We start from the raw sequence: 57,671 nt of genomic DNA, 5'->3' as shown, positions 1-57,671 counted from the left end.
CGATCTCGCCCGTGCGGGTGGACAGCCCCTCGTGGCCCGGGTGCGCCTTGAGGACCACCGGGCAGCCCGCGGCCAGCGCGGACGCGGTGTCGCCACCCGCGACGCTGAACGCGAACGGGAAGTTACTGGCCGCGAACACCAGCGTGGGGCCGATCGGCACCAGCACGCGGCGGATGTCGGGGCGCGGGCCCATGGGCCACTCGGCGTCGGCGTGGTCGACGGTGGCCCCCAGGAACGCGCCGTCGCGCAGGACCTGGCCGAACAGGCGCAGCTGGAACGTGGTGCGCGCCAGCTCGCCCTTCAGGCGCGGCGCGGCCGGCAGGTGGGTCTCGGTGTGGGCGAGGGCGATCAGCTCCTCGGCCTCGGCGTCAAGAGCGGCGGCGGCGGCTTCGAGCCAGCCCGCGCGCTCGGCGGGCGTGCTCGCCGCGAACGGGCGGGCGGCCGCGGCCGCGGCGGCGAGGGTGCGCTCGAGCTCCGGTGCGGAGGTTTCTCGGCTCATGGTGGAACGTGTCTCCTCGGTGGATCGCTCAGGTTCAGGCACGGTTCAGGGCAGGCTGCGTGCGGCCGCCGTGGCCGCGTGCAGGTCCGGCCACCGGCCGGGACCCGCCAAGCCCAGATGGTAGAGGTGCAGCTCGGCCGCGCCGGCCTTGCCGAGCTCGCTCACGTACGCCTCCATGTCGGGCACGGGGCTCGCGGCGACGGCGGTGAGGTAGCTGCCCACCGCCACGTCCTCGGGCAGCGCCCGGCGGGCCGCGGCCACGGCGTCGACGCTGCCCTGGCCCGGCGCCCAGTTCTGCAGCACGACCACGGCCGCGTCGCCGGCCGCGGTCGGCGTGAGGCCCGGCAGCGCGCCGGTGACCCACGGGTCGAGCGCGCCGTGCAGCACGATCCGTGTGCCCGGTTCCAGCTCGGCGAGCACCGCGGCGCGCAACGCGTCGGTGGCGTGCTGACGCCCGGCGAGCACGGCGTCCTTGAGCGCGGCCGGCAGCCGGTCCTCGGTAACGGTGAGGTCGGCCGTGCCGAGCAGCCGGCGGACCTCCGCGCGCAGCGTCTCGCGCACCTCGGCGGCGTCGAGACCGGGCCGGCCTTCGGCGCACGCGTCGCAGCAGCATATCGACAGCAGCCGCGCCACGGCGGGCGCCCACACGCCGTCGGTCTTCTCGTGCTGGTGCTGGTGCACCGCGCCGAGCGGGCCGCACGCCTCGAGGATCACCGACGAGAGCTCCAGCCCCGCCACGGCCTCGGCCGTCAGGGTCGCCGCGTACTCGCGCACGGCGGGCTGAGCCGGGCACAGCGCCCACGGGTAGGACTCGCCGAAGCAGTTCTGCACGGTGTACTGCGGGAAAGCCGTGCCCAGCTGCGAGTTGTGCGTGAGCACGAGCCACGCGGCTGCGGGAATCCCGGCGGCGTTGAGCAGGCGCACGGCGTCGCCGCCGCTGTCGGGCTGCGCAACCCAGTCCGGAGTGGACGGACGCAGTTCCCGGCCCTGCCACGCTTCTTCGCGCACGGGCCGGTAGCTCGCCGCCGTGCGCGCGATCACCGAGGTGCGCTCGGCGGAGTACGGCGTCGCGGCCCGGGCGCTGTGGTAGGTCAGCGCCACGGCGACCTCGTCCACTTCCAGGTCCTGCGCGCGCTCCACGAAGCCGGGATCGCCGAGGACGTCCCAGGAGTAGGCGTATCCGGTCACCTTCACGGAGTCACCACCGAGCCGTGTTGGGTGCGAAGTCCGGTACGTAGGAGCGCATGTAGGTCACGTCGTCCCGTTTCGTCAGTCCACAACGGACGTAGTCCTCGTGCGCGCGGGCCAGCGCGTCCTGGTCGAGCTCGACGCCCAGCCCCGGTTTGTCCGGCACCGCCACCGCACCCTCGACGAACTCCAGCACCCCGGGCACGATCACGTCCGTGGTCTTCCACGGCCAGTGCGTGTCACACGCGTACGTCAGGTGCGGCGTCGCGGCGGCCACGTGGACCATCGCGGCCAGGCTGATGCCGAGGTGACTGTTGGAGTGCATCGAGAGCCCGACCCCGAAGGTCTCGCACAGGACCGACAGCGCCTGGGTGTCGCGCATCCCGCCCCAGAAGTGGTGATCCGACAGCAGCACGCCGATCGCGCGAGCACGGAACGCGGGCTCGATGTCGCCGAAGTTGACCACGCACATGTTGGTCGCCAGTGGCATGCTCGCCTCGGCCGCGACCCGGGCCATGCCCTCGATGCCCGGCGTCGGGTCTTCGAGGTACTCCAGCACACCGTCCAGCTCGGCGGCGACGCGGATGCTCGTGTCGACGGTCCACGCGGCGTTCGGGTCGATCCGCAACGGATGCCCGGGAAACGCCTCCGCGAGCGCCCGGATGCCCTCGATCTCCTGCTCGGGCTCGAACACGCCGCCCTTGAGCTTGATCGAGCGGAACCCGTACTGCTCGACCATCCGCCGGGCCTCGCCCACGAGCGCGTCCGGCGTGATCACCTCACCCCAGGAATCCGCCTCGGCCCCGATGTGCGCGCCGTACTTGTAGAACAGGTACGCGGAGAAATCCACGGCGTCGCGGGCCTTGCCACCCAGCAGATCGACCACCGGACGCCCCAGCACCTGACCCTGCGCGTCCAGGCACGCGACTTCGAACAACGAGTACACCGACGCGATCGTCTTGCGGATCGAGAACCCGCCGATCAACCCGTGCTCGTCCGTCAGCACCGTCCCGGCCAGCACCCGCGTCACGATCCGCTTCAACCCCGGCAGATCGAACACGTCGTGCCCGGCCAGCTCCGGCACGACCTTGCGTACCTCACCCAGAAACGCCGCGTCACCGTAGGACTCGCCCAGGCCGACGACACCGTCGTCGCACACCACCTGCACGACACTGCGCAACGCGAACGGCTCGTGCACCCCCATCACGTTCAGCAGCGGCGGATCCGCGAACGCGACGGGCGTGAGCACCACATCCCGGATCTTCATCGGCCCTCGATCTCCTTGAGCACCTCGAACCCGCGCTCCACGATCCCGCCGAGCCGGTCGATCTGCTCGGTCGTCGGCTCCACCAGCGGCGGCCGGACCGGGCCGACCTCGTCGCCCCGCAACCGGGCGGCCGCCTTGACCAGCGACACCGCGAACCCGGGCGTCTCGTCGCGCAACGCCACCAGCGGCAGGTAGAACCCGGCCAGCAACGTGTCCATCACCCCGGTGTCGCCCTCGGCCAGCGCGCGGTGGAACCGGTGCGCGATCTCCGGCGCGAAACAGTGCACCGCCGAGGAATACCGGGCCACGCCGATCGCCGCGTACGCCTTCGCGGAGACCTCCGCCGTCGGCAACCCGTTGAAGAACAGGAAATCCTCGGATCGCCGCGTGCCCAGTGACCGGATCATGGTGACGATGCGGGTCATCACCTCCGCGTCGCCGTACCCGTCCTTGAGCCCGACGATCGACGGGATGTCGAGCAGCCGCGCGGCCGACGGAGCCGTGAACACCCCGGTGCTGCGGTGGTACACGATCACGGGCACCGACGTGTCGCCCACGGCGAACCGCACGAAATCGACCAGCCCCGGCTGCGGACCCGTGACGAGGTACGGCGGCAGCAGCAGCACGCCGTCGGCGCCGCCGGCCTGAGCCGCGGCCACGCCCGCGCGCGCGGCCGCCGCGCCGCCACCGGCCCCGATCCACACCGGCACGCGCCCGGCCACGACTTCGCGCGCCCGCGCCAGCAGCGCCGCGACCTCGTCGGGCGACAGCGAGGAGAACTCACCCGTGCCGCACGCGACGAACAACGCCCCCGCGCCGGCGGCCACGTGGCTCTCCACGTTCTCCGCGAACCCGTCGAGGTTCACCTCGAGGTCCTCGGTGAACGGCGTCAGCGGGAACGCCAGCAGGCCGTCCAGCTCGATCTTGGGCTGTGCCATCAGTTTCTGCTCTTTCCGTCCTCGTCGGGGCGTCCGGGTGGCGTGCCCGGCCACGGGTTCGACGATCCCACCGGCATCGTCTCGGCGCTGCCTCCGCGCTCGACACCATCCCAGTGTTCACATTCTTGAATGGAGTCTGTTATGCTGATTATGTTCATCCATAAGAATGCTGTTCGGGACGCTAATATGGCCGGAGTCACAAGTCAACGGCCCGGTTGGAGGACGCACATGGCGCAGAAGCCGGTCACCGCGGAGCGGATCGCGACGCCCGCCGCGGAGAACGCGGGCGTGAAGTCCGCGCGGCGCGCCATCGACCTCATCGAGACGTTCGCGGCCAACGACGTCTGGCTGTCGCTGTCCGACCTGCACGCGCGCACCGGCTTCCCGCGTTCCAGCCTCCACGGCCTGCTGCGCACGCTGCTGGAAGCCGGCTGGCTCGAAGCCGACGCGAACACCGCGCGCTACCGCCTCGGCGTGCGCGCCCTGATCTGCGGCACCGCCTACCTCGACCGCGACGCGATCGTCCCGTTCGCCACCGAAGCGCTGGAGCGTATCCGCGAGAAGACCGGGTTCACCGCGCACTTCGCGCGCCGCAACGGCACCGAAGTCGTGTACCTCGAGACCCGCGAGTCGCAGCACTCGACGCACCTCGTCTCGCGCGTCGGCCGCACGCTGCCCACCCACGCCACGGCGCTGGGCAAGGCGCTGCTCGCCGAGCTGACGCACGACGAGATCGAAGAGCTGATGCCGGCGAAGCTCCCGCCGCTCACCCCGCACACCATCACCACTCGCGAGCAGCTGCACGCCGACCTCGCGCGCACCCGCGAGGTCGGTTACGCCGCCGAGATCGAGGAAGGCACGCTCGGCGTCCGCTGCGTCGCCGCCGTGATCCCCTACCGCATCCCCGGCACCGACGCGATGAGCTGCTCGATGCCGGTCGGCCAGGTCACCGACGCCGACGTCCAGCGCGTCGGCGAGCTCCTGGCCGAGACGACCGCCGAGCTCGGGCAGCAGCTGCGCCGGGCCGGCATCCGCTGACCGCCGCCATTCCCCTGTTGCGAAGCGTTTCGAGAGGAACCCCATGGCAGACCAGCGCGTGCTGATCACCGGATCGGCAGGCATCGTCGGCACCCTGATGCGCCCGCGGCTGCGCAAGCCCGGCCGGGTGCTGCGGCTGCTCGACCTGGCCGAGCAGGCCCCGGCCGAGGCCGGCGAGGCCGTCGAGATCGTGACCGGCTCGGTCACCGACCGCGAGGCGATGGCGGCGGCCTGCGCCGGTGCCGACGCCCTGATCCACCTCGGCGGCCACAGCCGCGAGAACACGTGGGAAGCCACGCTCGACGTCAACATCAACGGCACCCACACCGTGCTCGAAGCCGCCCGCGAAGCCGGGATCAAACGCGTGATCCTCGCGTCGAGCAACCACGCCGTGGGCTTCCGCCGCAACGCCGACGCCGGTGCCGCCGGCCTGCCCGCGGACTCGAGCCCGCGCCCGGACACCTACTACGGCGTGAGCAAGGCAGCCATCGAGTCGCTGGGCAGCCTGTACGCGTCGCGGTTCGCCATGGACGTGATCGTGATCCGCATCGGCTCGTGCTTCGAGACGCCACTGCCACTCGGCCCGCGCGGCCTGACCACCTGGCTCTCCCCCGACGACGGCGCGCGCCTGTTCGAGGCCTGCCTGAACGCACCCTCGCCCGGCTACCGGCTGGTCTGGGGCGTCTCGGACAACACCCGGCGCGTCTACTCGCTCACCGAGGCCGAAGCGCTGGGCTACAAGTCCCTCGACAACGCCGAGGTCTACGCCGACCAGCTCGCCGACAAGCCCGCCCCGACGGGTGCGGCCGCCGAGTTCGTGGGCGGACCGTTCTGCACGGCGCCGCTCGGGCAGTTCAACCCGCTCTGAGCCGTCCCCGCTTGCCGTGAAGACTCGCCGACCTGCCCGGCGGGCCTTCACGCGTCGGGGGAACCGCCCCAGCGCCTACACTCGTGGTGTTCCCGGCAGCGCGACGAGGAGGACGCGGGTGGGTGAGCTTTCGGCCGCCGACACCAACGGCATCCTCGCGCTGCCGTGGATCCGGCCCGAACGCACCAGCGCCGGTCTCGGCTGGGAGCACCTTTACCTGTCGAAGCAGCACGAACGGCCCCACCGCGGCCTGTTCGGCGCCGCGCCGACGCACCAGCTCATCCTGCACCTCGCCGGGCCCGTGACGGTCCGCCGCCGGGTCGGCACGCCGGGAGAGCAGAGCCGGCGGGTGCCGGCCGGTGGCCTGTTCCTGCAGCCCTCGCACGCGGACCTGTCCGTGGAGCTGGGCGGGGAGCTCGACACGCTGCACGTCTACGTCGCCGACTCCGCCGTGCAGGAGGCCGCGGGCACCGACACGCCGATCCGGCTCTCGGAGGAGCTCGGCACCGTCGACCCGCTGCTGGAGCAGCTCCTGCTCTCGCTCGACGGTGTGGTCCGCGACTGGGAGCCGAGCGCCCGCACGTACGCCGACCAGCTGTGCGCCCTCGTGGCCACCCACCTCGCCCGCCGCCACCGGGCCGGGCGCACCGCCGCCGAACCGGTCCCGGCGGCGCCCGCCGCGCTGTCGGACCGGCAGTTCGACCGCGTGCGCGACCTAATGGCCGAGCGGCTCGCCGAACCGCTGGGTCTGCCCGAGCTCGCGGCGGTGACCGGGCTGAGCGTGAGCCGGTTCGCCCGCCGCTTCAAGGCCCGCACCGGCCTGCCCCCGCACCAGTACCTGCTGAAGCTGCGCGTCGAGCAGGCCCGGCTGTTGCTGCGCACGTCCAGCGACCCGATCGCCGACATCGCGGCCGGCTGCGGCTTCTCGCACCAGGAGCACCTGACGCGGGTGCTGCGCACGCAGCTCGGCACCACTCCGGCCGCCCTGCGGCGCGAGGGATAATCGCGCGCGCGTTTCGTGCTGCCGGCACGACAGGTTCGTGCAGGAAACCGGGCGGCGACATCCGGATACTCGAAGCACCCGCGTGGAAGGACCAACGATGTTCAGCTACACCGCGAACCCGGCCCGGGTCGTCTTCGGCAGCGGCACCCTCGCGTCGCTGCCCGACGAGGTGCGCCGCCTCGGTGCCACCCGCGTCCTGCTGCTGGGCAGCCCGCCGCTGGCCGGGCCTGCGGACCGCGTCGCCGGCTCGCTCGGCCCGCTGCTCGCCGCCCGCTTCGACGAGGCCGCGATGCACACCCCCGTGGACGTGACCGAGCGCGCGCTCAAGGTCGTGACCGAGAACGACGTCGACTGCGTCCTCGCCATCGGCGGCGGCTCGACGACCGGCCTGGCCAAGGCGATCGCGTTGCGCACGGACCTGCCGCAGATCATCGTGCCCACGACCTACGCCGGCTCCGAGATGACGCCGGTCCTCGGCGAGACCGCCGGCGGACGCAAGTCCACCCAGACCACACCCAAGGTGCAGCCCGAGGTCGTCGTCTACGACGTGGACCTCACCCTGAAACTGCCGGTGCAGGTATCCCTCACCAGCGGCATCAACGCCATGGCCCACGCCGTCGAAGCCCTCTACTCACCCGACGCCAACCCCGTCGTCGACCAATTCGCCCTCGAAGCGATCCGCCTGCTCGCCACCGCCCTCCCCCGCATCGCCACCGACCCCTCCGATGTGGACGCCCGCAGCGAAGCCCTGCGCGCCGCCTGGCTCGCCGGCACCTGCCTCGGCTCGGTCGGCATGGCCCTGCACCACAAGCTCTGCCACACCCTCGGCGGCAGCTTCAACCTGCCCCACTCCGAAACCCACACCGTCGTCCTGCCCTACGCGATGGCCTACAACACCACCGGCGCCCCCGACGCCATGCGCCGCATCGCCGAAGCGCTGGGCGCACCCGACGCCGCGACCGGTGTGTACGACCTCATCGCGAGCCTGCCGGTGCCGCATTCGCTGGGCGAGCTCGGGTTCACCGAGGACGACATCGCGAAGGCCGCCGAGATCGCCACCGCCAAGCCCTACCCGAACCCGCGCGAGGTAACCCGCGAGGGCATCGAGGACTTGCTGCGCCAGGCTCACGCGGGCACTCGCCCCGCCCCGGCCGAAGGAAGCAAGCCGGACGTGCGCGGCCTGACGACCGAAGTCGTGGAGAGCTTCGCGACCGCCCCGGACTCGCGCCTGCGCGAGCTGCTGCAGGACCTGGTCCGCACCCTGCACGCCTACGTGCTGCGCACCGACCTCACACAGGAGGAGTGGGAGTACGCGATCGGGTTCCTCACCCGTGCCGGGCACATCACCGACGACAAGCGGCAGGAGTTCATCCTGCTCTCGGACACGCTCGGTGTGTCCAGCGTCGTCGACGTGCTCACCAACTCGCGCACCCCCGACACCACCCCGTCGGCCGTGCTCGGCCCGTTCTACGTGCAGGGCCCGCCCGAGACCGCGCAGGGCGCCGACCTCGCCGAAGGCCTGCCCGGCACTCCCCTGTGGACGGACGTCAGTGTCACCGACACCGACGGCTCTCCCGTCGCCGACGCCGTCGTGGACGTCTGGCAGTCCAATGAGGACGGTTTCTACGACGTCCAGCTGCCCGACGTCGACGGCCCGGTGCTGCGCGCCCGCTTCCGCACCGACGCCGAGGGCCGGCTGAGGTTCTGGACCATCGTGCCCTCGGCCTACCCGATCCCGGCCGACGGTCCCGTCGGGCAGATGCTCGACTCGGTCGGGCGCCACCCGTTCCGCGCACCGCACGTGCACTTCATGATTGCCAAGCCCGGCTTCCGCACGCTGGTGACGCAGCTGTTCGTCCAGGGCGGCGACTACCTCGACTCCGACACGGTGTTCGGCGTCAAGGACGGGCTGATCGTCGACTTCGCCGAGCAGTCCGGTGCCGCGCCCGACGGCCGCGAGCCCGCGAACGGCTGGCGCCGCCTCGACTTCACGTTCCGCATCTCCCCCGCCCCCGCGCACTGACGAGGACTCCCACCATGAGCGAATACGACACCGATGTCATCGTGGTCGGCAGCGGGCCGGCCGGGGGAACCGCGGCCCTGCTGCTCGCCACCTACGGCGTGCGCACGGTGCTGGCCACCAAGTACGGCTGGACGGCGAACACCCCGCGCGCCCACATCACCAACCAGCGCGCCATGGAGGTCCTGCGCGATCTCGGCATCGAGGAACAGGCCCTGACGCAGGGCACGCCGCCGGAGCTGATGGGCGACACCGTGCTGTGCACGTCGCTGGCCGGCAACGAGATCGGACGCATCGCGAGCTGGGGCACCGGCGACCGCTCCGCAACCGAGTACGGCGCCGCGAGCCCGTGCCACATGATCGACCTGCCCCAGACCTACCTGGAGCCGATCCTCGCGACCAACGCCGCCGAGCGCGGCGCGAAACTGCGCCTGGACACGGAGTTCCTCGACTTCACCCAGGACGCCGACGGCGTCACGGCCCGCTTCCTCGACCGCGTCCGCGGCGACGAGTTCACGCTGCGGGCGCGCTACCTCGTCGGAGCCGACGGTGCGCGCAGCCGCGTCGCCGAGCAGGCCGGGCTGCCGATCGCCGGCGAGACGGGCAAGGCCGGCAGCATGAACATCACGTTCACCGCCGACCTCGGCAAGTACGTGGCGCACCGCCCGAGCGTGCTCTACTGGGTCATGCGGCCCGGCGCCCACCTTGGCGGCATCGGCATGGGCCTGGTCCGCATGGTGCGGCCGTGGAACAAGTGGCTGCTCGTGTGGGGTTACGACATCGCGCAGGCGCCGCCCGAGGTCGACGCGGAAGAGGCGACGCGGATCGTGCGCGACCTCATCGGCGACCCGGAGCTGGAAGTCGAGATCACCTCGACTTCACTGTGGACGGTCAACCACAGCTACGCCACGCAGTACTCCAGCGGCCGCGTGTTCTGCGCGGGCGACGCCGTGCACCGGCACCCGCCGTCCAACGGCCTCGGCTCGAACACGTCGATCCAGGACTCGTACAACCTCGCGTGGAAGCTCGCGATGGTGGTACGCGGCGAGGCGGGCGAGGACCTGCTGGAGACCTACTCGGCCGAGCGCGCGCCGGTGGGCAAGCAGATCGTGGACCGCGCGAACCTGTCACGCGACCAGTTCGGCCCGATCTTCGAAACGCTCGGCATCACCGGCGACACCGACGCCGACGCCATCGCCGCCGGCCTGGCCGCGTGCGAGGCGCCGACCGAGGACGGGGCCCGCAAGCGCCGCCAGCTGGAGAAGGCCATCGAGCTCAAGCACTACGAGTTCAACGCCCACGGCGTGGAGCTGGACCAGCGTTACGCGTCGACCGCGGTGATCCCGGACGGCTCGAGCGGCACAGCTCCGGTGTCCGGCCGGGACCCGGAGCTGTTCCACCAGGCCACGACCACACCGGGCGCGAAGATCCCGCACGTGTGGCTCGTCGGTTCGCACGGGCGCCGGGTGTCCACTTTGGACCTCGTGGGCGCCGGCCGCTGGAGCGTTGTCACCGGCCTGTCGGGCGAGTCCTGGCGCATGGCCGCCGAAAAGGCGGCCGCTGAGCTCGGCCTCGACCTGCGCGTGGTGACCGTGGGAGCCGAGGGCGCCCGCGACTCCTACGGCGACTGGACCCGCGCGAGCGAGATCGACGAAGCCGGCGCGCTGCTGGTCCGCCCGGACGGCTACGTGGCCTGGCGCCAGTCGACCGGCGCCACGGAACCCGAAGCGACGACGGCGCTGCTGGCCGCGCTGAAGACGGTGCTGTCCCGCGCCTGAGCGCTCGATGCCCGGTACCCGCCCGCGGGGTCACTTCGGTGGCTCCGCGGGCGGACCGCGTTACGGGGCCACCGCTTCGTGCGCGACGTTGATCGCGACGCCCGATACTCCTGCGGCTTGGTCAGCCCTGGACCGTCACCGCTGTGAAGGTGACCGGGATCCGCGGCCGGCCCGTGCCGTCGCCGTACGCACTGGCCGACGACGTGTCCACCCCGCCGCGCGCGACCTTGTCGAGCACGCCGAGCCCCGCGTCGGAGACGGTGCCGAACACCGTGTACGTCGGCGGGATGGGCGTGTCGCCGAACATCAGGAAGAACTGGCTGCCGCCGGATGTGGGCTGGCCCGTGTTGGCCAGCGCGACCAGGCCGCGGCCGTAGGTCAGCTGCGGGAAGAACTCGTCGGGCACCGTGTACCCGGGCCCACCCGTGCCGTCGCCGGCCGGGTCGCCGCACTGCAGCATCTGCAGGTCGGTCGTGCCGAGCCGGTGGCAGCTGGTCCCGGTGTAGAAGCCCTCCCTGGCCAGCGTCACGAAACTCGCCACCGTGCACGGCGCGAGCGCGCGGTCCAGCGTCAGCCCGATGTCCCCGGCCGTGGTGGCCAAGGTCGCGCCCACGGTGCCGCTCGCGGGTTGCGGCCCGTCGGCGGGCGGCGTCGCGGGCTTGGCGGCGGGCCCGTTCGGGTCGGCCGGGTAGCTGCAGCTTGACGGGTCAGCCAGCGGCTGCGGGCGGTGCGGCTCCGGCGTACGCGCGGCCGGGATGGAGACGGGCGGCCCGTCGCCCGCCGAGGGCGGAGCAGCGTCCGAAGACGGCGGAGCCGCTACGGAAGCGCCCGGCACGACCTGCCCCACGCCCGCCACCGTGCGCGTCGGGCGGAGGAACCCCGGCGCGACGAACGCGGTCACCCCGAAGGCGACCACGACCACCACCACCGCGCCGAACGCCACCCACGCGCCGGCGCCACTTCGCCGTGGCGGACCGGGCTGCTGCGGCCACGTCATGGACGCCCCCTTCATCAGGCCGCCATTCTGCCCGCCCCGGCTCGCGCGGGGGAACCGGTTACAGCTCCGGCAACGCGGGTGTCTCCAGCCAGGCCGTGAAGAACGGCCGCAGCGAGCGAGCCGCGTAGGCCTCGGCGGAGGCGACGAACTCCTCGGTGCTCACCGTGGCGTGGCGGTGCTCGGCGGTCCACGCCTTGACAAGCGCGAAGAACGCGGGGTCGCCGATCTCGCCGCGCAGGGCGTGCAGCGTGAGCGCGCCGCGTTTGTACACGCGCTCGTCGAACATCCGCCCCACACCCGGATCGCTGATGCGGACGTCGGCCGGCTTGGCCCGCATGCGCGTGTGCCACATCCGCGCCAGCGAGTCGGCCGACTGGCCGCCGGACTCCTCCGACCACAGCCACTCCGCGTACGTCGCGAAGCCCTCGTTGAGCCAGATGTGGCGCCAGTCGGCGACGGTGAGGCTGTTGCCGAACCACTGGTGCGCGAGCTCGTGCGCCACCAGGCGCTCGTAGGTGCGCCGACCGTCGACGTGGTTGGCGCCGAAGATGGACATCCCCTGCGCCTCGATCGGGTCGTCCAGCGCGTCGTCGGTCACGACCACCACGTACTCACCGAACGGGTACGGCCCGAACAGGCGCTGCAGCACGTCCATCATCCGGCCCTGGCGGCCGAAGTCGCGCGCGAACGCCCTGCGCAGCCGCGGCGGCACCGCGGCCCGCTGCGGCACGGTCGACACCACGGACTCGACGGCGCTGGCGCGTCCGAACCCGAGGCGCAGCCGGAACGATCGCGCCTCGGGGTGCGAGAACCAGCCCGCGCCGGGACCGGCCACGAGCTCGACGTCGTCGTAGCGCCCGACCTGCACGCTCATCAGGTAGGTCGCCGTCGGCTCCGGCCGCTCGAACACCCAGGTCGCGGTGCTCGCCGACTGGTAGCGCGACACGAGGTTCCCCGTCACCGCGACCAGGTACGACGACGAGGTCGTCACCGTGACGCGGTAGGTCGCCTTGTCCGCCGGGTGGTCGTTGCACGGGAACCACGACGGAGCGCCGATCGGCTGACTCGCGACGAGCGCGCCGTCGGTGAGTTCGTCCCACCCGATGTCGCCCCAGCGGCTCGGCACCGGCCGCGGGTTGCCGACGTAGCGGACCTCGACACGGAACTCCGTGCCGGCCGCCATCGACCTGGCGGGCTTCACCTGGAGCTTCAGCCCATGCCGGACGAACTTCGCCGGCCGGCCGTCGACGAGCACCCGCGAGACGCGGAACTCGCCGAGGTCGAGCGTCAGCCGCGACAGAGCCTGCGTCGCCACGCAGGTGAGCCCCGCGGTACCGCTGAGCCGGTTGGGCCCGACGCGGTAGTCGAGGTCCAGGTCGTAGTGGCGGACGTGGTAGCCGCCGTTGCCGTGACCGGGGAGGTACGAATCTGCGGAGGTTTCCGCGCCCGGTGCCGGCGCGGCAGCCTTCGAGGTCACCCGAGCAGAACCCCGCTTTCCGTGAGGTGGTCTTGTTCCAGCAGGATCGCGCGGATCTTGACACGCCGCAACGGTTCCGGGCTCACCGACGCCAGGTCGAGATCGGGTTGCCGAGCCAGCGCGTGTCGGCCGGTACCGCGTCGCCACGCGTGACGAGCGAACCCGGGCCCACGGTGGTGCGCGCGCCGATGCTCGCGCCCGGCAGCACGATGCCGTGCGGGCCGAGCGTGGCGCCCTCGTCGAGCTCCACCCGGGACATGCTCATGATCCGGTCGTGGAACAGGTGCGTCTGCACCACGCAGCCGCGGTTGATCGTCGCGCCGTCGCCGAGGCGGACGAGGTCCGACTCCGGCAGCCAGTACGTCTCCAGCCACACGCCGCGCCCGATCTTCACACCCATGGTGCGCAGCCAGGCAGTGAGCAGCGGCGTGCCGCCGACCGAACCGATCAGCCACGGCACGGCGAGCGTCTCGACGAAGGTGTCGGCCAGCTCATTGCGCCACACGAAGGAGCTCCACAACGGGTGCTCGATCGCGCGGAACTTCCCGACCAGCAGCCACTTCACCACGGTCGCGGTGAGCGCGGCGACGACACCGGCGGCCAGCAGCACCGGCCCGGCCAGCAGCGCGGCGATGCCGAAGCCGTAGAGCGAAGCGATCGCCAGCAGCGAGAACGCGACGCCCACGGTGAGGGCGACCCCGCACATCACCGGCACGATCCGGAGCAGCTCCACGAACGCCCGCGCGGCCTTGAGGTGCAGCGCCGGGGTGTAGGTGCGGCTGGTGTCGGCGTCGCCGATCGCCCGGCGGACCGGGAGCGGCGGCATGCCGAGGTAGGACGAGCCCTTCTTGGCCTTCAGCGGCGTCGAGGACAGCACGCCCACGAGGCCGCGCTTGGGCACCGAACGGCCCGGCGCGGTCATGCCCGAGTTGCCCAGGAACGCCTGCTTGCCGATGCGCGCCGGGGCGACGTGCAGCCAGCCGTGGCCCAGCTCGTAGGTCGCGACCATCGTGTCGTCGGCGAGGAACGCGCCGCTGTCGACCTTCGTCATCTTCGGCAGCGCGAGCACGGTCGACGCCTCGACGTTGCGGCCGACCTTCGCGCCGAGCAGGCGCAGCCACACCGGCGTGAACAGGCTGGCGTACAAGGGGAACAGACCTTCGCGGGCCATGCCCATGAGGCGCTCGGTGGCCCACACCTGCCACGCGACGCGGCCGTGGACCGGGTGGTAACCCTCGACCATGCCGACGCCTAGCAGCCGTACGCCGGCCAGCACGAGCAGCGCGTAGGTGAGGAAGTAGGCGACGGTCGCGACCGGGGTGAAGATCAGGGCCTGCGTCACGGCGGCGCCCAGCGTCGGCGCACCCCAGAGCGCGGCGCCCAGCACGGCCACGCCCGGCAGTGCCGCGATGCCCGGCAGGTAGCCGAGCACGACCGATGTCAGGCCGTACACGGTCGCCCAGAACCGCGACCGCGGCGGGCGGCTGGCCGGCCACTTCAGCGCGTCCTTGGCGTCCTTGCCCGAGTGGGCCGCGGGCGAACCCGCCCAGCGCTGCCCGGCGGGCACGGCGCCGCGCACGGTCGACCCGGCGGCGATTTCCGCGCCCTTGCCGACGCGGGCGCCCGGGAACAGGGTGCTGCGCGAACCGATGCGGGCCTCCGCGCCGATCCGGATCTTGCCGATGTGCACGAGGTCGCCGTCGACCCAGTGTCCGGTCAGGTCCACCTCGGGTTCCACGGCGGCACCGCGACCCAGCTTCAGGAAGCCGGTGACCGGCGGCGGCGAGTGCAGGTCCACGTCGTTGGCGACCCGGGCACCGAGCGCCTTGGCATACGTGGTCATCCACGAAGCACCGGCGACGCTGTCCGCGCCGCTGAACTCCGCGAGCTTCTCGGCCGTCCACAGGCGCAGGTGCACACTGCCGCCACGCGGGTAGCTGCCCGGGCGCACGCCCGACAGCAGCACGCGCGCACCGCCCGCGGCGATCGCGATGCGGCCGGCCGGGCTGAACAGCACCAGCCACGCGAGCACGAGCCACGCCCAGTTCAGCGTCGGCGCCCAGGTGACCCCGAGCAGCGACAGCACGTTCGAGGCCACCGCGGCGAGCGTCGCCCAGCGCAGGCCGACGAGGCCCATGAGCGGGAGCATCAGCAGCGTCTGGATCACGCCCGCGCGGCGCGGCGTCGGCGCGATGTCGCGGCGTTCGGTCTCCTGGCCGCTGAGCTTGTCGAGCATCGTGGCCAGCGACCCGAGCTTCGGGTACTGGTAGATGTCGTTGACCGACACCTCGGGGTGGCGGGTGCGGATGCGCGCGATGAGCTGCGCGGCCGTGAGGCTGCCGCCGCCGTGGGTGAAGAAGTCGGCCTTCGGGTCCGTCACGGACACGCCGAGGATCTCCGACCAGCCTTCGGCCAGCCACGCCTCGGTGGCGGACAGGCCGGCGGCTCCGGCGTCCACAGTGGACAGCGGCCACGGCAGTGCGGCACGGTCGACCTTGCCCGAGGTGCGCGTGGGCAGGTCGTCGATCACCGCGAGCAGCGGCACGAGCGCGGCCGGGAGCTGCTCGCGCAGCCGGGTGGCGGCGTCGTCCGAGTCGAAGGTGGCGCCGGCGCTCGGCACGACGTAACCCACGAGGACCTGGTTGCCGGCCTTGGTGCGGCGGACCGCGGCGGCCGCGCCCTGCACGCCGGGCAGCGACTGCAGCGCGGCGTCGACCTCGCCCAGCTCGATGCGGCGGCCGCCGAGCTTCACCTGCTCGTCGAGCCGGCCGAGGAACAGCAGGCCCTCGTGCTCGGCGCGGACCATGTCGCCGCTGCGGTAGGCGCGCTGCCAGCCCAGCGAGGGCAGCGGCGCGAACTTCTGCGCGTCCTTCTCCGCGTCGAGGTAGCGCGCGAGACCGACGCCGCCGATCACGAGCTCACCGGTCTCGCCCATGGCGACCGGGTCACCCGCCTCGTTGACCACGGCCAGCTGCCAGCCCGCGAGCGGCAGGCCGATGCGCACCGGGCCTTCACCGGTCATCTGCGCGGCACAGGCGACGACGGTGGCCTCGGTGGGGCCGTAGGTGTTCCAGACTTCGCGGCCTTCCACGGCCACGCGCTCGGCCAGCTCCGGCGGGCACGCTTCGCCGCCGAAGATGAGCAGGCGCACGTCCTCGAGCGCGTCGGCGGGCCACAGCGCGGCCAGCGTCGGCACGGTGGAGACGACGCTGATGCGCTGCGCGACCAGCCAGGGGCCGAGGTCGACGCCGGTGCGCACCAGGGCGCGCGGCGCGGGCACCAGGCAGGCGCCGTGGCGCCACGCGAGCCACATCTCCTCGCAGGAGGCGTCGAACGCGACGCTCAGGCCCGCGAGCACGCGGTCGCCGGGGCCGACGGGTTCCTCGGTGAGGAACAGCTGCGCCTCGGCGTCCACGAAGGCCGCGGCCGAGGCGTGCGTGACGGCAACGCCCTTGGGCTTGCCGGTGGAGCCGGAGGTGAAGATGATCCACGCGTCGTCGGCCGGGCCGGGGCGGCCGTCGCGGTCGCCCGGGGTGCCGGCGACGGTGATGGTGCCGTCGGTGACGATCGCGGCCACACCGGCTTCGCCGAACACGAGCTCCGCACGCTCTTCGGGGTCGTCCGCGTCGACCGGCACATAGGCGGCGCCGACGGACAGGGTGGCGAGGATCGCGACGTAGAGCTCGGCCGTGCCGGACGAGACGCGGACGCCGACGCGGTCGCCGAGGCCGATGCCGTGGGCCCGCAGGCGGCGGCCGTAGGTCTCGATCTCCTCGAGCAGCCGGCGGTAGGTCAGGGTGGTGGTGCCGTCGTCGATGGCGGCGGCGTTGGGGTGCTGCTCGGCCGTCTCCGTGAGGATCTGGAGCAGCGTGCGCTCGCTGGCGCCGAGGCCGGACCAGAACAGGGCGCGGTCGGTGACCGGCGCGTCGGAGGGAGCGTGGGTCACCTCGGCGACGCACGTCAGAGCGGCGCTCGCGTCGTCGGGGACAGGGACGAGGTCGGTGGTGGGGGCGTGGTCGGCGGTGAGAGTCACCGGGCCACCCCGTCACGCCGCGTAGCCGCGGGTGTCGAAAAAAGGCCGTAAGAAGTCGTACTGAGGGGGCGCAAGCCCATCACTCACCTTCCGCGAGCGTCATTCGGGCTGGCTCTCCGAATGAGGCGCCCGGTGCAGCCATCCACGATACGCGGAGGTGAACGTCAGATAGCGCAAGGGTCACGGTCGAGTGTCGGACGTCACCGGTTCCAGACTCGGTGACAGAGCGCGAAAACGCGCCGGGGAAGCGAACTCCCCCGGCGCGTCCGAACCGCGTCCCGATCAGCGTCCGGCGACGTCAGCGAGTTTTGGCGGCCTTGCCGCCGACCTTGGGTTTCGCCTTCTTCTCGCGCACGCGCACGTTCACCCGCACGGGGCTGCCCTCGAAGCCGAAGCGCTCGCGGAACTTGCGTTCGATGAACCGCCGGTAACCGGCCTCGAGGAACCCGGTGGTGAAAAGAACGAGCGTCGGCGGGCGGATGCCGGCCTGCGTGGCGAAGAGCACCTTCGGCTGCTTGCCGCTGCGCACCGGCGGCGGCGTGGCCGCGATGAGGTCGGAGAGCCACCCGTTGAGCTGACCGGTGGGCACGCGCTGGTCCCACGACTTCAGCGCCGTCCGCAGTGCCGGCGCGAGCTTGCGCACGGACCGGCCGGTGAGCGCGGAGATGTTCACCTTCTCCGCCCACGGCACGCGGACCAGGCCGCGGTCGAGCTCGCGCACCATCGCGTGGCGGCGGTCCTCGTCCACGAGGTCCCACTTGTTGAAGGCGAGCACGAGCGAGCGGCCCGCCTCGACGACCATCGTGAGCACCCGCAGGTCCTGCTCGGACAGCGGCTCGGCGGCGTCGAGCATCACGATCGCGACCTCGGCCGCGTCGATCGCCGTCTTGGTGCGCAGGGAGGCGTAGTACTCGGCGCCGTTGGCGGAGTTCACGCGCTTGCGCAGCCCCGCCGTGTCCACGAACCGCCAGGTCTCGCCGTCGAGGTCGACCAGCGAGTCGACCGGGTCGACGGTGGTGCCGGCGACCGAGTCGACCACCGAGCGCTGCTCGCCCGAGAGCTTGTTGAGCAGGCTCGACTTGCCCACGTTCGGCTTGCCGACGAGCGCGACGCGGCGCGGGCCGGTGCTCACGGTGCCGGCTTCGCGCGGCGCGGTGGGCAGGGCCTCGATGATGGCGTCGAGCAGGTCGCCCGAGCTGCGCCCGTGCAGCGCGCTGACCGGGTGCGGTTCGCCCAGGCCGAGGCGCCACAGCGACGCCGTGTCGGCGAGCAGCCGGTCGTCGTCCACCTTGTTGGCGGCCAGCAGCACCGGCTTCTTCGAGCGCCGCAGCACGCGGGCCACGGCCTCGTCGGTGGCCGTGGCGCCCACGGACGCGTCGAGCACGAGCAGTACGGCGTCGGCCGTCTGCATCGCGATCTCCGCCTGCGCGGCCACGGAGGCCTGCAGGCCGGTCGCGTCGGGCTCCCAGCCGCCGGTGTCGACGAGCGTGAACCGCCGGCCGCCCCAGTAGGCGTCGTAGGCGACGCGGTCGCGGGTCACGCCCGGCACGTCCTGCACCACGGCCTCGCGCCGGCCGAGGATGCGGTTGACCAGCGTGGACTTGCCCACGTTGGGCCTGCCCACCACGGCCAGCACCGGCTGCGCGAGGTTCGCCTGCTCGGCGGCGCCCTCCGCCTCGATCTGCGCGTCGAGCGCGGCGAACTCGGTCTCGTCGGACCAGGTGCCGTCGATCTCTCCGGCACCTTCGAACCCAGCGTCAGTGGCGCCGTCAAACCCTGTCATCGTGTTCCCACTTCACCTACGGCGAGCCGATTCGGTTCTCGGCGCGCCAATCGTCCAAAGTCTTCACGAGCCCCGCGAGCTGCAGGCGCAGCTCCTCGGTGCCCTCTTCCAGGCCGCTCCGGCCCGGGCCCACCTTCGGCGTGAACGGCTCCCCCACGAGGATGTCCACGCGCGGGCGCCAGCGCCGCTTCCCGTCCGCGGGCCTCAGCGTGCCCCGCGTCGCGACCGGCAGCACGGTCGCCCCGGAGGCACGGACCAGCCAGGCCGCGCCCTTCTCGGCCACGCCGACGTCTCCGGCGCCCCGGGTGCCCTCGGGGAAGATGCCGACGACCCCGCCGGCCTTCAGCACGCCGACCGCCGTCATCAGCGGGGTGCGGTCGATCTCGCCCCGCTTGACCGGGATCTGGCCGATCGCCCGCAGGAACCATCCCGCCGCGCCCTTGAACATCTCGGCCTTGACCAGGAACGCCGAACGCCGCGGCAGCATTCCGAAAATCAGCTGCGGCTCGATCATGGAGCTGTGGTTGGCGATCACCACGACCGGGCCGGCGTCGGGCATCCGGTCGCGCCCGTGCACGCGGATCCGGAAGACCGACCGCAGATGGTACCGCCCGAAGACCCGACCGGCGTCGTGCAGGAGGCCGATCGCACCCTCGGGGAGAGCGCCACCGGTCATGCGCGCGCCTCGGCCTCGGCTCCGGCGGGGCAGTCGTCGAGCAGGCCGCGGCGGCAGGCCAGCTCGGACAGCGCGACGATCACCTGGTCGATGGACAGCTCCGAGGTGTCGACCGGCACGGCGTCCGCGGCCGCGCGCAACGGCGACGTCGTGCGCGTGGAGTCGAGGCGATCGCGGCGTTCGACGGACTGGCGGGCGGCCTCGACGCTCGTCACGCGCCCGGCGGCGCTGTCCTGCCCGCTGCGGCGCGCGGCGCGGACGTCTGCCGACGCCGTGAGGTAGACCTTGAGCGGCGACTCGGGCGCCACGACCGTGCCGATGTCCCGGCCTTCCACGACGATGCCCCCGGTGTCGGCCAGCACGTCGGCGATGATCCGGCGCTGGCGGGCCACGAGCAGCTCGCGCACCTGCGGCACCGCGGAGACGGCGGACACGGCCTGCGTGACCTCTGGCCCGCGGATGTCGGCGGCCACGTCTTCGTCGCCGAGGCGCACCTCGGGCCGCTCGGGGCTGGTGCCGATGCTGAAGCGCACGTCGTGGGCGAGGTGACCGACGGCGTCGGTGTCGGCCGGGTCGGTGCCCGCGCGCAGCACGGCGAGCGTCACGAGCCGGTACATCGCGCCGGTGTCGAGGTAGCCCGCGCCGAGCCGGTCGGCGAGCTTGCGCGCGACCGTGGTCTTGCCGGTTCCCGACGGGCCGTCCAGCGCGACCACACCACGTAGGGCTCCCGTCACCGAAACTCTCCTCGCGTTCGTCGTGCCGTGTTCGATCGGCGTTGCGTGATCGGCGTTCATTCTGCCCGCCGCCCGGCACAGCCGGTGAGGCGGCTCTGCCGGGGTGTTCGCCCGGGTCGGGCAACCCGTCCGACAAACGCGCCAGGCCGGGCCGCTCAGCCGCCGGAGCGCGACACCAGCACGACCGGCCATGGGCAGTGTCACTAGCACAGCTAGACAATCTAGCGGCATTAAGTTAGCGTCGGCCCAGTTCCTAGCACCGCTAGATTTACTGGAGGGCCCCGTGCTCGTCGCCGCCTACGTCATCGCCGGAATCGTCGCGATCGGCATCGTCTACGTGGGGCTGAGTTACCTGCTGGCGCCGGAGAAGACCGCCGCCGGCTTCGGCCTCGCCACGATCCCGACCGGCACGACGGCGTTCTTCCACATCAAAGGCGTGCGTGACATCGCGTCCGGGCTGGTGGTGGGCGCGGCCATGCTCGCGGGCGGCCCGCACGTCCTCGGCTGGATCCTGCTCGCCGAGGCGTTCATCCCCGCCGGCGACATGCTGATCATCCTGCGCCACAAGGGAAGCCGGGCGATCGCGTTCTCCGTCCACGGCGCGACGGCGGCCGTGATGGTCGTGGCGACACTCCTGCTCGAACTCGCCTGACCGCGGCCGGTCAGCGGGTGCGGTCCAGCCAGCCGCTGATGCGGTCGTTGAGCTCCTTCGGCCGCTCGACGAGCATGAAGTGGCCGACGCCCTCGATCAGCTCCGACTCGGAGCCCGGCCCGCCGAACTCCTTCACCCGCTCGACCTGGGCCGCGGTCATGCCGTGGCAACCGTCGTTGGTGCCGTGCAGGTAGAGCAGCGGCTGGGGCGCGCTGCCACCCCACGCCGCCGCCTGCTCGGCGATCCACTCGGGGGTGCCGAAGCGCGTCGGGTCGAACTGGCCCCAGTAGTAGCCCAGTGCGGCGTGCAGGTGGTCGGGATCGGCGAGCGCGGCCCGGAGGTAGCCCAGGTCTTCGTCGGCCGGGTAACCGGGAGACCAGTCTCCCCAGATGTCGCGGATGAAGGCGAAGTCGTCCTGGCGGATCCGGTCCTCGATCACCCGCTGCATCTGGAAGTACCAGAAGTAGAAGCTGCGCTTGATCTGCGCGTAGGTGCCCAGGTTCTCGCCGAAGATCTCGAACGGCGGGATGTTGAGGATCACCGCGCGGCCCCACAGCTCGGGAGCGCGCCCGAGCGCGCCCCACGCCCCGACCGCGCCCCAGTCGTGCGCCACCAGCAGCGCGTCCGGACCACCGCCGAGCGCCCGCGTCAGCGCGATCTGGTCGGCGACCATCACGCTGGAGTGCACGAAGTGGCGCAGCGGCGGCAGTTCCGTCGGCGCGAACCCGCGCACGAAGGGCGCGACCGCGTGGAACCCGGCCGCGGCGAGCGCGGGCAGCAGGTGGCGGTAGGTGAAGGGCGTGTCCGGGAACCCGTGCATGCACAACGCGAGCGGGCCCTCACCGGCCTCGAGGTACTCGAACGTGATCCCGTTCGCGGTGACGCGGTCGCGTGCGAACTCGGCCATCGCGGCCTCCTCCCACCACGGGGAACCCTAGGTGAGCCCGGCCGGGGTGCTCCAGACCTGTTCGGGGCGGGAATTTCACCAGGGCCACCACGGTCGGCGACGCACGCGGCGGTCGTGACCAGTCGGCTGCCGGAGCTCGCCTGAGCCTCGCGAATCGGACAGTGGGCTACCGTGGCCGGTGTGAACGTGGAAGTGACTCCCCTGCCCGGAATCGGTGTCCGGAAGGACTTCGCCACGCGTGCGGGACGGCGCATCGGCGTCGTGACCCAGCGGGACGGCAAGATCGAGCTGATCGTGTCCAAGGCCGACGACGTCGACGCCTGCCTCGCCTCGCTGCCGCTCACCGCGGACGAGGCCGGCGCGCTGGCCAACCTGCTCGGCGCGCCGCAGCTCGTCGCACAGCTCACCGAAGAGCACCGCGAACTGCCCGGCATCCACACGCGCCAGCTGCCGATCACCGAGGACGGGCTGTTCGACGGCCGCACACTCGGCGACACGGCGATGCGCACCCGCACCAGCGTGTCGGTGGTCGCGGTGGCGCGCGCGGGCCAGGTGCACCCGTCGCCGACACCCGACTTCACCTTCACCGCGGGCGACCTGCTGGTCGCGGTCGGGACGTCCGAAGGTCTGGACGCCGCCGCCAAAATCCTCAAGCAAGGCTGATGGACCACACCGCGCTGTCCCTGATCGAACTCGGCGGGGTCTTCTTCGTGCTCGGCGTGCTGGGCAGGCTCGCCGGCCGGATCGGGCTCTCCCCCATCCCGCTCTACCTGCTCGGCGGCCTGTGCTTCGGCTCCGGCGGCCTCATCCCGCTCACCGACATCGGCGACTTCACGCACCTGGCCAGCGAGATCGGCGTGGTGCTGCTGCTCCTGCTGCTAGGGCTGGAGTACTCGGCGGCGGAGCTGTTCACGGGCCTGCGCCGCTCGTGGACGGCGGGCCTGCTCGACATCGTGCTCAACGCGCTGCCCGGCGCGGCCGTGGCGCTGCTGCTGGGCTGGGGCCCGATCGGCGCGATCGTGATGGCGGGCGTCACCTACATCTCCTCGTCCGGCATCGTCGCGAAGGTGCTCGGCGACCTCGGCCGCCTCGGTAACCGCGAAACGCCGGTGGTGCTGTCGATCCTCGTGTTCGAGGACCTCGTGATGGCGCTGTACCTGCCGATCCTCACCGCGATCCTCGGCGGCGTCAGCTTCCTCGGCGGCCTCGAAGCGGTCGGTATCTCGTTGCTGGTGATCACCGTGGTGCTGGTGATCGCGCTGAAGTTCGGCCGCTACGTCTCCGCGATCGTGGACAGCGACGACCGTGAGGTGTTCCTGCTCAAGATCCTCGGCGCCGCACTGCTCGTCGCGGGCCTCGCGTCGGCGATGCAGGTCTCGGCCGCCGTCGGCGCGTTCCTGCTCGGCATCGCCGTGTCCGGCTCGACAGCCCACAACGCCACGCGCCTGCTCGAACCCCTGCGCGACCTGTTCGCGGCGGTGTTCTTCGTGGTGTTCGGCCTGAACACCGACCCGGCGTCGATCCCGCCGGTGCTCGGCTGGGCCGTGGTGCTGGCGTTGGTGACCACGCTGACCAAGGTCGGCACGGGCTGGTGGGCCGCGCGAAGACAGGGCATCGGCAAACTGGGCCGCGCCCGCGCCGGCGCGGCCCTGGTGGCGCGCGGCGAGTTCTCCATCGTGATCGCCGGCCTCGCCGTCACCGCCGGCGCGGTCGACGGCGAGCTCGCCGCCCTGGCCACCGCCTACGTCCTGCTCATGGCGATCCTCGGCCCCACGGCGGCGCGGATCGTGGAGCCGGTGGCCCGGGCGCTGCAACGCAAACCGCGCGAGCAGCGGACGGAAGCCACCGCCTGACTCGTGAGCGGTGGCGCCGGCGAGAAACCGGCGTCACCGCTCACCAACCCATCAGCGCAGGTCGAGCTGCGGCCGGTTCGCCACCGACGACAGGGCGGTGCGCGGCAACGCCGCACCCGGGCCGGCCGGTGCGGTGCCCACCAGTGGCACCTGCACCGACGTCTTCGCGAGGTCGATCGTCAGCTTCGGGCCCTTCGCCGGGCCCGTGATGAAGTCGGCGTCGGTGCCGCCGATGACGAGCGCCAGCGTGTGGCTCGCGGGCACGACGTGGTCGGTGGTCGCCAGCCGGAAGGTCATCGTGTACGGCTTGCCGGGCGTGAGCGGCGACTCCTTGCTCAGCGACCGGTAGTTCGCCAGGTCCGCCCAGCCGCGGCTGATCACCGTGAAGCCGACGTTCGTGGTGTCGGCGCTGGTCACTTTGTAACAAGCGTCGTCGCCGGGCGCGGTGGAGCCCCAGCACGTCTCGGTGGTGCCGGTCTTGATGCCCTCGCCGCCCGCGGAGTAGTTGCGGATGCTGGCGGGCCCGTAGTCCACCAGCATCGCCGAGAGCCGGGCCGACGACGTGCTCGGCGTGGCCGTGACGGTGATCGACGACGTGCCCGAAACCTGCAACGGCGTGGAAAGCGAGCCGGTGCTGTAGAGCACGCGGTTGGGCGAGGTCGCCGACGGGGTGGCCGCCCAGCCGTTCTCGCTGCCGTCGAGGTTGTCGGTGAACGACGCCGTGCCCGACGTCGCCGCCGTGCTCAGCGTGCCGACACCCGCGGTGGCGCCGGCGTGCGGGCGCAGCGTGGTCGCCTTCACGCCCGCCGCCGGGTACGAGGACTGGTCGGCCCACTGGTCCGGCTGCCGCTCGACAGTCGCCATCGGCTGCGTCTCGATGCCGTTGTCGACGCCCATCAGGTAGTGGTCGAACCACTGGTGCAGCGTGTCCACCCACTCGGCGCGGCGGTAGTCGAACGGGTCGACGTGGCCGGTCTGCGCGAGCCAGATCTTGCGCTGCACACCGGCTTTCCCGAGCGCGTCCCACCACTGGCCGAAGTTGATCGTCTTCACGTTCAGGTCGTTCACGCCGTGCGAGACGAACACGCTCGCGTGCACGTTCTTCGCCTGCGCCGCGTAGTCGCGCTCGGCCCAGAACGGGCCGTAGTCGCCGTTGGCGGTGGCGCCCTTGGCGAGCTTCGCGTTCTGCGCCGAGCAGTCCTGGCCGCCGTTGCGCGTCTCGACGGTCTCGGCCAGCCCGTCCGGGTCGAAGCCGAACGACGCGCCGTCGGAACGGTAGTAGTCGTACCAGGAGCTGATCGCGGAGATGGGGACGATCGTCTTCAGCCCGGCGACGCCCGTGGCGGCCACGCCGTTGGCGATGGTGCCGTCGTAGGACTTGCCGATCATGCCGACGCCGCCGTCGCTCCAGCTCGCCGCGACCTTGCTTCCGCCGGATTTCGCGCTGTAGCCGGTGGCGCGCCCGTTGAGCCAGTCGACGACCTTCTTCGCCGACTGCACGTCGGACGCGCCGCCGACGTCGACGCAGCCGGTGGACCGGTTGGTGCCGGCCAGGTCCACGAGCACGACCGCGTAGCCGCGCGGCACGAAGTAGTTGTCGTAGTACAGCGGGAACCCGACCGGACGGCCCTGCTGGTCGTAGGTCTTGAACTCGCTCTCGTTGCCACGCCCGAGCGAGGAGTAGTACGGGCTGGCGTCCATGATCACGGGGATCTTGCGGCCCTGCGCCGCGGGTTCGGCCGGCCGCACGATGTCGGCGGCCACGCGGTCGGGTTTGCCGTCGCCGTCCCCGTCGCGCCCGACGTCGACCCACGCCGTTTCGCGGATCGCGCCGGCGAAGTCGTACACGGGTTCGGAGCCGACGGCGGGTCGTTGCGCCGCCGACGCCGCCTGCACCGGAACCACGAGCCCCGCGGCCACGACCACCGCCGCGCACAGCCCTCTGAACACCCGCATCCTGCGTCCCCTCCAGCCGTCTCGCCGAATTCGATCAAGCTAGGAGGACGCGGACGCGGTGCGCCAGGGCGGAAAGTGGGGACCGGAGCGGGAAACCCCCGAACGGCTTACAGGTCGACGTTGCGGTACAGGGAGCCGACCTCACCGCGGTTGAGCCGGCGGATCGTGCCGGGGCGCTGGGCGCCCAGCTGCACGTCGCCGATCGCCGTGCGCACGAGCTTGCGCACGGGGTGCCCGGTCGAGGCCATGAGCCGGCGCACGATGTGCTTGCGGCCCTCGTGGATCACGAGCTCGATCATGCTCCGGCCGGAGTGCATGTCCTTCACGCGGAACTGGTCGACCTTCACGATCCCGTCGGGCAGCTCCCAGCCCGCGCGCAGCTCCTTGCCGAGCCCGCGCGGCACGAGCCCCTCGACCTCGGCGAAGTAGGTCTTGAGCACGTTGTACGACGGGTGCATCAGCCGGTGGCCGAGGTCGCCGTCGTTGGTGAGCAGCAGCAGGCCTTCGGTGTTCTCGTCGAGCCGGCCCACGTGGACGACGCCGGGGGTCTCCTCCCAGCGGCCGCGCAGGTAGTCGCCGACGCACGGGCGGCCGCGGTCGTCCGACATCGTCGAGTGCACGCCCTTGGGCTTGTTGAAGGCGAGGTACACGAGGTCGTCGCGCAGGTTCACGCGCGTGCCGTCGACGTGGATCACGGCCTCGACCGGGTCGACGCGGCGGCCCAGCTCGGTGACGATCTGGCCGTCCACCTCCACCCGGCCCTCCACGATCAGGTCCTCGGCCGCGCGCCGCGAGGCGATGCCGGCCTGGGAGAGGACCTTCTGCAGCCGGACGCCGTCGGGGTGCTGGTCAGATGTCATCGATGGTGTCCACTTCGGGTAGCAGCGGAGCGATCGGGGGCAGGTCGTTCAGCGACGACAGCCCCAGTCGCTCCAGGAACAGCTCGGTCGTCACGTACAGCGTGCCCGTCGTCTCGGGGTCGGTCCCCATCTCTTCGATGAGGCCGCGGGCCAGCAGGGTGCGGATCACGCCGTCGACGTTGACCCCGCGCACCGCGGCGACCCTGGCCCTGGTCACCGGCTGCCGGTACGCGATCACGGCGAGGCTCTCCAGCGCGGCCCGGGTCAGCTTCGACCGCTGGCCGTCGAGCAGGAGCTTCTCCACGAACGGGGCGTACGTGTCCCTAGTGTAGAACCGCCACCCCTCACCGACGCGCCGCAGGTCGATCCCGCTGCCCCGCTCGGTGAGCCGCTGCGCCATCGTCCGCAGCGCGACGGTGACCCGCGCCACCGGCTGCTCCACGGTCTCGGCCAGCATTTGCTCACCCGCCGGCGAGTCGACGACGAGCAGCAGCGCCTCGAGCGCGGCCTCCAGCGCTTCGTCGGACGTCACATCGGGCAGGTCACTCGCGTCCCCGGCGGCGACGAGGTCTTCGTCCTCCGCCGGCGCGGGTTCGGCCTGCTCGCTGGCCTCGGAAGTCTCGGGGGTTCCAGGGCTCTCGGGGGTCTCGGCGTCGGAGTCGGTTCCCGGCCCGTCGCTCAGCTCAGCCGGCTCGGGCTCTGGGAGCGCCTCACCCGCCTCAGCGGTATCAGACCCGGTGGCGGCCTCGCCCTCGATCGCCTCAACGGCATCAGGCTCGGCCTCAACCTCGCTCGCCTCAGCCTCCTCAGGCGTGCTGTCGCCTTCGGCCGCTTCGCCGAGCACGCTGGACGAAGCCTCGGCCACGCCCTCCTGCGGCGACTCTTCCTGCGACTCCTCCGGCGCGGCACCGGGTTCGGCCGGCTCGGCCACCGACGTCTCCGTCGGCACGACCTCGTCGAGGTCGATCGCTTCCACGGCCGGCGCGCGGTCGTCTTCGGTGCTCACCCGTACTCCTCTTCGTCGGCCGCCGCGCGGTCGTGGTCCGCGGCGACCGAGGCCTCCGCGACGCTGCCGCCGGTCCAGCGCACGTGGAGCTCGGCGAGCGCCTCGAGCTGCTCGAACTGCACCGTCGACTCGCGGTACAGCTCCAGCAGCGCGAGGAACCGCGCGACGATCTCCACGGTGTGCTCGCAGTCCTCCACGAGCTCCTTGAACGTGGCCTGTCCCACCTCGGCGAGCTTGAGCCGCAGCAGCGCCGCGTGCTCGCGCACGGACACCCGGCCCATGTGCAGGTGCGCGAGCGACACCGTCGGCTTCGGCTTCGGCTTGAAGACCGAGACGGCGATGTCCGCGAACTTCTCCGGCGTCACGCCGAGCATCACCTCGGGCAGCAGCCCGACGTAGCGCTCCTCCAGCGCCACCGAGCGCGGGTAGCGCCGCAGCGCGCCCTGCTCCAGCTCGCCGAACAGCGCCGCCACCTGCTTGTACGCGCGGTACTGCAGCACGCGCGCGAAGAGCAGGTCGCGGGCCTCCAGGAGCGCGAGGTCGTCCTCGTTCTCCACCTCCGCCGAGGGCAGCAGCCGCGCGGCCTTGAGGTCCAGCAGGGTCGCGGCGATGACCAGGAACTCCGTGGTCTCGTCGAGGTTCCAGTCGGACCCGAGGGCGCGCGTGTAGGCGATGAAGTCGTCGGTGACCGTGTGCAGCGCGACCTCGGTGACGTCGAGCTGGTGCTGCGAGATCAGCTGCAGTAGCAGGTCGAACGGCCCCTCGAAGTTCTTCAGGCGCACCTTGAACTTCGAGGTGCTGAGCTCCTCGGCGTAGGCCGCCGGGATCGTCCCGCCGTGCACGGTCTCGTGCTCGACCGGCTTCTCCTCCTGGCCCGGCGCCTCTTCCGGGTCCGGACTCTCGCCCTGACCCGCACTTTCGCCCTGACCCGCCGTCTCGCTCCGACCCGAAGTTTCGTCCGGGCTCGGAGTCTGGTGCTGGATCGGCGTCTCGGTACCCGGGGCCGCGGCGTCCGGCTCCGGCTGCTCGGCCGATGCCGGTTCGTCCATCAGCCCTCGGTTCCGCCTTCTTCTTCCATCGCCTGCAATCGCTGGACCAGCACCGAATCCTCGCCGCGCTGGTCGAAGTCCGCGATCAGCACCGCCACGGCCTCGCGCACCAGGCGGCCGCGGTCGACCACGAGGTTGTGCTTGGCCCGCAGGTTCAGTCGGGTCTGCTCCATCGCGAGCAGCTCGTCACCCGAGACGTACACGGTGATCTTCGCGTCGTGCTTCGTGCGGCCGGAGCCGCTGCGCGCGGCGGCGCGGCTGAGCTGGTCGGCGTCCGCGCTCTTCTTCGGGAGCGGTTCGGCCGGGGCAGGCGCCGCCGGGCGCTCGATTGCCGGGCTGGCAGGACTGGAGGTGAGGCGGAAGAGTTCCGACGCTCCGGGCAGGGAAGCGCGCCTGCTCACCGAGCGATCACCTCGCGAGCCAACGCGCGATAGGCTGCCGCGCCGGCCGACTTGGGGGCCCAGGTCGTGATCGGCTCACCCGCGACCGTCGTCTCGGGGAACCGCACGGTGCGGTTGATCACCGTGTCGAACACGATGTCGCCGAATGCCTCCACCACGCGAGCCATGACCTCCTTCGAGTGCAGGGTTCTCGGGTCGTACATCGTGGCGAGAATCCCCGTGATGTCCAATTTGGGGTTGAGGCGTTCCTGCACCTTCTCGATCGTGTCGATCAGGAGCGCGACGCCTCGCAGACTGAAGAACTCGCACTCCAGGGGGATGATCACACCGTCCGCGGCGGTCAATGCGTTCACCGTCAACAGGCCGAGCGAGGGCTGGCAGTCGACAAGAACATAGTCGTAGTCGTTCATGACCGGACGAAGGACCCGTAACAACGTGTGTTCGCGCCCTACCTCTGCGACGAGCTGGACCTCCGCCGCGGACAGGTCGATGTTGCTCGGCAGCAGGTCAACGCCGTCGACGCGGGTTTTGCGGAGCACGTCCTCGATGCCGACGGAGCGCTCCATGATGACGTTGTAGACGGTCTGGTCCAGCTCGTGCGGCTGGATGCCGAGACCCACCGACAGGGCGCCCTGCGGGTCGAAGTCCACGAGCAGCACCCGGCGCCCGCACTCGGCGAGCGCCGCGCCCAGGTTGATGGTCGACGTGGTCTTGCCGACGCCGCCCTTCTGGTTGCACATGGCGAGTACCTTGGCCGGGCCGTGGTGGTCCAGCGGCGCCGGTTCGGGGATCTCGCGCAGCGGCCGTCCGGTGGGGCCGATGCCGCTCTCTTCGCGCTCCTTGGCGCGCGCCCGGGCTCTCTCGGCGCGGCTCAGGCGCGGGCTTTCGGACTCGTCGCCGTCGTGGTTCGCGGGGGTGGCGATCTTCGCCTGGGAGAGGTTCGCCGCGGCCGAACCGGCGGACGCGGCCGGGCGCTCCGGCTGGTTCGGTGTCGACATGGCGGGAAAGCTCCTTGTTTCGGCGGTCCCGGGCAGCCTATGCGGGGAGTCGGAGCCCCGGCAAAGCGCCGCGCCGGGCCGGTCGCGCGAAGTCACCACTGGTGGCTGATGCCCTGAGGCCGGTTCAGCCCAGTGCGCGCGGGTGCGCAGTGGCGTAGACCTCGCGCAGCGTGTTGACCGTGACGAGCGTGTAGACCTGCGTCGTCGTCACCGAGGCGTGGCCCAGCAGCTCCTGCACCACGCGCACGTCGGCGCCGCCTTCGAGCAGGTGCGTGGCGAACGAGTGGCGCAGGGTGTGCGGCGAGACGTCGGCGGTGATCCCCGCGCGTTCGGCGGTGTCTTTGAGGACCTGCCACGCGCTCTGCCGGGAAAGCCTGCTGCCGCGCACGTTGAGGAACATCGCGGACGTGCCGCGCCCGTGCGCCGCGAGCACCGGGCGCGCCCGCACGAGGTACGCGTGGAGCGCCTCCACCGCGGGGCGGCCGATCGGGACGAGCCGCTGTTTGCCGCCCTTGCCATCGAGCAGCACCGTGCGGTCGGTGTCGTCGACGTCGTCCACGTCGAGCCCGACGGCTTCGGAGATCCGGGCGCCGGTGGAGTAGAGCAGCTCGAGCAGCGCCCGGTCGCGCAGCGCGCGCTCGCCGTCGGGCGGCGGGGTCTCGAGCAGCTTGAGGACATCGGTCACGGGCAGCGCCTTGGGCAGCCGCTTCGCCGCCGCGGGCGGGCGGACCTCGCGGGCGGGGTCGTGCTCGGTGATGCCGTCGGCGTGGGCGAACTTGTGCAGCCCGCGCACGGCGACCAGCGCCCGCGCGGCCGAGGACGCGGCGAGCGGCCGGTGCTCCTCGTCGCCTTCGCGCAAGGCCGCGCCGAACGACGTGACGTGCGCCGGGGTCACGGCCGGGAACCGCGTGACGTCCGCGGCGGCGAGGTGCGCGGCGTAGCGGCGCAGGTCGCGGGCGTAGCTGTCGAGCGTGTTGCGGGCGGTGCCGCGCTCGACCACGAGGTGGTCCAGGTACGCGGCGATCACGTCGCCCACCGCGGTCCTGCCCGTGCCCGTCACGGGGTCACACTCTAGGCGGCCGGGCCGTCCGTGCCCGCCGACGCGCGGCGGGCACGGACGGGCAGATCAGCCTTCCGCTCGGCGCCGGGCGAAACGGGTGGGCCGGTCGCGCCACGGCGCGTCGGCCGGACGGGCCTTCGCCGCGCCGGTGAGCACCGCGTGCGCGGCCAGCACACCCGAGACGGTCGCGCCGTTCACCAGCTCACCCGAGAGCGCCATGGCGACGGCTTCGGCGAGCGGGAACTTCTTCACGACGAGGTCGGCCTCCTCCTCGCCGAGCACCTCACGGTCCACTTCGGACAGACCGCGCGCGAGGAACACGCGCACGACCTCGTCGGTGAACCCGGGCGAGGCGGCCACGTCCACGAGCGTCGACCACTCGCCCGCCGCCAGCCCGACCTCTTCCACGAGCTCGCGCTTCGCCGCGTCGACGGGGTCCTCCCCCGGCTTGTCGATCAGGCCGGCCGGCAGCTCCCACAACCGGTGCCCGAGCGGGTGCCGGTACTGGTGGACCATCGTGACCGCGTCCTCGGCGTCGAGCGTGAGGATCGCGACGGCACCGAGGTGCTCCACGACCTCGCGCTTCGCCGTCTCGCCGCCGGGCATCACCACGTCGTCGACCCGCAGGCCGACGACGCGTCCGATGTGGACGACCTGGCTGCCGGCGACCGAGAACTCGTGCTTGCCGGGCTCGGTCACCGGGCCGCCACGGGCGCCTCGGCGAGCTCCACCGGCAGCCGCTCGGCGACCTTGCGGTCCACCACGGCCTTCACGAACGCGCTGAAGAGCGGGTGCGGCCGCGTCGGGCGGCTCTTGAGCTCCGGGTGCGCCTGCGTGCCGACGAAGAACGGGTGCACGTCGGCCGGCAGCTCCACGAACTCGACCAGGCGGTCGTCGGGCGAGGTGCCGGAGAAGACGAGCCCGGCGTCGGAGAGCTGCTTGCGGTAGGTGTTGTTGACCTCGTAACGGTGGCGGTGGCGCTCGGAGACCTCGGTGCTGCCGTAGGCCTTCGCGACCTGCGAACCCGGCTTGAGCTTCGCCGGGTACGCGCCCAGGCGCATCGTGCCGCCCATGTCGCGCTCGCCCGCGACCACGTCGCGCTGGTCGGCCATCGTCGAGATCACCGCGTGCTCGGTGTTCTCGTCGAATTCCGCCGAGTTGGCGTCCGCGATGCCCGCCAGGTGCCGCGCGCCCTCGATGACCATGCACTGCAGGCCGAGACACAGCCCGAGCAGCGGCACGCCACGCGTGCGCGCGTACTCGATCGCGCCGACCTTGCCCTCGATGCCGCGGATGCCGAACCCGCCGGGGATCAGCACGCCGTCCACATCGGACAGCACCGAAGCGGCGCCCGACGCGGTCTGCGCGTCGTCCGAGGCGACCCACACGATCTCGACCTTGGCGCGATGGGCGAACCCGCCCGCGCGCAAGGCCTCCGTGACCGACAGGTACGCGTCGGGCAGGTCGATGTACTTGCCCACCACGGCGATCCGCACCGTCTCGCTCGGGTTGTGCACCCGGTTGAGCAGGTCGCCCCACACCGTCCAGTCGACGTCGCGGAACGGCAGGCCCAGGCGGCGCACCACGTAGGCGTCGAGCGCCTCGCCGTGCAGCACCTTGGGGATGTCGTAGATCGAGCGTGCGTCCGGGCAGGCGATGACCGCCTCCGAGTCGACGTCGCACATCAGGCCGATCTTGCGCTTGAGGTCCTCGGGGATCTCCCGGTCGGCCCGGCAGACCAGCGCGTCGGGCTGGATGCCGATGTTGCGCAGCGCGGCCACGGAGTGCTGGGTCGGCTTGGTCTTGAGCTCACCCGACGGCGCGAGGTAGGGCACGAGCGACACGTGCAGGAAGAAGCAGTGGTCCCGCCCGACGTCGTGGCGCACCTGGCGGCACGCCTCGAGGAACGGCAGCGACTCGATGTCGCCGACCGTGCCGCCGACCTCGGTGATGACCACGTCCGGGGTGTTCCCGTGCTCGTCCGGACCGGCCGCGGCGGTGATGCGCGACTTGATCTCGTCCGTGATGTGCGGGATGACCTGAACCGTGTCGCCGAGGTACTCGCCGCGGCGTTCCTTGGCGATGACCTCCGAGTAGACCTGGCCGGTCGTGACGTTGGCCTTGCCGTCGAGGTCCCGATCGAGGAACCGCTCGTAGTGCCCGATGTCGAGGTCCGTCTCCGCACCGTCGTCGGTGACGAACACCTCACCGTGCTGGAACGGGTTCATCGTCCCGGGGTCGACATTGAGATAGGGGTCGAGCTTCTGCATCGTGACGCGAAGCCCGCGTGCGGTAAGGAGCTGGCCGAGGCTCGAGGCCGTCAAACCCTTACCGAGAGAGGAGGCGACGCCTCCGGTGACAAAGACAAACTTGGTAGCCCGCGACTGATGTCCCACGGGCCGCCAGCATATCGCACGCACGCCGATCCGCGCGTTCGCGCCCGTTCACGGCGCGGCGTCGATCACGGGGACCACCACGCTAGGCTTCGGTGCGTGACGGATGCGCACGAAAACCACTGGGCCGCGCCGGTCGCGGCGGCGGCACTCGACGCGCGGGTGCGCGTCCCGGGCTCGAAGTCGATCACGAACCGCGCCTACGTGCTGGCCGCGCTCGCGGGCGCACCCACGCGGGTGCGCGTGCCGCTCGACTCGCGCGACACGCGGCTCATGCTCGGCGCGCTGGCCTCGCTGGGCGCGCGGTCGGAGGAGACCGCCGACGGTTTCCTCGTCTACCCGCTCGGCACGACCGGCAGCAGCCACGGCGAGCCGGTGGAGGTCACCCTCGGCAACGCCGGCACCGTCGCCCGCTTCACGCCGGCGCTCGCCGCGCTCGGCGACTCCCCCGTGCTCTTCGACGGCGACGAGGCCATCCGCCGCCGCCCGATCGGCCCGCTGCTGGCCGCGTTGCGCCGCCTCGGCGTGCGCATCGACGATGACGGCCGCGGCGCCCCGCCCTTCACCGTCCACGGCGACGGCGGGGTCCGCGGCGGCACGGTCGACCTCGACTCGTCGGCGTCGAGCCAGTTCCTCTCCGCGCTGCTGCTGGCCGGTCCCGCCTTCGACCGCGGCGTGACCGTGCGTCTGGTCGGCGACGCGCCACCGAGCGAGCCGCACATCGCGATGACGCTCGACATGCTGCACCGCTTCGGCGCCACCGTGGAGCGCGAAGGCGCGGAGTTCCACGTCGCGCCGGCGAAGCTGTCGTGCCCCGAGTACGTCGTGGAGCCGGACCTGTCCACGGCCGCGCCCTTCGTGGCCGCCGCCGTGGCCGCGGGCGGCACCGTGCGCGTCGCGGGCTGGCCGAGCACCACGACCCAGCCGGGCGACTGGCTGCGGAGCTTCCTGCCCGCGCTCGGCGCGTCGGTCCGGCTCGAGGACGGCGGCCTCGCCGTCACCGGCGGCTCGCGCATCCCGGGGGTCGAGCTCGACCTGCACGAGGTCGGCGAGCTGACCCCGGTGGTCGCCGCGCTGCTCTGCTTCGCCGACGGCCCGTCGGTGATCAGCGGCGTCGCGCACCTGCGCGGCCACGAGACCGACCGGATCACCGCGCTGGCCACGGAGCTGTCGGCGCTGGGTGGCGACGTGTCCGAAACGGACGACGGCCTGCGCATCACGCCGGCCCCGCTGCACGGCGGCGTCTTCCGCACCTACGACGACCACCGCCTGGTCATGGCCGCGGCCGTGCTGGGCCTGCGCGTGCCCGGCATCCACGTCGAAAACCCCGCCACGGTGGGGAAAACGTTCCCGGCGTTCGTCGAGACGTGGACCGGGATGCTCGGCTCAGGCCAGTAATTTGGCCCCGCCTTCGGCAGGGCGTGCGAGATCGCCTTCAAGCGATCTCGCGGGTGGGTTGCGGCCACGGCCGGCCACGCGCGGCCGCACCAGCGCCCAGGACGAGCGAGCGGCTCCCGCGCGGCTCGAAGACCGCGGTCGGCGCGTCGGCGGAGGGTCCGGCCGGCACCATCGCGTGCAGCCGCGAAGGAGCGCGGGAGCTGCTCGACGTGCCGGTCGTCGACATCACCGAGGCCGCCGCGCACTTCGCGTGCCTGCTGGGCCGCCGCTGCGGCGTGGTGACCACCCTCGACCGCACGTGCGGGCTCATCGAGGACAGCCGGCATGACGAGCCTCGCCCCGTAGCTCTCCGCCGCACTCGACGTGCCCGTGGTCGACGGCGTCGCCGCGGCCGTGCGGCTGGCCGAATCCCTGGTGGCGCTGGGTCTCACGACCAGCCGCGCGGGTTCCTACGCCGCCCCGTTGCCTAAGCGGCGGCGGTGGCGGCCGCCCGCTTGAGCTCCAGGGGCGGCCGGCCCGTCAGCGCCTTGCTCCACGGCAGCCGCCGCAGCACTTCGACGATCACCAGCGTCAGCGCGACCGTGGCCGGGTAGACGACCACGGTCGTCCACGGCGCCCCCACTCCGTCGCCGACAAAGGCGATCAAGGGGCGCAGCAGAGCCAAGGCGAGCGGGTGCGTCAGGAAGATCGCGAACGACCGGTCCACCGCCCACGACACCACACGGCCACCGCGCCGGCCTGCCTCGGCCCAGCGCGTGCCCACCAGGAAAAGGCCCGCGATGGCCGCGACGCACCACGGCACGAGGTAGGGCCGGAACGCGTCGCTCGCGAGCTCCGGCCACAGTCCGTTGTGGACACTCACGAAGTAGCCCGTCTCGGCCACGGCGAGGGTGACCACCAGCCCGCCGGCGACGAACCACCGGTGCCGCCGCACCCACGCCTGCACGGCCTCGAAGTGCACGGCCGCGACGGCGCCGAGCACCGAGTAGAACTGGTAGGGCAGCAGCGTCGTGAAGAACCGGCTGACGGTCGAGTACTCCACGCCTTCGGGCGGGTAGCTCAGGAAACACGTGACCGCGATCTGCACCGCCCCGGAGATCCCCAGCACGAGCCACGGCCGGCGCTCCAGCGTGCGCACCAGCTTCATCAGCACCGGGAAGAGCAGGTACACCTGCAGCGTCACGAGCAGGAAGTACAGGTGGTACCACGCCGTGCCGTTCGCGATCTCGATCCCGAGCGCGCGCAGCGCCGCGGCGACGGAGCCGACGGGCTGCTCGGCGGTGAGCAGCGAATAGCCCCAGTAGAGCACCGACCAGACGACGTACGGCACCGCGACCAGCGGCACCCGCCGGCGCCAGAACGCCATCGGCCGCGGCGGGCGCGAGCGGTAGGAGAACACGAGCACGAACGTCGTCAGCGCGAAGAACGCTTCGCGCGTGAGGTGCAGCGGCGTCTCGAGCGCGTCGGACACGACGTCCTGCGGGAAGGTCGTAGCCCCCAGCACGTGCATGAGAATCACCAGGGCGAAGGTGATCACGCGGTACAGGTCGAGCTGGTACAGGTGGGCCGCCCGCGCCGGGGCCGCCGCGGGGGCGGGTGCGATCTCGGTCGTGGTCATCGTGCGGCCGGGCCCCCGGGTGCGGAGTGGATCATGCGACCACATTTGCCGCACTGCCTGTGAAGCAGCCATGAAGTGGCTGAGAACGCGCTTTACCGCAGGAAAACGGGCGTAGCGAAGATCACGTCCGTCCACTGACCGGGATCACGGCAGCACGACGGTGGTACATACCCGTGCGCACCCGAGGTCCCGAAATGGGCGTGCGGAGCGGACGACGGCACGCGTAGCGCCCGACGGCCATGGGCGATCGAGACGTTCCGGCCGACGGCTGGTGCCCGGAGAGTGTGGCCGCGGGGTACGACGCTCCGGGTGGCGCGAACGCGCCTGAGGTGGTGACGCCCGCGGTGGACGTCCTCGAGGAGCTGGCCGACGGCCCCGTGCTCGAATTCGCCGTCGGGACCGGACGCATCGCCGCCCCGCTGGCCGCGCGTGGCGTGCCGGTGAGCGGCATCGAGCTGAGCCGGGCCATGGCGGCGCGGATCGCGAGCAAGCCGGGCGGCGACACCGTCGACGTCACGATCGGCGACATGACCTCGACACGGGTGGCCGGTGAGTTCTCGCTGGTCTACCTGGTGTTCAGCACGATCGGCAACGTCACCGCACAGGACGCGCAGGTCGAGGTCCTCCGGAACGCGGCCGCGCATCTGCGGCCGGGCGGGCTGTTCCTCGTCGAGGTGGGCCTGCCGGATCTGCGCCGCCTGCCACCCGGGCAGGACACCGTCCCGTTCGCGGTGACGCTCGACCACGAAGGTGCCGGTTACGTGGGGTTCGACCAGTACGACGGCGTGACCCAGCAGTTCACGTCGAACCACCTCACCGTGTCACCGGACGGAACGGGGCGGTTTCGCCGCATCCCCGTCCTGTACGTCTGGCCGGCCGAGCTGGACCTCATGGCGCGCATCGCCGGGATGAAGCCGAAGCACCGCTGGGCGGACTGGGATCGTTCGTTGCTCACGGCCGGCAGCACCAAGCACGTGTCGGTCTGGAAGAAAGGCTGAAGTACTCCCGGCTCCCGGCCGAGCGTCAGTCCGTCAGCCAGGGCCGGAGTTTCTCGGGGTTGCGGATCACCCAGATGTGCTTGATCCGATCGTCCGCGACGTCGAACGCGTACACCGTCTGCGTGATTCCGTCGCGCTCGGCCACGAGCCCGGGCTGGCCGTTGACCGTACGTTCCGCCAGCGTGGTGGTGCCGAGTGCGCGGTGGGCGAGCTCGATCCAGGCCCGCGCGATCGGCTCGGCGCCTTCGATGGGGTGGAGGAAGGTCAGGGCGCGTCCGCCGCCGTCGGCGGTCGCCGTGGCGTCGGGATCGAGCAGGCCGATCAGGGCGGTGATGTCCTTCGCTTCCCACGCCTGTTTGAAGTCCCTCACGACGCTCGCGTGCCGGGCCACCGGGCTGGCGGGTGCCCGGGCCGCGCGCACCCGCCGGCGTGCCGAGGAAGCCAGCTGCCGGCAGGCCGCCGGCGTGCGGCCGACGATCCCGGCCACTTCGCTGAACGTGTAGCGGAACACGTCGTGCAGGACGAACGCCACGCGCTCGGCCGGGGTCATCGACTCGAGCACCACGAGGAAGGCCATGCCGACCGACTCGTCGAGGGTGACGCGGTCGGCCGGGTCGGCGCCGCCCGCTCGGCCGGGCCACTCCGCGGGCCCGGGCAGTGGCTCGGGGATCCATTCGCCCACGTAGGTCTCCCGCCGGGCGCGCGCCGAACCGAGCAGGTTGAGGCAGATGCGGCCGGCGACCGTCGTCAGCCACGCACCGGGAGACTCGACGGCGTCCCGCTGTTCCCGCGACAGCGCGTACCAGCGGGCGTAGGTCTCCTGCACGGCGTCCTCGGCCTCGGCCAGGGAGCCGAGCAGCCGGTAGGCGAGGTTGGTCAGGTGCCGGCGCTCGCTCATGATCGCGCTCAGCCCCGCCTCGGGTGGGGTGGTCGGGTTGAACACTGTGGCGGCGGCTCCCTCGGTCTCGTGCTGCCCTCAGCAGTACGACACGACAGCGCGCCGGAATGTGAGGCCGGCGCGCCGCCTCACACTTCGGGGGCGTGTGTTGTCGAGCTGATGAGACCCTCGACCACCGCCAGGAGACACCATGACCACCTCGCTGTTCACTGCCCCGGCTTCCGCGCAGCGCTTGCAGCGCACGGCCACCGCGTTGGCCGCACACGGCTTCACCGTCGAGATCCTCGACGACGTCGCCGCGGCCCGCACCCGCGTCACCGAACTGGTCCCCCAGGGCGCCAGCGTACTCACCGCGGCCAGCGAAACGCTGCGCTTGTCCGGCATCGACGACGACCTCAACTCCAGCGGGCGGTACGAGGCGATCAAGCCCCGCACCCTGGCCATGGACCGCGCCACCGCGGCCGACGACATCCGCCGGCTGCGCGCCAGCCCCGACTTCCTCGTGGGCAGCGCCGCCGCCGTCACCGAAACCGGCTCGCTCGTGATCGCCTCCGGCAGCGGCAGCCAGCTGCCCGCGTCGTCCGGCGGCGCCGCCCGCGCGATCTGGTTCGTCGGAGCACAGAAAGTCGTGCCCGACCTGGACGCCGCCCTGCGCCGCGTCGAAGACCACTGCCTGCCCCTGGAAAGCGAGCGCGCCCTCGCGGCCTACGGCTGGCCCAGCGCCGTCAACCGGCTGCTGGTCCTCAACGCGGAGCCTTTCCCGGGGCGCAGCACCATCGTGTTGCTCCGCGAAGCCATCGGGTTCTGAGGCGCCGGTCCCCGATTGACACCGGCACCGGGCGCCCAGCACAATTCGCGTCGCCACAGCCGCACCGCCGCCCGGTTGCCGTGGGGATCCCTGGCGTCCCCGGTAGTTCGAAGGGCGAAACAGTGCGAAGGCAGTTACGCATTCTCGGCGCGACCGTGCTCACCGCGGTCCTCGCGGTGGTCCCGCTGAGCGGCACGACAGCGGCGGCCCAGCCGGTGCCGCACACGGTCGTGACGGACGGCAAGAAGCTGGCACAGATCCGCGCCGAGCTGCGCGGCGGACACGCCACCTCGGCGCAGAAAGCCGCGCTGAAGACGTTGCTGGGCAAGGCCGACGAGGCGCTGACCGCCGGCCCGTGGTCGGTCATGGACAAGCCCACCACCCCGCCGAGCGGCGACAAGCACGACTACCAGAGCCAGGCGCCCTACCAGTGGGCCAGCCAGCCGAAGACGCCGGACAACCCGCAGGGCTGCCCCTACGTGAACCGAGACGGCGAGCGCAACCCCGAGGCCGACGCGATCACCGACCACACCTACCGCATGGTGGCGTGGGACGCGATCTACTACCTCAGCACGGCCTGGTATTACACCGGCGACGCGAAGTACGCCCAGCGCGCCGCCCTCGACATCCGCACGTGGTTCCTCGACCCGGCGACGCGGATGAACCCGAACATGACCTACTCGCAGATCGTGCCGTGCAAGAACACGATCAGCGGCACGGGGATCATCGACTCCACGCAGTCGTTCAGCCAGCTGCTCGACGCGTTCGCGCTGCTCGACTCCGGCGCGCCCGGCTGGACCGGCCACGACCGCTCGGCGATCCGCGCGTGGCTCGGGCAGTACCTGACCTGGATGCAGACCAGCCCGCAGGCGAAGCTGGAGCTGGCCGCGACCAACAACCACAGCACGTTCCTCGACATGCAGAACGCCACCATCGCCGCGTACCTCGGCAAGACGGACCAGGCGCGCAAGATCGTCACCGACGCGCTGCACAAGCGGTTTCCGGTCCAGTTCGACGCCGACGGCAACCAGCCGCTCGAGCTCACGCGCACGATCTCGTGGCACTACGTGAACTTCAACCTCACGGCGTGGGGCCGGATGGCCGAGGTCGGGCACACCCTCGGCGTCGACGTGTGGGGCTACCGCGCGAGCAACGGCGTGACCCTGCGCAAGGTCGTCGACCGGCTCATCCCGGCGGCGCTGCACGGCGTGCCGTCGTGGCCGTTTCCGCAGATCGCCCCGCTCGACCAGTCGATCGCCGCCGACATCTTCCACGCGGCCGCCGAGGAGGCCCACGACACCGACGCGGCGAAGGCGCTCGAGCAGATGCCGCTGCCCGCAGGCGGGGACACGTGGCCGGTGCGCGTCACCTGCTTCCCGCTCGACCCGCCGCTCAAGTGACGGGCCGACCTTCGGCGGGCTTTTCCGGACGAAACACCCGATAGAACCCACCGCCCGAAATTGGTCTAGTCCAAAGTATTGACTCTCCCTGTGCGCTGATTCAAATTCTCAGAACGGGCCGGTACCGCTCAGGCAGTGATCCACACGTCGCGTCGGTCCTCCGCGCACTCCCCGGGTGCGGAGGACCGTTCGCCTGCGCGAGGGAGAACCCATGCAGCACAAAGTATCCAGAAGAGCCGCCTGGTTCTCGGCCGCCGCCGCGGCCGTGGTCGTCGGCGGTCTCACGACGCTGGCCGGCCCGGCCGCGGAAGGCGCGGCCGTCGCGCCCGCGGCGAGCCAGCAAGCCGCCGTCTCGGGCGGGCTGCGCGTCGCCTACTACGACCAGTGGAGCATCTACCAGAACGCCTACTACCCCCAGAACGTCGACGCGCTCGCGGGCAACCTCGACTACCTGATCTACGACTTCGAGAACATCGACCCGGCGAACCTCACCTGCTTCGAGGCCACGAAGGCGAGCGACCCCGACCCCGCCGGCGAGAACAACCCGAACGCGGGCGACGGAGCGGGAGACGCCTTCGCCGACTACCAGAAGTCCTTCGGCTCGGACATCAGCGTCGACGGCACGGCCGACGCGTTCGGCATGCCGATCGTCGGCAACTTCCACCAGCTGCAGGAGCTCAAGGCGCGCCACCCCAACCTCAAGGTGGTGCTCTCGCTCGGCGGCTGGACGTACTCGAAGTACTTCTCCGACGTGGCGGCCACCGACGCGTCGCGCAAGAGTTCGTGAGCTCGTGCATCGACATGTTCATCAAGGGCAACCTGCCCTCGCAGGGCGGCTACGGCGGCCCCGGCACCGCGGCCGGCATCTTCGACGGCTTCGACATCGACTGGGAGTACCCCGGTTCGAACACGGGTCACCTCGGCAACCACGTCGGCGCGAACGACACCGCGAACTTCACGGCTCTGCTCGCCGAGTTCCGCTCCGAGCTCGACGCGCTGGGCGGCAAGCACTACTCCGTCTCCGCCGCGCTGCCGGGCGGACAGGACAAGATCGCGAAGCTGCAGACCGACAAGATCGGCAACTACCTCGACTTCGCCGACGCGATGACGTACGACATGCACGGCGCGTGGGACGCGACCGGGCCGACGAACTTCCAGGACCCCCTGTACGGTTCACCCGATGACCCGTCGGGCCCGATCCCGCCGGGCACCGAGAAGTACACGACCGACTCGGTGATCAAGGCTTACACCAAGGGCTCGACCGCGTACGGCATCCCCGGCGGCTTTCCGGCGAACAAGCTCACACTCGGCATCCCGTTCTACTACCGCGGCTGGACGGGTGTGCCCGCCGGCTCGAACCACGGGCTCTACCAGTCGGCGTCCGGGCCTTCGGCCGGGAAGACGTTGAGCGGCAACGTGCCCGGCATCGCGATGTACAAGGAACTGAGCGGGGTCGTCGACAACCCGGCGGATACCTTCTACGACCCGACCACGCAATCGGCCTGGTTCTACGACGGCACGAACTTCTACGGCGGCTCGTCGGCGCAGTCGATCAAGGCCCGCACCGACTACATCCACTGCACCGGCCTGGCCGGCGCGATGATGTTCTCGCTCTACGACCTCGACCCGAACGCGACGCTGTTCCACGACGTCGTCAACGGGCTGGCCGGCTCCACGGCGGGCTGCGGCACCACGCCGCCGACCACACCCACCACCCCGACAAACCCCACCACGCCGACCACTCCGACGTCTCCGCCCACGACCCCGACCACCCCGGGCGGTGGCTCGTGCTCGGCGGCGGCGTGGAGCGCGACGCAGGCGTACACCGGCGGTGCCGTCGTCTCGTACAACGGGCACCAATGGACGGCCAAGTGGTGGACGCAGGGCGACACCCCGGGCGGCAGCCAGAACGTGTGGACTGACAACGGAGTCTGCTCGCAAGGCGGCACGACCACGCCGCCGGGTGGCACCTGCCCGGCCGCGTGGAGCGCGACGCAGGCCTACAGCGGCGGCGCCACCGTGTCCTACAACGGGCACCAGTGGATCGCGAAGTGGTGGACGCAGGGCGACACCCCCGGCGGCAGCCAGAACGTGTGGACCGACAGCGGCTCCTGCTGAGCGCAAATCGGCGGCGGGTCCGGATCTCTCACCCTCCAAGAGATCCCGGCCCGCCGCCGACGTGCGTGGTGCTGCTAGTTCCCGGCCGAAGACCCGACACCCGGTGCGGGCGCCTGGGCGTTGCCGCCGGTGCCGTAGCGGCCGGAGCCGCCGTCGAGCTGCTCGCGCAGGGCCAGCAGCGTCGCGACGCGGCCGGCGGCGGAGTCGACGTTGTCCACAGTGGACAGGATCGAGGTGGCGGAGGTGTCGGCGCGCACCACGCCGATCGGGCCGGAACCGTCGGCCGAACCCGAGTCGCCGGTGAGCACCGTGCCCGCACCGGAGCGGTCGAGCTGCGTCGCGAACCGCGCGATCGTGGCCGCACGGTCGCCCGCGCCCTCCCCCGTCTGCTGGGAACCCGTGAGCACGATCGCCAGCTGCGCCGGCTGCACGCCCTGGCTGGGCTTCACGAAACCGCCGTCGGTGAGGCCACCGAGCGCCGCGGCCAGTTCGTCCCCTGTGGACTGCGGCTTCGCCGTGGTCTTGTCGAGCAGCAGCACCGAACCGAGCAGCGCGCCGGCGAGCGTCCCGGAGTCACCCGCGGTCGGGAACTGCGAACCGGCCGGCTGCAGGCGCGTGACGACGTCGCGCAGCTGGTCGGCCTTCTCCGGGTCGGTGAACGCGTCGGTGAGCTGCAGCTCCCCCGTGACGGAGGCGCCGGACTGCTGCACGAGCTGCTTGATCGCGTCGCGGTCGGCCGGGCGGGCGTCCTCGGTGGTCACGAGCACCACCGTGCGCTTGTCGAGCGTGCCGGCCACGACCTTCGGGCCCATCGACCCGGCGAACGCGTCGGAGTCGGCCAGGCGCGCGTTGAGCGCGTTGCGCTGCGCCTCGAGGTCGGAGACCTGCGTGCCGAGGTCCTTCTTCTGGTCCGACAGGCCTGAGAGCAGCGAGCCGTTGAGCGCGGTGGAGCCCAGGACCACGCCGACGGCCAGCGCGAGGAAGCACGCCGTGATGGAAACGATGTGGTACCGCAGGGAAATCACGTGAAGAGCCCCTTCACCCAGGTGGTGAACGTGGTCCAGGTGTGCTGGATCCAGTCCAGATAGACGGAGCCGACGTCGGAGACCAGCAGCGCGGCGACCACCACGACGACGGCGGCGAGGACGAGCAGCGCGACGGCGCCCAGGGACACCCGGCTGCGGTGCAGCGTCGCGACGGCCTTGCCGTCGACCAGCTTTGTGCCCAGCTTGAGCCGGGTGAGGAACGTCGACGGGTTCGAGCCCGACCGGCCGTGGTCGAGGAACTCCCGCAGCGTGGCCTGGAACCCGACGGTGACCACGAGGCTCGCGCCATGGGCGTCGGCCAGCAGCAGCGCGAGATCCTCGGAGTTGCCCGACGCGGGAAACGTGACCGCGCCGATGCCCAGGTCCTGGATGCGCTCGACCCCGGCCGCGTGGCCGTCGGGCTGCGCGGGCACCACGACCTCGGCGCCGCTGCGCAGGGTCGCGGTGCCGATGCCGGTAGGGTCGCCCACGATCACGTCAGGCGTGTAGCCCTGCGCGCGCAGGGTGTCGGCGCCCGCGTCGACACCGACGAGCACCGGCCGGTGCTCCCCGATGTACTTCTTGAGCCGCTTGAGGTCTTCGGCGTGGCCGTTGCCGCCCGCGACCACCAGCACGTGGCGGTCGCGCATCGGCAGCCGCAGGTCGGGCACGCCGACCCCGTCGAGGATCAGCGTGCGCTCGCGGCGGAGGAACTCGATGGTGTTGGCCGAGAACGCCTCCAGCTGCGTCGACATCCCGGCCTTGGCCTCGATCATCTGGTCGGCGACGCTCTCGGGCGTCTGCTCGTCGCCGGAGGCGATCTGCCGCTCCCCGACGTAGACGCCCCCCTCGTGCACGCGCAGCTTCGTGCCGTCCTTGACGGTGCGCAGCAGCTCGCCGCCGACCGAGTCGACGAGCGGGATGCCCGCGGCCAGCAGGATCTCCGGGCCCAGGTTCGGGAACCGGCCGGAGATCGACGGCGACGCGTTCACCACGGCGGCGACCTCGGCCTCCACCAGCGCATCGGCCGTCGCGCGGTCGAGATCGAGCTGGTCGAGCACCGCCACGTCGCCGACGCTGACGCGGCGCAGCAGCTCCCGGGTACGGCGGTCGACCCGCGCGACGCCGGTGATGCCGGGGAGGGCTTCGTGGTTTCGCGCGAGCAGACCGGTGAGCTTCATGTGGCTGATGGTGACAAATTTGTGGATGGGACGAGCGCCGACGCGCCGAAGGGGGCGTGACTCATTGTGGTGAGCCGTGTCGCCGTGCGCGTCCGTTCAGGGTTGGATGGTGGGTTCCGCCGCGGCGAACGAGAGGTTCAGCCAAGGACTGGCGGGATCTTGTAGCAGCAGGTGATGGACTCGCACGGCCGAGGTGTACTCCTCGCCGAACTCCTCCTCGTCCAGCGCGAGAGCCCGGCCCATGACATAGCTCGCGGACAGCTCGGCCCATGACTGGTGGTAGCGACGCGCCACCGCGCCGGCCTCGAGCACCATCAGCTCGGCCGTGAGCGGATCGCAGTGACCCACCGCCAGGCCCCACCGCGCCATCGCCACCGCACGGGCGACGTCCCACCCGATCGTGGTCCCGACGACGCCGGAGGGTGGCAGCAACCCGTCGGCCCGGAAGCGCTGTTCGTAGCGCACAACGCGGCGCAGGACTTCGGTGAGCGCGGGTGCCTGGTCCTGCGCGCCGTTGTCCGCGCACCAGCGCACCACGAGCTCGGCCCACGACCACGGATCGAGCCCCGCGCCGTAGCGGGCGCGCAGCACGAGGACCAGGTTGCCCGGCGTGAGCGTGTAGCCGGGACCGACGAGGTCGTTCATCGCGGCGCGCCAGCCGGCCGCGTCGGACACGCCCCACCAGTCCCGCAGGCCGCGGACCTCGGCGACGTAGTCGTGGTAGCGCGCGTCGAGCACGTTCCACGGCTCGGCCGTGAGCACGGCCTGGTGCGCGCCGCACGCGAGCGCGTGGGCCAGCGGCCCGTCGAAGTGCCCGTAGCGCGCGGTGTTGAGCCGCTCGACCTGCTGCTCGACCGCCGTGACGCGGTGCGGGTTCGCGTCGAGCCACGGCAGCACGGCCGAACCGGGCACGCGCCACTCACCGAGGGTGCCGGGGTTGAACACCACCTGCTCGTCGGCGCCGACCCCGTGCAGCGCCCAGTCGAGGTCGCCGCTGAGGAACACCACGTCGGCGCCGAGGTCGGGCAGCGCGCCGCGCGTGAACAACCGCAGCGAACGCTCACGGCAGCAGGCTCTGGCCGACGACCAACCCTGTTCGCCCGCGAGTTTCTCCGCGTCTTCCCGGAGCATCGGCACGAACAGCTCTTCATCGCCGAGCAGCCCGAGGAACCGGTCGAGATCGCCGTCGCGCCGAGCGCGGGCGAGCTCCGCCTCGACGTCGGCCACCGCGGCCCAGATCATGGAGTGTGGTCAGCCCTTCTTGGCGCGCTTGCGTTTCGGCTCGGCGGCGGCCTTGTCCTTCTCCGCCACCGCGAGCAGCTCCTCGGCGTGGGCGCGGCCGGTCTCCGTGCCGTCCATGCCGGCGAGCATGCGCGCCAGCTCCTTCACGCGGTCGGGCTGCCTCAGCGTCTTCACGCCGCTTCGCGTGACGCCGCCGCTGGTGCCCTTGTCCACCACCAGGTGCTGGTCGGCGAAGGCGGCGACCTGCGGCAGGTGCGTCACCACGAGGACCTGGTGCGTGCGCGCGAGCCGGGACAGCCGACGGCCGATCTCGACCGCCGCGCGCCCGCCGACGCCGGCGTCGACCTCGTCGAACACCAGCGTCTGCACGGTGTCGGCGTGGGCGAGGACCACCTCGATGGCCAGCATCACGCGCGAGAGCTCACCACCGGAGGCCGCCTTGTGCACCGGCAGCGGCGGCGCGCCGTCGTGGGCGCGCAGCAGCAGCTCGACCTCGTCGATGCCGTCCGCACCGGCGTGGACCGCGTGGCCGTCGATCGCGAGCGCCTGGCGGTCGCCGTGTTCGGCCGGCTTCTGCTCGACGGTGATCTCCAGCTCCGCCTGCCCCATCGCGAGGCCGGAGAGCTCCTTGGTGATCGCCGACGCCAGCTCGGCCGCGGCCTTGCCGCGCGCCGCCGACACCGCGGTGGCGTGGTCGCCCAGCTTCGCGGCGAGCTCGTCGCGGCGGCGGGCCAGCTCGGCGAGCGCCTCCTCGGAGGTGTCCATCGACTCGAGCCGGCGGCGCGCGTCGTCGGCCCAGACCAGCACGCCGTCGACGTCGGCCGCGTACTTGCGGGTGAGCCGCTTGAGATCGGCCTGGCGTGCCAGCACCTTCTCCAGCAGCGCCGGGTCGGCGTCGAGCCCCTCGATGTACCCGCCCAGCTCCGCACCGACATCGGTGAGCAACATGGACGCTTCTTCCAGCCGCGGCACGAGCTCCCGCAGCGCCGCGTCCTCGGCCGAGGCCAGGCGTCGCAAGGCTTCGCCGACGAGGCCGAGCGCACCGGGCGCGTCGGGGTCGCCGTCCTGCGAACCCGAGACCGCGACGTGCGCTTCGGTCGCCGAAGCGCGCAGCTCGTCGACGGCCATCAGCCGCTTGATCTGCTCGGTGAGCTCCACGTCCTCGCCCGGCTCGGGCGCGACGGCGTCGATCTCGGTGAGACCGTGCTTGAGCAGGTCGGCCTGCTGCGCCATCTCGCGCGAACGGGTGGAGCGCTCGGTGAGCTCGCCGATCACGGCCAGCCACTCCTCGCGCACCTCGCGGTAGGCGGTGAGCGGCTCGCCGACCGCGGGGCCCGCGAACCGGTCGATCACCGCGCGCTGCTCGCTCGGGCGCAGCAGCCGCAGCTGGTCGTTCTGCCCGTGCACGGCGATCACCTGCTCGGACAGGTCCGCCAGCACGCCGACCGGCACGGACCGGCCGCCCAGGTGGGCTCTCGACCGCCCGTCGACGGCCACCGTGCGCAGCGCGATCACGCTGCCGTCCTCGTCGATGTCCGCGCCCGCGTCGGTGACGATGCGGCTCGCGGTATCGGCCTTGTCGAGGGTGAAGCGCCCCTCGACGAAGGCCTTGAGCATTCCGTTCCGGACCTTCGACGCTTCGGCCCGCCCACCGGAGAGCAGGTGCAGCCCGGTCACGACCATGGTCTTCCCGGCGCCCGTCTCACCGGTCACAACGGTGAAACCCGGGTGCAGTTCCAGCAGGGCGTCCTCGATGACTCCGAGGCCCTGGATGCGCATCTCGGCCAGCACGACGCCTACGGTAGCCGCCCCCACCGACCTTCCGTGCGCTCGACCGGTGCTAAACGTTCTTTTCGCTGGTCGAACACCTGTGCGGACGGTTCGGCCCGGGCGTGTCACGGGTCACCTCGCGCACACCCTGCGTTGCGAAGGAGAGCGCCGCACGTCGTCGATCACCGCACGCCAGCACCCGCTCAGACCGAGCGGCCGCCGGTGCGCCGTTCGCGCCAGCTGCGCACCGGCAGGCCGAACTTGTGCACCAGCCGGTCGGTGAACACGCCTTCCCACAGCCGCACGAGCCGCACCGGCCGGCGGCCGCAGACGACGCGCATGAGCGAGCCCGGCGGCATGTCGAAGCTGCGCAGCCCGTCGCAGGTCAGGACGGCGCTATGGCCCGACGGGTCGATGCCCACGGTGATCACGGAGTCGGGCGAGACCACGAGCGGACGCGCGAACAGGGCGTGGGCGTTGCTGGGCACCACGAGCAGCGCCTCGACGTCAGGCCACATGATCGGGCCGCCGGCGGAGAAGGCGTACGCGGTGGAGCCGGTCGGCGTCGCGCACAGCACGCCGTCGCAGCCGAAGGACGAGACCGGGCGGCCGTCGACCTCGATCAGCGCGTCGAGCACGCGCTCGCGCGAGAACTTCTCCACGCTGGCCTCGTTGAGGGCCCACGTGCGGTAGAGCTCGACGCCACCGTGGGTGACGGTGACGTCGATCGTCATCCGGTCCTCGACCTGGTACTCGCGGTCGACCACACGCTGCACGGCGTCGGCGAGCGCGTCGGAGTCGGCCTCGGCCAGGAAACCGACGCGGCCCAGGTTCACCCCGAGCACCGGCACGCCCGCGGGCCGCGCGAGCTCGGCCGCGCGCAGCAGCGTGCCGTCGCCGCCGAGCACGAACACGAGCTCCGCTCCGCGCGCGGGGTCGTCCTGCGGCGCCACGACGGTGCAGGGCATGTCCATACAGCCGTCGGGGTCGATGAGCTGACGCACCTCTTCGTCGGTCACGCGCAGCCGGATCCCGGCCTTCGTGAACCGCGCTGACACCTCGCGTGCGGCCTCCCGCGTGTGGTCCCGGTCCGGGTGCGCCACGAGAAGCACTTCACGTTCGCTGGTCACTGGGGTCCTTCCTGGACGGCGGCCCGCACGAGCCGCTCGACACCGTCCACAGTGCCATCGGCGGCCGCGAGTTCGCCCGGATCTTGATGCCGAAGATCTCGCCGCAGCCACACGAAGTACTCGACGTTGCCGGACGGGCCGGGCAACGGGCTCGCGACGACCCCGCGCAGCGCGAGCCCCAGCTTCGCGGCTTCGGCGATGACGTCGACCACGGACTGCACGCGCAGCTCGGGATCGCGGACCACGCCGCCGCTGCCGAGGCGGTCCTTGCCGACCTCGAACTGCGGCTTGACCATGGGCACGAGGTCGGCGCCTTCGCGCGCGCACTCGGCGAGCGCGGGCAGCACGAGCTTGAGCGAGATGAAGGACAGGTCGCCGACGACGAGGTCGACCTGGCCGCCGAGTGCCTCCGGCGTCAGGTTGCGCACGTTCGTGCGGTCGAGCACGACCACGCGTTCGTCGGTCCGCAGCCGCCAGTCGAGCAGGCCGCGGCCCACGTCGGCGGCGATCACGGTCGCGGCGCCGTTGCGCAACAGCACGTCGGTGAACCCGCCGGTGGACGCGCCGGCGTCGAGGCAGCGGCGGCCCTCGACTGCGAGGCCTTCGGGGCCGAACTTCTCCAGCGCGCCCAGGAGTTTGTGCGCGCCGCGCGAGGCCCAGCCGGGGTCGTCCTCGTCCTTCACCACGATGGGCGCGTCGGACTCGACGCCGGTGGCGGGTTTGCTCGCGACCATGCCGCGCACGGAGACCTTGCCGCCGGTGATCAGTGCCGACGCCTGTTCCCGCGAGCGGGCCAGGCCGCGGCGGACCAGCTCCGCGTCGAGGCGGGCCCGTTTGGGCACGCCGGTCAGACCCTGTCGATGCTGGACAGGGCCACGGTGAGCTCGGTGTGCACGGCTTCGAACCGGTCGACGTGTTCGGAGAGCGGCACCGAGTTCAGATCGTCGAGGCCCGCCACGGCTTCCTCGATCCCCGCGCGGGGATCGATCTGCTGCGGGCCGGGTCCGGGTACCGGCGGAGGGCCCGGGACGGGCCGCGGGACGTTCGGGTGCACGAGGTCAAACTACCAGTCAGGCCAGGCGCAGCCCGGTCAGCGCCGCCTCGGCCGCGTCGCCTTCGGCCCGGACCTCGGTCACGCCGCTCGCCCACGCCGCGTGGCACAGCGCGCGGAGCAGGTCGAGGGTGTCGCCGCTGCCGCGCACGGTCAGCACGTCGCCCGTCACGATCTCCCAGCCCGGCCGGGGACCGATCTTCAGGTCCTCGGCGCGCTGCGTGAGCGCGGTCAGGTCGGCGGCCAGGTGCGTGGGCCGTTCCGCCGGGATCGCGGTCAGGAGACCGGTGGGCGTCGCGACGCCGGAGAGCACCGCGAGCACGTCCATGCCCGCGGCGACGGCACCGGCGATGTCGGTGTCGAGCCGGTCGCCCACCACGAGCGGCCGGTTCGAGTCGGCCGACCGCGCGGCCGTCTCGAACAGCAGCGGCTGCGGTTTGCCCGCGACGACCGGTTCCGTGTCGGTGGCCGTGCGCAGCGCGGCGACCATGGAACCGTTGCCCGGCAACAGGCCGCGCTCGGTGGGCAGGGTCGCGTCGACGTTGCAGGCAACCCACAGCGCGCCCGCGCGGATCGCCAGCGCCGCCTCGGCGAGGTCGGCCCAGCCGGTCTCGGGCGAATGCCCCTGCACGACGGCCGCGACGTCGTCGTCGACCTTCCGCACGGTGCCCAGCCCGGCCGCTGCCACTTCGGCGGCCAGCGAGTCCGTGCCCACGACCAGCACGTGCGCACCGGCTGGCAGGCGCTCGCCGAGCACCGCGGCGGCGGCCTGGGCACTCGTGTGCACCTCGTCGACGGCCGCGTCGAGACCCAGCGATCGGAGATGCGCGACGACGTCGGCCGGCGCCTTCGACGCGTTGTTCGTGACGTACCGGACGGCCGCGCCCTGCTCCCGCACGGCCCCGACCGCCTCCGGCGCGCCCTCGATCACCTGCGAGCCGTGGTACACGGTGCCGTCCAGGTCGAACAGCACCGCGTCGTAGCCCGCGAGGAGCGCGTCACTCATTCGAGAGCTCCGCGGCCCGCTCGGCGGCGTCGGTCTCGTCTTCGTTGTCGGCCTCGGCGGCGTTGAGGAACCAGCGCACGGCCTCGTCCTTGCGCCCGGCGGCCACGAGGTTGTCGGCGTACGCGTAGAACAGGCGCGCGCTCCACGGGTCCCGCTTGCTCGGCACCAGGTCCGGCCCCTGCAGCGAGACCACCGAAGCGTCCACCTGCCCGAGGTCCCGCCGTGCCCCGGCCGCGACGATCGCGAGCTCGACCTGCGTCGCCTTCGAGAGCTTCGCCGTGTCGGCCTCCTTCGCCAGGTCCAGCGCCCGCTCCGGCCGGCCCAGGGCCCGCTCGGAGTCGGCGATGATGGCGATGTGCTCGTCGCTGCGCGTCATGCGCCGCACGGCCCGCAGCTCCGACAGCGCCTCCTGCCAGTTGCCCGCGTGGTAGGCCGCCAGCCCCAGGGCCTCCCGCACGATCGGCACGCGCGACGCCTTCACCTTCGCGTACTTCGCGTGCTCCAGCGCCGCCTCCGGGTCGACGTCGATCAGCCCGCCCGCCGCGACCAGGTGCTTGCCGACGGTCTCGGCCAGCCCCTTCGGCAACGTCCGCAGCTCACGCCGCACCTCTTCGTCCAGATCGGAGTACTCGATGCCCTCCGGCAGCTCCGGCGCTTCGAGCAGCTCCCTCGCCAGCGCCGCGTCGTCCAGCGCCTCGGCGCCGGCCCGCGTGCCGCGCATCGGACGGTCGTCCCGCCGCGGCCGCGAGTCACGGCCACCGCGCGCGTCGCGGTCGTCCCGACGGGGCCGGTCGTCGCGGCGGTTGTCACGGCTGTCACGGCTGTCCCGGCCCTCGCGGAAGTCACGACGGGGGCGGTCGCTGCTGCTTCCGCGGTCGTCACGGTCACGGTCACGGTCACGGTCGTCGCGAGAAGACCGCTCGCCACCGTTGCCACGGTCGCCACCGGTTCGGCTGTCACCCGAGGCGTTGTCGCCAGAGGACCGCTCGTTGCTGTCGTCTCGCGTCGAGACCGCGGTGCCGTCGCCACTGTCTCGGCTGTCGTCGCTCGGGCGGTTGTCGCGAGAGGACCGCTCGTCGCGGTCGTCGCCCGCGTTGTCACTGTCGCCGCCTTCGCGAGCGGACTGCGCGCCACCGTTGCTGTCGTCGCCGCGGTCTTCACGCGGAGCGTCCGCGCGACTGCTGTGGTCGCCGCTGTCGCCGCCCTGGGGCGTCGAGTCGTCTCGGTTGTCCCGAGCGGACCGCTCGCCTTCGCGGTCGGCCGAGTCGTCGGCCTGCGACCGTGCGGCGTCGCGCGAAGCCGACTCCTCGCGATCGGAGTCGCCGTCATCTGTACGGTCGGCGCGCGGTGCGCCGCCGTCCGCATCGGCCTGGTTGCGTGCGGCGTCGCCATTGCCGGTCACGTCCGAGCGCTCGCCGCGGCCGCTGTCAGCGGGCTTCGAGAAGTCCTCGCGGTCGGCGGTGTCGCCGGCGACGAAGCCGTCGTCGGTGATGTCGAAGTCTTCGTCGGCGGCGGCGCCGCGAGTGTCGGCCCGGTCGAAGCCGCGGGAATCACTCGAGTCGCGGCGGTCGTCACGGTTGAAGGAGCCGCGGGTGTCGCGCGGGCCGTTGTCGCGGCGGTCGGAGCCGCGCGAAGCGCCCCGGTCGTCACGGCGGTCGGCGCCGCCCCGATAGCCGCCCCGGTCGTCCTTGCGGAAGCCGCTGCCCGAGCTGCGGTCGTTGCGGAAGCCGGAGCCACCGCGCTCGTCGCGCGAACCACCGCTGCGGGAGCCGCGGTCGTCACGGTCCTTCTGGAACCCACCCGGCCGGCGGTCGTCGCGCGAGCCACCGGTGCGCGGACCGCGATCGTCGCGGTCGCCCCGGTAACCACCCGAGGTGCCGCGGTTGTCCCGGTCGCCCCGGTAGCCGCCCGAGCCGCCACGGTCATCACGGTCGCCTCGGTAACCACCCGAGCCACCGCGCTCATCGCGGTCGCCCCGGTAGCCGCCGGAGCTGCTGCCGCCGCGGTCATTGCGGAAGCCGGATCCACCGCTACCGCGGTCGTTCCGGTACCCGCCCGAGCCGCCGCCACTGCGGTCACCGCGGAAACCACCCGTGCTACCGCCGCTGCGGAAGCCGGAGCCGCCACGGTCGTCACGCGGGCCACCCGAGCTGCCGCCGCGGTAACCCGAGCCACCACGCTCGTCACGCGGGCCACCCGAGCTGCCACCCCGGTAACCCGAGCCACCACGCTCGTCACGCGGCCCACCAGAGCTGCCACCCCGGTAACCCGAGCCACCACGCTCGTCACGCGAGCCCGAACCGCTGCCGCCGCGGTAACCCGAGCCGCCACGCTCGTCACGTGAGCCCGAACCGCTGCCGCCGCGGTAGCCACCGCGATCGTCGCGCGAGCCACCGGAATTGCCACCGCGGTAACCGGAGCCACCACGGTCGTCACGGAAGCCCGAGCCGCCGCGGTCCTTCTGGAAACCGCCGGAATTGCGGTCGTCCCGGTCGTTGCGGAAACCGCCACCCCGATTGTCGCGGTCGCCGCGGAACCCGCGGTCGTCGCCCGAATCGCGGGTGGGGCGGAAACCGCCGGAGCCCCGGTCATCACGGAAACCGCCGCGGTTGTCGCGGGGGGCGCCGGAGCCACGGGAATCGCGGAAGCCGTCGCCGGAGCGGTTGTCGTTGCGGAAGCCACCGGTCGAGCCGCTCGAACCGCGGTCCTCCCAGCGACGCCCGGACGCCGACTTGCCCTGCGGCCGGCCGGACCGGTTGTCGTAGCCGCCGCGCGAGCCGCGGTCGTCGGAACCCGCGCGCGGGCCGCCGTCGCGGTTGCCGGCGTATCCGCCGCTGCGCTGGTCACGGGAGCTGTCGCCACCCGAGGGCCGGCCCTGGTACCCACCGCCGCGCGCACCGCGGTCGTCCTTCCGGGGGCGTCCCTGGTAGCCGCCGTCACGCCCGCCACGGTCCTGCCGCGCGCCACGCCGGTCTCCCCGGGGCGCGTCCGACCGGTTGCCGCGGGAGCCCTGGTCGCGGCGAGCCGACCGGCCGGACCCATCATCCTCTGAGTCACGTCGACCGAACTCGGACACCTGGCCTCCTGCCATAGAAAAATCTTGTGTTTTCACGGGCCACCCGCTACGGGGGCCGACTGACCATCCTACGGGGCCACTCGGAGCACCCCGCGCGCGCATGGCGCTCCGTCACGGGCACCGCACAGCACGCCACATAGAGATAGGCCCCGGGAGAATCGCTTGCGCGTTCTCAACCGGGGCCTAACCCTTACTTTTAGTTCGGCGGCGTCCTACTCTCCCACAACCCTTCGGTTGCAGTACCATCGGCGCTACCAGGCTTAGCTTCCGGGTTCGGAATGGGACCGGGCGTTTCCCTGGCGCTATAACCACCGAAACACTACGAAACACGCGTGGTGTTTCAGAACCGTAGAGTGGATGCGTAACATCTTTGTAGGCAAGTCCTCGGCCTATTAGTACCAGTCAACTCAACAACACATTACTGTGCTTCCATCTCTGGCCTATCAACCCAATCGTCTCTTGGGGGCCTTAACCCACATGGGGTGGGATACCTCATCTTGGAACAGGCTTCCCGCTTAGATGCCTTCAGCGGTTATCCCTTCCGAACGTGGCCAACCAGCCATGCCCCTGGCGGGACAACTGGCACACCAGAGGTTCGTCCGTCCCGGTCCTCTCGTACTAGGGACAGCCTTCCTCAAGTATCCTACGCGCGCGGCGGATAGGGACCGAACTGTCTCACGACGTTCTAAACCCAGCTCGCGTGCCGCTTTAATGGGCGAACAGCCCAACCCTTGGGACCTACTCCGGCCCCAGGATGCGACGAGCCGACATCGAGGTGCCAAACCATGCCGTCGATATGGACTCTTGGGCAAGATCAGCCTGTTATCCCCGGGGTACCTTTTATCCGTTGAGCGACACCCCTTCCACCAGGTGGTGCCGGATCACTAGTCCCGACTTTCGTCCCTGCTCGACATGTCTGTCTCACAGTCAAGCTCCCTTGTGCACTTGCACTCAACACCTGATTGCCAACCAGGCTGAGGGAACCTTTGGGCGCCTCCGTTACTCTTTAGGAGGCAACCGCCCCAGTTAAACTACCCATCAGGCACTGTCCCTGAACCAGATCATGGCCCGAGGTTCAGATTCCCAATTCGACCAGAGTGGTATTTCAACAATGACTCCACAGTAACTAGCGTCACCGCTTCACGGTCTCCCACCTATCCTACACAAGCCGAACCGAAAACCAATACCAAACTATAGTAAAGGTCCCGGGGTCTTTCCGTCCTGCCGCGCGTAACGAGCATCTTTACTCGTAGTGCAATTTCGCCGGGCCTGTGGTTGAGACAGCCGGAAAGTCGTTACGCCATTCGTGCAGGTCGGAACTTACCCGACAAGGAATTTCGCTACCTTAGGATGGTTATAGTTACCACCGCCGTTTACTGGCGCTTAAATTCTCAGCTTCACCCCCGAAGGGATTAACCGGTCCTCTTAACGTTCCAGCACCGGGCAGGCGTCAGTCCATATACATCGTCTTGCGACTTCGCATGGACCTGTGTTTTTAGTAAACAGTCGCTTTCCGCTGGTCTCTGCGGCCACCACTCCCTAGCCTGTAAAAGGCCTCAAGAGCACTGGCCCCCCTTCTCCCGAAGTTACGGGGGCATTTTGCCGAGTTCCTTAACCACAGTTCACCCGATCGCCTTGGTATTCTCTACCTGACCACCTGTGTTGGTTTGGGGTACGGGCCGTGCATGCACTCACTAGAGGCTTTTCTCGGCAGCATAGGATCACCCTCTTCGCCTCAAACGGCTACGCATCACGTCTCAGCCTATAGCCATGCGGATTTACCTACATGACGGCCTACACGCTTACACCAGGACAACCATCGCCTGGCGGAGCTACCTTCCTGCGTCACCCCATCGCTTGACTACTACAGAATCAGATCCCACGCTCCACAACACAGCTCCATCCGAAGACTTCACCATGCGCTTTGGGTGGTTAGTATCAACTGCCTCATCATGGGCGCACATGCTCGGGTACGGGAATATCAACCCGTTGTCCATCGACTACGCCTGTCGGCCTCGCCTTAGGTCCCGACTTACCCTGGGCGGATTAGCCTGGCCCAGGAACCCTTGGTCATCCGGCGGCAGAGTTTCTCACTCTGCATTCGCTACTCATGCCTGCATTCTCACTCCCACACCCTCCACCACTGGTTTCCACCGTGGCTTCCCTGGATGCAGGACGCTCCCCTACCCATCAACACGACTACACGCGCTCCTCAAGGGAACACGCGGATCTATTGTGTCAATGACACAGCTTCGGCGGTGTGCTTAAGCCCCGCTACATTGTCGGCGCAGGACCACTTGACCAGTGAGCTATTACGCACTCTTTCAAGGGTGGCTGCTTCTAAGCCAACCTCCTGGTTGTCTGGGCAATCCCACATCCTTTCCCACTGAGCACACACTTAGGGGCCTTAGCTGGTGTTCTGGGCTGTTTCCCTCTCGACGACGAAGCTTATCCCCCGCCGTCTCACTGCCACACTCTCACACCACGGTATTCGGAGTTTGGTTGATTTCGGTAACCCGGTAAGGCCCCTAGACCATCCAGTAGCTCTACCCCCGTGGTGAAACATGTGACGCTGCACCTAAATGCATTTCGGGGAGAACCAGCTATCACGGAGTTTGATTGGCCTTTCACCCCTACCCACAGCTCATCCCCCAGGTTTTCAACCCTGGTGGGTTCGGGCCTCCACGACGTCTTACCGACGCTTCACCCTGGCCATGGGTAGATCACTCCGCTTCGGGTCTAGACCACGCGACTATGACGCCCTATTCAGACTCGCTTTCGCTACGGCTACCCCACACGGGTTAACCTCGCCACGCAGCACTAACTCGCAGGCTCATTCTTCAAAAGGCACGCCATCACCTATTACAGCTCTGACGGCTTGTAGGCACACGGTTTCAGGTACTCTTTCACTCCCCTCCCGGGGTACTTTTCATCTTTCCCTCACGGTACTCGTCCGCTATCGGTCTTCAGGAAGTATTTAGGCTTACCGGGTGGTCCCGGCAGATTCACAGCAAATTCCACGAGCTCGCTGCTACTCGGGAACACCACCAAGAACAACAACATGCGTTTTCGCGTACGGGACTCTCACCCACTCCGGTCGCCCATCCCAAGGCGTTCCACTAACACATGCGCCATCCCGAAGAAATGTCAGTCTCTTCAAGGCGGGTCCCACAACACCGTCTACACAACCCCTGACAGGTATCACATGCAAACGGTTTAGCCTCTTCCGCTTTCGCTCGCCACTACTCACGGAATCACTTTTGTTTTCTCTTCCTACGGGTACTGAGATGTTTCACTTCCCCGCGTTCCCTCCACACGCCCTATATATTCAGGCGCGGGTAACACCACATCACTGGTGCTGGGTTTCCCCATTCGGAAATCCTCGGATCACAGCTCGGTTGACAGCTCCCCGAGGCTTATCGCAGCCTCCTACGTCCTTCATCGGCTCCTGAAGCCAAGACATCCACCATGTGCCCTTAACAACTTGACCACAAAGATGCTCGCATCCACTCTACAGT

Annotated in this window: 45 protein-coding genes, 2 rRNA genes and 2 pseudogenes (1 of these 49 running past the window's edge); 15 read left to right on the top strand and 34 right to left on the bottom strand. The window is 71.1% G+C overall.

Going from position 1 to position 57,671, the window contains the following annotated elements; translation table 11 throughout:
• The 4 genes in view from QRX50_RS27810 to QRX50_RS27795 are tightly spaced (at most 45 nt apart) and all read right to left on the bottom strand, a layout consistent with a single transcriptional unit that may run on beyond the window.
• Positions 1-499, bottom strand: partial view of an aldehyde dehydrogenase (NADP(+)) gene (locus tag QRX50_RS27810; protein ID WP_285966100.1) — the beginning only. The gene continues 956 nt to the left of window position 1, outside the view; 499 of the gene's 1,455 nt are visible here — the first part of the coding sequence; the start codon lies at positions 497-499; its stop codon lies beyond the left edge, outside the window.
• Between the two features lie 45 nt (positions 500-544).
• Entirely contained in the window at positions 545-1,693 is a 1,149-nt protein-coding gene (locus tag QRX50_RS27805) for a hypothetical protein (RefSeq protein ID WP_285966099.1), read from the bottom strand.
• A 4-nt stretch (positions 1,694-1,697) separates the two neighbouring features.
• Positions 1,698-2,954 carry a glucarate dehydratase family protein gene (locus QRX50_RS27800; RefSeq protein WP_285966098.1) on the bottom strand — a complete coding sequence of 419 codons (1,257 nt, stop codon included), beginning with the start codon at positions 2,952-2,954 and terminating at the stop codon, positions 1,698-1,700.
• Positions 2,951-3,892 carry a 5-dehydro-4-deoxyglucarate dehydratase gene (locus tag QRX50_RS27795; protein ID WP_285966097.1) on the bottom strand — a complete coding sequence of 314 codons (942 nt, stop codon included), beginning with the start codon at positions 3,890-3,892 and terminating at the stop codon, positions 2,951-2,953. The genes QRX50_RS27800 and QRX50_RS27795 overlap by 4 nt, the downstream gene beginning before the upstream one ends.
• A gap of 228 nt (positions 3,893-4,120) precedes the next feature.
• Between QRX50_RS27795 and QRX50_RS27790 the strand changes: the two genes are divergently transcribed.
• From QRX50_RS27790 to QRX50_RS27770, 5 genes are all read left to right on the top strand, one after another.
• Positions 4,121-4,930, top strand: coding sequence for an IclR family transcriptional regulator (locus QRX50_RS27790; protein WP_285966096.1), 810 nt, complete (start codon positions 4,121-4,123; stop codon positions 4,928-4,930).
• Positions 4,931-4,973: 43 nt separating this feature from the next.
• A complete protein-coding gene (locus QRX50_RS27785; protein WP_285966095.1) occupies positions 4,974-5,798 on the top strand; it encodes an NAD-dependent epimerase/dehydratase family protein in 825 nt (274 codons plus the stop codon).
• Between the two features lie 118 nt (positions 5,799-5,916).
• A complete protein-coding gene (locus QRX50_RS27780; RefSeq protein WP_285966094.1) occupies positions 5,917-6,801 on the top strand; it encodes a helix-turn-helix domain-containing protein in 885 nt (294 codons plus the stop codon).
• Positions 6,802-6,898: 97 nt separating this feature from the next.
• Positions 6,899-8,824 (top strand): maleylacetate reductase and hydroxyquinol 1,2-dioxygenase domain-containing protein, encoded by a 1,926-nt coding sequence (locus QRX50_RS27775; protein ID WP_285966093.1) that lies wholly within the window; start codon positions 6,899-6,901, stop codon positions 8,822-8,824.
• 14 nt (positions 8,825-8,838) lie between these two features.
• Complete coding sequence (locus QRX50_RS27770; protein ID WP_285966092.1) at positions 8,839-10,599, top strand: FAD-dependent oxidoreductase; 1,761 nt, start codon at positions 8,839-8,841, stop codon at positions 10,597-10,599.
• A 121-nt stretch (positions 10,600-10,720) separates the two neighbouring features.
• Here QRX50_RS27770 and QRX50_RS27765 read toward each other — a convergent pair whose 3' ends face one another.
• From QRX50_RS27765 to cmk, 6 genes are all read right to left on the bottom strand, one after another.
• On the bottom strand, positions 10,721-11,596 hold the full coding sequence (locus QRX50_RS27765; RefSeq protein ID WP_285966091.1) for a peptidylprolyl isomerase: 876 nt from the start codon (positions 11,594-11,596) through the stop codon (positions 10,721-10,723).
• Between the two features lie 58 nt (positions 11,597-11,654).
• The gene (locus tag QRX50_RS27760; RefSeq protein WP_285966090.1) at positions 11,655-13,073 is read right to left on the bottom strand and encodes a M1 family metallopeptidase; all 1,419 of its coding nucleotides are present in this window, start codon (positions 13,071-13,073) and stop codon (positions 11,655-11,657) included.
• An 82-nt stretch (positions 13,074-13,155) separates the two neighbouring features.
• Positions 13,156-17,106, bottom strand: coding sequence for a Pls/PosA family non-ribosomal peptide synthetase (locus tag QRX50_RS27755; RefSeq protein ID WP_434533147.1), 3,951 nt, complete (start codon positions 17,104-17,106; stop codon positions 13,156-13,158).
• A 298-nt stretch (positions 17,107-17,404) separates the two neighbouring features.
• On the bottom strand, positions 17,405-18,889 hold the full coding sequence (der, locus tag QRX50_RS27750; protein ID WP_285966089.1) for a ribosome biogenesis GTPase Der: 1,485 nt from the start codon (positions 18,887-18,889) through the stop codon (positions 17,405-17,407).
• Positions 18,890-18,905: 16 nt separating this feature from the next.
• Positions 18,906-19,565 (bottom strand): lysophospholipid acyltransferase family protein, encoded by a 660-nt coding sequence (locus tag QRX50_RS27745; protein ID WP_285966088.1) that lies wholly within the window; start codon positions 19,563-19,565, stop codon positions 18,906-18,908.
• On the bottom strand, positions 19,562-20,278 hold the full coding sequence (gene cmk / locus QRX50_RS27740; protein WP_285974580.1) for a (d)CMP kinase: 717 nt from the start codon (positions 20,276-20,278) through the stop codon (positions 19,562-19,564). Before cmk ends, QRX50_RS27745 begins: the two co-directional genes overlap by 4 nt.
• 304 nt (positions 20,279-20,582) lie before the next feature.
• On the opposite strand from cmk, the gene QRX50_RS27735 reads away from it, so the two are divergent.
• The gene (locus QRX50_RS27735; RefSeq protein ID WP_285966087.1) at positions 20,583-20,951 is read left to right on the top strand and encodes a DUF4267 domain-containing protein; all 369 of its coding nucleotides are present in this window, start codon (positions 20,583-20,585) and stop codon (positions 20,949-20,951) included.
• 10 nt (positions 20,952-20,961) lie between these two features.
• Here QRX50_RS27735 and QRX50_RS27730 read toward each other — a convergent pair whose 3' ends face one another.
• Entirely contained in the window at positions 20,962-21,858 is an 897-nt protein-coding gene (locus tag QRX50_RS27730) for an alpha/beta fold hydrolase (RefSeq protein ID WP_285966086.1), read from the bottom strand.
• 180 nt (positions 21,859-22,038) lie between these two features.
• Between QRX50_RS27730 and QRX50_RS27725 the strand changes: the two genes are divergently transcribed.
• A complete protein-coding gene (locus QRX50_RS27725) occupies positions 22,039-22,521 on the top strand; it encodes a cation:proton antiporter regulatory subunit (protein ID WP_285966085.1) in 483 nt (160 codons plus the stop codon).
• The gene (locus QRX50_RS27720) at positions 22,521-23,711 is read left to right on the top strand and encodes a cation:proton antiporter (RefSeq protein ID WP_285966084.1); all 1,191 of its coding nucleotides are present in this window, start codon (positions 22,521-22,523) and stop codon (positions 23,709-23,711) included. Before QRX50_RS27725 ends, QRX50_RS27720 begins: the two co-directional genes overlap by 1 nt.
• A gap of 51 nt (positions 23,712-23,762) precedes the next feature.
• Here the strand turns inward: QRX50_RS27720 and QRX50_RS27715 are convergent, their stop codons facing one another.
• The 9 genes from QRX50_RS27715 to pyrG form a co-directional block, all read right to left on the bottom strand.
• Positions 23,763-25,667, bottom strand: coding sequence for a Xaa-Pro dipeptidyl-peptidase (locus QRX50_RS27715; RefSeq protein ID WP_285966083.1), 1,905 nt, complete (start codon positions 25,665-25,667; stop codon positions 23,763-23,765).
• A gap of 107 nt (positions 25,668-25,774) precedes the next feature.
• The gene (locus tag QRX50_RS27710; protein WP_220241922.1) at positions 25,775-26,527 is read right to left on the bottom strand and encodes a pseudouridine synthase; all 753 of its coding nucleotides are present in this window, start codon (positions 26,525-26,527) and stop codon (positions 25,775-25,777) included.
• Positions 26,517-27,533 (bottom strand): SMC-Scp complex subunit ScpB, encoded by a 1,017-nt coding sequence (scpB, locus tag QRX50_RS27705; protein ID WP_434533146.1) that lies wholly within the window; start codon positions 27,531-27,533, stop codon positions 26,517-26,519. Before scpB ends, QRX50_RS27710 begins: the two co-directional genes overlap by 11 nt.
• Positions 27,530-28,582: a segregation and condensation protein A gene (locus QRX50_RS27700; protein WP_285966082.1), complete on the bottom strand. Its 1,053-nt coding sequence runs from the start codon at positions 28,580-28,582 to the stop codon at positions 27,530-27,532. The genes scpB and QRX50_RS27700 overlap by 4 nt, the downstream gene beginning before the upstream one ends.
• Complete coding sequence (locus QRX50_RS27695; RefSeq protein ID WP_285966081.1) at positions 28,582-28,983, bottom strand: cobyrinic acid a,c-diamide synthase; 402 nt, start codon at positions 28,981-28,983, stop codon at positions 28,582-28,584. Before QRX50_RS27695 ends, QRX50_RS27700 begins: the two co-directional genes overlap by 1 nt.
• Positions 28,980-29,981, bottom strand: a complete 1,002-nt coding sequence (locus QRX50_RS27690; protein WP_285966080.1) for a ParA family protein — start codon at positions 29,979-29,981, stop codon at positions 28,980-28,982. The genes QRX50_RS27695 and QRX50_RS27690 overlap by 4 nt, the downstream gene beginning before the upstream one ends.
• A gap of 124 nt (positions 29,982-30,105) precedes the next feature.
• Entirely contained in the window at positions 30,106-31,008 is a 903-nt protein-coding gene (xerD, locus tag QRX50_RS27685; protein WP_285974578.1) for a site-specific tyrosine recombinase XerD, read from the bottom strand.
• A 99-nt stretch (positions 31,009-31,107) separates the two neighbouring features.
• Complete coding sequence (locus QRX50_RS27680; protein ID WP_285966079.1) at positions 31,108-31,740, bottom strand: NUDIX domain-containing protein; 633 nt, start codon at positions 31,738-31,740, stop codon at positions 31,108-31,110.
• The gene (pyrG, locus tag QRX50_RS27675; RefSeq protein WP_285966078.1) at positions 31,737-33,437 is read right to left on the bottom strand and encodes a CTP synthase; all 1,701 of its coding nucleotides are present in this window, start codon (positions 33,435-33,437) and stop codon (positions 31,737-31,739) included. The genes QRX50_RS27680 and pyrG overlap by 4 nt, the downstream gene beginning before the upstream one ends.
• A gap of 96 nt (positions 33,438-33,533) precedes the next feature.
• Between pyrG and aroA the strand changes: the two genes are divergently transcribed.
• Complete coding sequence (gene aroA, locus QRX50_RS27670) at positions 33,534-34,832, top strand: 3-phosphoshikimate 1-carboxyvinyltransferase (RefSeq protein ID WP_285966077.1); 1,299 nt, start codon at positions 33,534-33,536, stop codon at positions 34,830-34,832.
• Positions 34,833-34,869: 37 nt separating this feature from the next.
• Here the strand turns inward: aroA and QRX50_RS27665 are convergent, their stop codons facing one another.
• A complete protein-coding gene (locus tag QRX50_RS27665; RefSeq protein WP_285974778.1) occupies positions 34,870-35,130 on the bottom strand; it encodes a hypothetical protein in 261 nt (86 codons plus the stop codon).
• On the opposite strand from QRX50_RS27665, the pseudogene QRX50_RS27660 reads away from it, so the two are divergent.
• Positions 35,015-35,330 (top strand): annotated as a pseudogene (locus tag QRX50_RS27660) (aspartate/glutamate racemase family protein); the annotation flags it as partial. The gene QRX50_RS27665 and the pseudogene QRX50_RS27660 overlap by 116 nt on opposite strands.
• Here QRX50_RS27660 and QRX50_RS27655 read toward each other — a convergent pair.
• The gene (locus QRX50_RS27655; RefSeq protein ID WP_285966076.1) at positions 35,299-36,450 is read right to left on the bottom strand and encodes an acyltransferase; all 1,152 of its coding nucleotides are present in this window, start codon (positions 36,448-36,450) and stop codon (positions 35,299-35,301) included. The pseudogene QRX50_RS27660 and the gene QRX50_RS27655 overlap by 32 nt on opposite strands.
• Positions 36,451-36,689: 239 nt before the next feature.
• Between QRX50_RS27655 and QRX50_RS27650 the strand changes: the two genes are divergently transcribed.
• Positions 36,690-37,448: a class I SAM-dependent DNA methyltransferase gene (locus QRX50_RS27650; protein WP_285966075.1), complete on the top strand. Its 759-nt coding sequence runs from the start codon at positions 36,690-36,692 to the stop codon at positions 37,446-37,448.
• 25 nt (positions 37,449-37,473) lie between these two features.
• Here the strand turns inward: QRX50_RS27650 and sigJ are convergent, their stop codons facing one another.
• Positions 37,474-38,346 carry an RNA polymerase sigma factor SigJ gene (gene sigJ / locus QRX50_RS27645; RefSeq protein ID WP_285974577.1) on the bottom strand — a complete coding sequence of 291 codons (873 nt, stop codon included), beginning with the start codon at positions 38,344-38,346 and terminating at the stop codon, positions 37,474-37,476.
• A 190-nt stretch (positions 38,347-38,536) separates the two neighbouring features.
• Here sigJ and QRX50_RS27640 point away from each other — a divergent pair, with 190 nt between their 5' ends.
• The 4 genes and pseudogenes from QRX50_RS27640 (at position 38,537) to QRX50_RS49735 (ending at position 42,672) form a co-directional block, all read left to right on the top strand.
• Entirely contained in the window at positions 38,537-39,154 is a 618-nt protein-coding gene (locus tag QRX50_RS27640; RefSeq protein WP_285966074.1) for an LUD domain-containing protein, read from the top strand.
• Positions 39,155-39,276: 122 nt separating this feature from the next.
• The gene (locus QRX50_RS27635; protein WP_285966073.1) at positions 39,277-40,554 is read left to right on the top strand and encodes an alginate lyase family protein; all 1,278 of its coding nucleotides are present in this window, start codon (positions 39,277-39,279) and stop codon (positions 40,552-40,554) included.
• 211 nt (positions 40,555-40,765) lie between these two features.
• A pseudogene (locus tag QRX50_RS49740) lies at positions 40,766-42,108 on the top strand (glycoside hydrolase family 18 protein); the annotation flags it as partial.
• 45 nt (positions 42,109-42,153) lie between these two features.
• Complete coding sequence (locus QRX50_RS49735) at positions 42,154-42,672, top strand: carbohydrate-binding protein (protein ID WP_353074170.1); 519 nt, start codon at positions 42,154-42,156, stop codon at positions 42,670-42,672.
• 74 nt (positions 42,673-42,746) lie between these two features.
• On the opposite strand, the gene QRX50_RS27620 is transcribed toward QRX50_RS49735, so the two are convergent.
• The 11 genes from QRX50_RS27620 to QRX50_RS27570 all read right to left on the bottom strand — a co-directional run bounded on the left by QRX50_RS27620 (position 42,747) and on the right by QRX50_RS27570 (position 57,643).
• On the bottom strand, positions 42,747-43,697 hold the full coding sequence (locus QRX50_RS27620; protein WP_285966070.1) for a copper transporter: 951 nt from the start codon (positions 43,695-43,697) through the stop codon (positions 42,747-42,749).
• Complete coding sequence (gene steA / locus QRX50_RS27615; protein ID WP_285966069.1) at positions 43,694-44,878, bottom strand: putative cytokinetic ring protein SteA; 1,185 nt, start codon at positions 44,876-44,878, stop codon at positions 43,694-43,696. The genes QRX50_RS27620 and steA overlap by 4 nt, the downstream gene beginning before the upstream one ends.
• Positions 44,879-44,974: 96 nt before the next feature.
• Positions 44,975-46,120 carry a DUF1266 domain-containing protein gene (locus QRX50_RS27610; protein WP_285966068.1) on the bottom strand — a complete coding sequence of 382 codons (1,146 nt, stop codon included), beginning with the start codon at positions 46,118-46,120 and terminating at the stop codon, positions 44,975-44,977.
• Positions 46,121-46,129: 9 nt separating this feature from the next.
• Entirely contained in the window at positions 46,130-47,911 is a 1,782-nt protein-coding gene (gene recN / locus QRX50_RS27605; protein WP_285966067.1) for a DNA repair protein RecN, read from the bottom strand.
• Between the two features lie 182 nt (positions 47,912-48,093).
• Positions 48,094-49,020: an NAD kinase gene (locus tag QRX50_RS27600; protein ID WP_285966066.1), complete on the bottom strand. Its 927-nt coding sequence runs from the start codon at positions 49,018-49,020 to the stop codon at positions 48,094-48,096.
• Positions 49,017-49,862, bottom strand: coding sequence for a TlyA family RNA methyltransferase (locus tag QRX50_RS27595; RefSeq protein WP_285966065.1), 846 nt, complete (start codon positions 49,860-49,862; stop codon positions 49,017-49,019). The genes QRX50_RS27600 and QRX50_RS27595 overlap by 4 nt, the downstream gene beginning before the upstream one ends.
• A gap of 5 nt (positions 49,863-49,867) precedes the next feature.
• The gene (locus QRX50_RS27590; protein WP_285966064.1) at positions 49,868-50,074 is read right to left on the bottom strand and encodes a hypothetical protein; all 207 of its coding nucleotides are present in this window, start codon (positions 50,072-50,074) and stop codon (positions 49,868-49,870) included.
• A 16-nt stretch (positions 50,075-50,090) separates the two neighbouring features.
• Positions 50,091-51,077, bottom strand: coding sequence for an HAD-IIA family hydrolase (locus tag QRX50_RS27585; protein WP_285966063.1), 987 nt, complete (start codon positions 51,075-51,077; stop codon positions 50,091-50,093).
• On the bottom strand, positions 51,070-54,153 hold the full coding sequence (locus QRX50_RS27580; RefSeq protein ID WP_285966062.1) for a hypothetical protein: 3,084 nt from the start codon (positions 54,151-54,153) through the stop codon (positions 51,070-51,072). Before QRX50_RS27580 ends, QRX50_RS27585 begins: the two co-directional genes overlap by 8 nt.
• 199 nt (positions 54,154-54,352) lie before the next feature.
• Positions 54,353-54,469 (bottom strand): 5S ribosomal RNA (rrf, locus tag QRX50_RS27575).
• A gap of 56 nt (positions 54,470-54,525) precedes the next feature.
• Positions 54,526-57,643: ribosomal RNA gene (locus tag QRX50_RS27570) — 23S ribosomal RNA — on the bottom strand.
• Between the last annotated feature and the right edge of the window lie 28 nt (positions 57,644-57,671).

Source organism: Amycolatopsis sp. 2-15 (assembly GCF_030285625.1).
In the GTDB taxonomy this organism is placed as follows: Bacteria; Actinomycetota; Actinomycetes; order Mycobacteriales; family Pseudonocardiaceae; genus Amycolatopsis; species Amycolatopsis carbonis.
This window is presented reverse-complemented; position numbering and strand designations above follow the sequence as displayed.

Coding starts and splice junctions, on each gene's coding strand:
- QRX50_RS27800 (WP_285966098.1), bottom strand. CDS start 2,954: ATGAAGATCCGGGATGTGGTGCTCACGCCCGTCGCGTTCGCGGATCCG.
- QRX50_RS27795 (WP_285966097.1), bottom strand. CDS start 3,892: ATGGCACAGCCCAAGATCGAGCTGGACGGCCTGCTGGCGTTCCCGCTG.
- QRX50_RS27790 (WP_285966096.1), top strand. CDS start 4,121: ATGGCGCAGAAGCCGGTCACCGCGGAGCGGATCGCGACGCCCGCCGCG.
- QRX50_RS27785 (WP_285966095.1), top strand. CDS start 4,974: ATGGCAGACCAGCGCGTGCTGATCACCGGATCGGCAGGCATCGTCGGC.
- QRX50_RS27775 (WP_285966093.1), top strand. CDS start 6,899: ATGTTCAGCTACACCGCGAACCCGGCCCGGGTCGTCTTCGGCAGCGGC.
- QRX50_RS27770 (WP_285966092.1), top strand. CDS start 8,839: ATGAGCGAATACGACACCGATGTCATCGTGGTCGGCAGCGGGCCGGCC.
- QRX50_RS27765 (WP_285966091.1), bottom strand. CDS start 11,596: ATGACGTGGCCGCAGCAGCCCGGTCCGCCACGGCGAAGTGGCGCCGGC.
- der (WP_285966089.1), bottom strand. CDS start 18,889: ATGACAGGGTTTGACGGCGCCACTGACGCTGGGTTCGAAGGTGCCGGA.
- QRX50_RS27745 (WP_285966088.1), bottom strand. CDS start 19,565: ATGACCGGTGGCGCTCTCCCCGAGGGTGCGATCGGCCTCCTGCACGAC.
- QRX50_RS27730 (WP_285966086.1), bottom strand. CDS start 21,858: ATGGCCGAGTTCGCACGCGACCGCGTCACCGCGAACGGGATCACGTTC.
- QRX50_RS27720 (WP_285966084.1), top strand. CDS start 22,521: ATGGACCACACCGCGCTGTCCCTGATCGAACTCGGCGGGGTCTTCTTC.
- QRX50_RS27715 (WP_285966083.1), bottom strand. CDS start 25,667: ATGCGGGTGTTCAGAGGGCTGTGCGCGGCGGTGGTCGTGGCCGCGGGG.
- QRX50_RS27710 (WP_220241922.1), bottom strand. CDS start 26,527: ATGACATCTGACCAGCACCCCGACGGCGTCCGGCTGCAGAAGGTCCTC.
- QRX50_RS27700 (WP_285966082.1), bottom strand. CDS start 28,582: ATGGACGAACCGGCATCGGCCGAGCAGCCGGAGCCGGACGCCGCGGCC.
- QRX50_RS27690 (WP_285966080.1), bottom strand. CDS start 29,981: ATGTCGACACCGAACCAGCCGGAGCGCCCGGCCGCGTCCGCCGGTTCG.
- QRX50_RS27655 (WP_285966076.1), bottom strand. CDS start 36,450: ATGACCACGACCGAGATCGCACCCGCCCCCGCGGCGGCCCCGGCGCGG.
- QRX50_RS27650 (WP_285966075.1), top strand. CDS start 36,690: ATGGGCGATCGAGACGTTCCGGCCGACGGCTGGTGCCCGGAGAGTGTG.
- sigJ (WP_285974577.1), bottom strand. CDS start 38,346: ATGAGCGAGCGCCGGCACCTGACCAACCTCGCCTACCGGCTGCTCGGC.
- QRX50_RS27640 (WP_285966074.1), top strand. CDS start 38,537: ATGACCACCTCGCTGTTCACTGCCCCGGCTTCCGCGCAGCGCTTGCAG.
- QRX50_RS49735 (WP_353074170.1), top strand. CDS start 42,154: ATGATGTTCTCGCTCTACGACCTCGACCCGAACGCGACGCTGTTCCAC.
- steA (WP_285966069.1), bottom strand. CDS start 44,878: ATGAAGCTCACCGGTCTGCTCGCGCGAAACCACGAAGCCCTCCCCGGC.
- QRX50_RS27610 (WP_285966068.1), bottom strand. CDS start 46,120: ATGATCTGGGCCGCGGTGGCCGACGTCGAGGCGGAGCTCGCCCGCGCT.
- QRX50_RS27585 (WP_285966063.1), bottom strand. CDS start 51,077: ATGAGTGACGCGCTCCTCGCGGGCTACGACGCGGTGCTGTTCGACCTG.